At 46.2% G+C, this 57,671-nt stretch carries 46 protein-coding genes, 1 tRNA gene and 1 pseudogene (1 of these 48 cut by a window edge); 22 read left to right on the top strand and 26 right to left on the bottom strand.

What is annotated here, in order from left to right; translation table 11 throughout:
* The 8 genes from ANPL_RS04240 to ANPL_RS04205 all read right to left on the bottom strand — a co-directional run.
* Positions 1-2,611 carry the 5' portion of a hypothetical protein gene (locus tag ANPL_RS04240; RefSeq protein ID WP_236822817.1) on the bottom strand. It extends 998 nt beyond the left edge of the window, so the window shows 2,611 of its 3,609 coding nt (coding positions 1-2,611); the start codon lies at positions 2,609-2,611; the stop codon falls past the left edge of the window.
* A 490-nt stretch (positions 2,612-3,101) separates the two neighbouring features.
* Positions 3,102-5,492: a VirB4 family type IV secretion/conjugal transfer ATPase gene (locus tag ANPL_RS04235; RefSeq protein WP_169193490.1), complete on the bottom strand. Its 2,391-nt coding sequence runs from the start codon at positions 5,490-5,492 to the stop codon at positions 3,102-3,104.
* Positions 5,493-5,635: 143 nt separating this feature from the next.
* Complete coding sequence (locus ANPL_RS04230; RefSeq protein WP_236822909.1) at positions 5,636-5,950, bottom strand: TrbC/VirB2 family protein; 315 nt, start codon at positions 5,948-5,950, stop codon at positions 5,636-5,638.
* Between the two features lie 394 nt (positions 5,951-6,344).
* Positions 6,345-6,743 carry a TrbC/VirB2 family protein gene (locus ANPL_RS04225; RefSeq protein ID WP_169193488.1) on the bottom strand — a complete coding sequence of 133 codons (399 nt, stop codon included), beginning with the start codon at positions 6,741-6,743 and terminating at the stop codon, positions 6,345-6,347.
* A 776-nt stretch (positions 6,744-7,519) separates the two neighbouring features.
* Positions 7,520-7,990, bottom strand: coding sequence for a TrbC/VirB2 family protein (locus ANPL_RS04220; protein ID WP_272899039.1), 471 nt, complete (start codon positions 7,988-7,990; stop codon positions 7,520-7,522).
* 887 nt (positions 7,991-8,877) lie between these two features.
* Entirely contained in the window at positions 8,878-9,258 is a 381-nt protein-coding gene (locus ANPL_RS04215) for a TrbC/VirB2 family protein (RefSeq protein WP_169193487.1), read from the bottom strand.
* A gap of 305 nt (positions 9,259-9,563) precedes the next feature.
* Positions 9,564-9,947: a TrbC/VirB2 family protein gene (locus tag ANPL_RS04210; RefSeq protein WP_272899038.1), complete on the bottom strand. Its 384-nt coding sequence runs from the start codon at positions 9,945-9,947 to the stop codon at positions 9,564-9,566.
* Positions 9,948-10,252: 305 nt separating this feature from the next.
* Complete coding sequence (locus ANPL_RS04205; RefSeq protein ID WP_169193486.1) at positions 10,253-10,642, bottom strand: TrbC/VirB2 family protein; 390 nt, start codon at positions 10,640-10,642, stop codon at positions 10,253-10,255.
* Between the two features lie 428 nt (positions 10,643-11,070).
* Between ANPL_RS04205 and hflK the strand changes: the two genes are divergently transcribed.
* The 5 genes from hflK (at position 11,071) to ANPL_RS04180 (ending at position 15,935) form a co-directional block, all read left to right on the top strand.
* Positions 11,071-12,168, top strand: coding sequence for an FtsH protease activity modulator HflK (gene hflK / locus ANPL_RS04200; RefSeq protein ID WP_169193485.1), 1,098 nt, complete (start codon positions 11,071-11,073; stop codon positions 12,166-12,168).
* Positions 12,168-13,040: a protease modulator HflC gene (hflC, locus tag ANPL_RS04195; RefSeq protein WP_169193484.1), complete on the top strand. Its 873-nt coding sequence runs from the start codon at positions 12,168-12,170 to the stop codon at positions 13,038-13,040. The genes hflK and hflC overlap by 1 nt, the downstream gene beginning before the upstream one ends.
* Positions 13,037-14,506, top strand: coding sequence for a Do family serine endopeptidase (locus tag ANPL_RS04190; RefSeq protein ID WP_410518186.1), 1,470 nt, complete (start codon positions 13,037-13,039; stop codon positions 14,504-14,506). Before hflC ends, ANPL_RS04190 begins: the two co-directional genes overlap by 4 nt.
* Positions 14,507-14,637: 131 nt before the next feature.
* Positions 14,638-15,366 carry a ribonuclease III gene (gene rnc, locus ANPL_RS04185; RefSeq protein WP_169193483.1) on the top strand — a complete coding sequence of 243 codons (729 nt, stop codon included), beginning with the start codon at positions 14,638-14,640 and terminating at the stop codon, positions 15,364-15,366.
* 29 nt (positions 15,367-15,395) lie between these two features.
* Positions 15,396-15,935, top strand: a complete 540-nt coding sequence (locus ANPL_RS04180) for a cytochrome c oxidase assembly protein (RefSeq protein WP_169193482.1) — start codon at positions 15,396-15,398, stop codon at positions 15,933-15,935.
* A 121-nt stretch (positions 15,936-16,056) separates the two neighbouring features.
* Here the strand turns inward: ANPL_RS04180 and ANPL_RS04175 are convergent, their stop codons facing one another.
* The 6 genes from ANPL_RS04175 to ANPL_RS04150 all read right to left on the bottom strand — a co-directional run bounded on the left by ANPL_RS04175 (position 16,057) and on the right by ANPL_RS04150 (position 22,822).
* On the bottom strand, positions 16,057-16,803 hold the full coding sequence (locus ANPL_RS04175) for a hypothetical protein (protein WP_169193481.1): 747 nt from the start codon (positions 16,801-16,803) through the stop codon (positions 16,057-16,059).
* A 592-nt stretch (positions 16,804-17,395) separates the two neighbouring features.
* Positions 17,396-18,319, bottom strand: a complete 924-nt coding sequence (locus tag ANPL_RS04170) for a hypothetical protein (protein WP_169193480.1) — start codon at positions 18,317-18,319, stop codon at positions 17,396-17,398.
* 216 nt (positions 18,320-18,535) lie between these two features.
* The gene (locus ANPL_RS04165) at positions 18,536-19,867 is read right to left on the bottom strand and encodes a M16 family metallopeptidase (protein WP_169193479.1); all 1,332 of its coding nucleotides are present in this window, start codon (positions 19,865-19,867) and stop codon (positions 18,536-18,538) included.
* Positions 19,864-21,258 (bottom strand): M16 family metallopeptidase, encoded by a 1,395-nt coding sequence (locus tag ANPL_RS04160; protein WP_169193478.1) that lies wholly within the window; start codon positions 21,256-21,258, stop codon positions 19,864-19,866. The genes ANPL_RS04165 and ANPL_RS04160 overlap by 4 nt, the downstream gene beginning before the upstream one ends.
* 79 nt (positions 21,259-21,337) lie before the next feature.
* Positions 21,338-21,823 carry a signal peptidase II gene (lspA, locus tag ANPL_RS04155; protein WP_169193477.1) on the bottom strand — a complete coding sequence of 162 codons (486 nt, stop codon included), beginning with the start codon at positions 21,821-21,823 and terminating at the stop codon, positions 21,338-21,340.
* Positions 21,824-21,907: 84 nt separating this feature from the next.
* Positions 21,908-22,822, bottom strand: coding sequence for a bifunctional riboflavin kinase/FAD synthetase (locus ANPL_RS04150; protein WP_169193476.1), 915 nt, complete (start codon positions 22,820-22,822; stop codon positions 21,908-21,910).
* A 69-nt stretch (positions 22,823-22,891) separates the two neighbouring features.
* On the opposite strand from ANPL_RS04150, the gene grxC reads away from it, so the two are divergent.
* A complete protein-coding gene (gene grxC / locus ANPL_RS04145; protein ID WP_169193475.1) occupies positions 22,892-23,134 on the top strand; it encodes a glutaredoxin 3 in 243 nt (80 codons plus the stop codon).
* A 1,356-nt stretch (positions 23,135-24,490) separates the two neighbouring features.
* Here grxC and prmC read toward each other — a convergent pair.
* The 4 genes from prmC to ANPL_RS04125 form a co-directional block, all read right to left on the bottom strand.
* Positions 24,491-25,342 (bottom strand): peptide chain release factor N(5)-glutamine methyltransferase, encoded by an 852-nt coding sequence (prmC, locus tag ANPL_RS04140; RefSeq protein WP_169193474.1) that lies wholly within the window; start codon positions 25,340-25,342, stop codon positions 24,491-24,493.
* Between the two features lie 95 nt (positions 25,343-25,437).
* A complete protein-coding gene (map, locus tag ANPL_RS04135; RefSeq protein WP_169193473.1) occupies positions 25,438-26,232 on the bottom strand; it encodes a type I methionyl aminopeptidase in 795 nt (264 codons plus the stop codon).
* Between the two features lie 11 nt (positions 26,233-26,243).
* Positions 26,244-27,467: a 2-oxoglutarate dehydrogenase complex dihydrolipoyllysine-residue succinyltransferase gene (gene odhB / locus ANPL_RS04130; protein ID WP_169193472.1), complete on the bottom strand. Its 1,224-nt coding sequence runs from the start codon at positions 27,465-27,467 to the stop codon at positions 26,244-26,246.
* Between the two features lie 77 nt (positions 27,468-27,544).
* Positions 27,545-28,060: a gamma carbonic anhydrase family protein gene (locus tag ANPL_RS04125; protein ID WP_169193471.1), complete on the bottom strand. Its 516-nt coding sequence runs from the start codon at positions 28,058-28,060 to the stop codon at positions 27,545-27,547.
* Positions 28,061-28,866: 806 nt separating this feature from the next.
* On the opposite strand from ANPL_RS04125, the gene ANPL_RS04120 reads away from it, so the two are divergent.
* The gene (locus ANPL_RS04120) at positions 28,867-29,976 is read left to right on the top strand and encodes a D-alanyl-D-alanine carboxypeptidase family protein (RefSeq protein ID WP_169193470.1); all 1,110 of its coding nucleotides are present in this window, start codon (positions 28,867-28,869) and stop codon (positions 29,974-29,976) included.
* 10 nt (positions 29,977-29,986) lie between these two features.
* Here ANPL_RS04120 and ANPL_RS04115 read toward each other — a convergent pair whose 3' ends face one another.
* Positions 29,987-31,204: a protein-disulfide reductase DsbD family protein gene (locus tag ANPL_RS04115; RefSeq protein ID WP_169193469.1), complete on the bottom strand. Its 1,218-nt coding sequence runs from the start codon at positions 31,202-31,204 to the stop codon at positions 29,987-29,989.
* 27 nt (positions 31,205-31,231) lie between these two features.
* Positions 31,232-31,498: an FAD assembly factor SdhE gene (locus tag ANPL_RS04110; protein ID WP_169193468.1), complete on the bottom strand. Its 267-nt coding sequence runs from the start codon at positions 31,496-31,498 to the stop codon at positions 31,232-31,234.
* 118 nt (positions 31,499-31,616) lie between these two features.
* Between ANPL_RS04110 and ANPL_RS04105 the strand changes: the two genes are divergently transcribed.
* Genes ANPL_RS04105 through purH form a run of 5 tightly spaced genes read left to right on the top strand, consistent with a single transcriptional unit; the run spans position 31,617 to position 37,570 of the window.
* Positions 31,617-32,705, top strand: a complete 1,089-nt coding sequence (locus ANPL_RS04105) for a M50 family metallopeptidase (protein WP_169193467.1) — start codon at positions 31,617-31,619, stop codon at positions 32,703-32,705.
* A gap of 5 nt (positions 32,706-32,710) precedes the next feature.
* The gene (bamA, locus tag ANPL_RS04100) at positions 32,711-35,029 is read left to right on the top strand and encodes an outer membrane protein assembly factor BamA (RefSeq protein ID WP_236822815.1); all 2,319 of its coding nucleotides are present in this window, start codon (positions 32,711-32,713) and stop codon (positions 35,027-35,029) included.
* Between the two features lie 50 nt (positions 35,030-35,079).
* On the top strand, positions 35,080-35,595 hold the full coding sequence (locus ANPL_RS04095; RefSeq protein ID WP_236822814.1) for an OmpH family outer membrane protein: 516 nt from the start codon (positions 35,080-35,082) through the stop codon (positions 35,593-35,595).
* 3 nt (positions 35,596-35,598) lie between these two features.
* The gene (gene fabZ / locus ANPL_RS04090) at positions 35,599-36,036 is read left to right on the top strand and encodes a 3-hydroxyacyl-ACP dehydratase FabZ (RefSeq protein WP_169193464.1); all 438 of its coding nucleotides are present in this window, start codon (positions 35,599-35,601) and stop codon (positions 36,034-36,036) included.
* A 16-nt stretch (positions 36,037-36,052) separates the two neighbouring features.
* Positions 36,053-37,570 (top strand): bifunctional phosphoribosylaminoimidazolecarboxamide formyltransferase/IMP cyclohydrolase, encoded by a 1,518-nt coding sequence (gene purH, locus ANPL_RS04085; protein WP_169193463.1) that lies wholly within the window; start codon positions 36,053-36,055, stop codon positions 37,568-37,570.
* 16 nt (positions 37,571-37,586) lie between these two features.
* Here purH and pgsA read toward each other — a convergent pair whose 3' ends face one another.
* Positions 37,587-38,132, bottom strand: coding sequence for a CDP-diacylglycerol--glycerol-3-phosphate 3-phosphatidyltransferase (gene pgsA, locus ANPL_RS04080; protein ID WP_169193462.1), 546 nt, complete (start codon positions 38,130-38,132; stop codon positions 37,587-37,589).
* A gap of 494 nt (positions 38,133-38,626) precedes the next feature.
* On the opposite strand from pgsA, the gene ANPL_RS04075 reads away from it, so the two are divergent.
* Entirely contained in the window at positions 38,627-39,958 is a 1,332-nt protein-coding gene (locus ANPL_RS04075; protein ID WP_236822813.1) for a cbb3-type cytochrome c oxidase subunit I, read from the top strand.
* A gap of 365 nt (positions 39,959-40,323) precedes the next feature.
* Here ANPL_RS04075 and ANPL_RS04070 read toward each other — a convergent pair whose 3' ends face one another.
* Positions 40,324-40,968, bottom strand: a complete 645-nt coding sequence (locus ANPL_RS04070) for an SURF1 family protein (protein ID WP_169193461.1) — start codon at positions 40,966-40,968, stop codon at positions 40,324-40,326.
* A 234-nt stretch (positions 40,969-41,202) separates the two neighbouring features.
* On the opposite strand from ANPL_RS04070, the gene ANPL_RS04065 reads away from it, so the two are divergent.
* Complete coding sequence (locus ANPL_RS04065; RefSeq protein ID WP_169193460.1) at positions 41,203-43,011, top strand: pentapeptide repeat-containing protein; 1,809 nt, start codon at positions 41,203-41,205, stop codon at positions 43,009-43,011.
* An 85-nt stretch (positions 43,012-43,096) separates the two neighbouring features.
* Here ANPL_RS04065 and ANPL_RS04060 read toward each other — a convergent pair whose 3' ends face one another.
* Positions 43,097-44,347 (bottom strand): iron-containing alcohol dehydrogenase, encoded by a 1,251-nt coding sequence (locus tag ANPL_RS04060; protein ID WP_169193459.1) that lies wholly within the window; start codon positions 44,345-44,347, stop codon positions 43,097-43,099.
* A 221-nt stretch (positions 44,348-44,568) separates the two neighbouring features.
* Between ANPL_RS04060 and ANPL_RS04055 the strand changes: the two genes are divergently transcribed.
* The 4 genes from ANPL_RS04055 (at position 44,569) to ANPL_RS04040 (ending at position 46,717) form a co-directional block, all read left to right on the top strand.
* A complete protein-coding gene (locus ANPL_RS04055) occupies positions 44,569-45,300 on the top strand; it encodes a F0F1 ATP synthase subunit A (RefSeq protein WP_236822906.1) in 732 nt (243 codons plus the stop codon).
* 191 nt (positions 45,301-45,491) lie between these two features.
* Complete coding sequence (locus tag ANPL_RS04050) at positions 45,492-45,716, top strand: F0F1 ATP synthase subunit C (protein WP_169193457.1); 225 nt, start codon at positions 45,492-45,494, stop codon at positions 45,714-45,716.
* Positions 45,717-45,722: 6 nt separating this feature from the next.
* Positions 45,723-46,223, top strand: coding sequence for a F0F1 ATP synthase subunit B family protein (locus ANPL_RS04045; protein WP_169193456.1), 501 nt, complete (start codon positions 45,723-45,725; stop codon positions 46,221-46,223).
* Positions 46,223-46,717: a F0F1 ATP synthase subunit B family protein gene (locus ANPL_RS04040; RefSeq protein WP_169193455.1), complete on the top strand. Its 495-nt coding sequence runs from the start codon at positions 46,223-46,225 to the stop codon at positions 46,715-46,717. Before ANPL_RS04045 ends, ANPL_RS04040 begins: the two co-directional genes overlap by 1 nt.
* Before the next feature lie 1,102 nt (positions 46,718-47,819).
* Here the strand turns inward: ANPL_RS04040 and ftsA are convergent.
* On the bottom strand, positions 47,820-49,058 hold the full coding sequence (ftsA, locus tag ANPL_RS04035; protein ID WP_410518193.1) for a cell division protein FtsA: 1,239 nt from the start codon (positions 49,056-49,058) through the stop codon (positions 47,820-47,822).
* Between the two features lie 75 nt (positions 49,059-49,133).
* The gene (locus ANPL_RS04030) at positions 49,134-50,669 is read right to left on the bottom strand and encodes a TrkH family potassium uptake protein (protein ID WP_236822811.1); all 1,536 of its coding nucleotides are present in this window, start codon (positions 50,667-50,669) and stop codon (positions 49,134-49,136) included.
* Between the two features lie 95 nt (positions 50,670-50,764).
* On the opposite strand from ANPL_RS04030, the gene ANPL_RS04025 reads away from it, so the two are divergent.
* The 4 genes from ANPL_RS04025 (at position 50,765) to secA (ending at position 57,127) form a co-directional block, all read left to right on the top strand.
* Positions 50,765-50,849 (top strand) — tRNA-Ser (locus ANPL_RS04025).
* Positions 50,850-50,864: 15 nt separating this feature from the next.
* Positions 50,865-52,238, top strand: coding sequence for a tRNA lysidine(34) synthetase TilS (tilS, locus tag ANPL_RS04020; protein ID WP_169193453.1), 1,374 nt, complete (start codon positions 50,865-50,867; stop codon positions 52,236-52,238).
* Between the two features lie 20 nt (positions 52,239-52,258).
* Entirely contained in the window at positions 52,259-54,094 is a 1,836-nt protein-coding gene (ftsH, locus tag ANPL_RS04015) for an ATP-dependent zinc metalloprotease FtsH (RefSeq protein WP_174764270.1), read from the top strand.
* Positions 54,095-54,502: 408 nt separating this feature from the next.
* A complete protein-coding gene (gene secA, locus ANPL_RS04010) occupies positions 54,503-57,127 on the top strand; it encodes a preprotein translocase subunit SecA (protein WP_169193452.1) in 2,625 nt (874 codons plus the stop codon).
* Between the two features lie 168 nt (positions 57,128-57,295).
* On the opposite strand, the pseudogene ANPL_RS04005 reads toward secA, so the two are convergent.
* Positions 57,296-57,671 (bottom strand): annotated as a pseudogene (locus tag ANPL_RS04005) (P44/Msp2 family outer membrane protein); the annotation flags it as partial.

The raw sequence follows: 57,671 nt of genomic DNA, 5'->3' as shown, positions 1-57,671 counted from the left end.
CCCTTGGATGGACCGACTTCTTCAGAAAATCCAAAATATTTTCCACCTCTATAACGAAAGATGGCGCCCTACTTATTGCGCTACACGCTGGCCCCATTGCAAGACGATTTAGGAAACTTTCCGTTTCTCCAGAAAAGTTGAAAATGCGGTGATGGCGCACAATTTCTTGGAGATCATCTTGTAACTTTTTATTACATACCACCACTTCTTCCCATTGCTTAACTCTGCCAGCAGGACCAGACCATTTCTCGCAGGTTATTTTCACCATACCATTTGCGCCGCCCTGTAGAACGTTTATATCAGCCCGCGCACAGCCACCGGCACCTGGGAACTTATCACTAATCGGGACCGTTTTTATTCCGGTGCTCGCTGCCGTACCACCACGAACACACCCAACTTCATTCGCTGATGCGTACCCTTCATACTTTGACGGATCTTGGTATGGAATGAACACCTTGTCTGTGCCGTTCAAAGCCTTTAAACCCTCAAAAACGCGGTAATGAACAAACTCGCCCAGCCCCTGCGAAACAGGCACAGATGCTTGACCTCCTCCCTTGGCAAAAAGTTTTATCGTACAGTTGCCATTGTCTCTGACAGAGTCACACAAGAAAACTTCTGTATTTGCACCCGCATCGTTTCCTCCACCCTTTTTCTTTATGTCAGCAGAGCCACCGACGCCCACTTTGATCTTTAAAAACTTTTGTTCCTGGGGATTCAAGTTGAGCCGCAAAATACCTAGTACATACTCCCCGTTCCGACCTGCACGTCCAGTATGCAACGAACCAGATTCTCCGGCACCCCACATTTCTATCTTCAATAAATCACATGTTGTGTTCTGCCGGCTAACTTCCAATGTATATGACTGCCGCACTTTCCCACCAGATGGCGCCCCTTGATGGCCAATTACCTTGTATTCATGGGAGGGAAAATTACTCACGCAATGTCCTTGTAAGATGGGATTAAGCGAAAAAACATGCCTAGCGCTGGGCAACTCGTTTTCGCTCAAAAATACCTTTTCAAAGTTATCTAGGCTTTCGTATTTGCTTCTGCAGTATCCTGGAACCACACCATCTTTTTCAGAAGGCGCACATGCGCCGTCATGTAAAAACGCCCTATGGCTCGTATATGAATAGGTCAACCTGCTATGACAAAGAACCTCACTATCGATATTGCTACCTGTACGCACCTCTGGAAAAGAAAGACTACGCCCCTGGACGTGCATTTTGTCTAACTCTCCCTGCGACAATTCCGCAAGATCAATAGACTTTTCATCGCCACACTGTACGCGCCTATTAGAACCTGGATCAAACCCATGAGCCACCAGCATATTGGGTAATTCGCGGAGCCAGTAGTAGCGATCGCCGCGGCGCAAATAAGACCAAGAAAAGCCGCCTCCGGGAGAGATAAAGCAAGTAACATTTCCATGGAGCTCTGAAACAATTTTGGGCGAATAGCGGGAACACTTATCTTCCGCTTTGGAGTAGCCAGTACATACTTCCAAAACCTGCAAAGAATAGGCGCCATCATTAAGTTTTGGCTTTATGACGGCAAAGTTAAATACTGGGTCACTCTCCCCGCTAGCAAGGGTAAAATCACAATACTCGCTGTCAGCCCCATGCCTGTTTTTACAATTTGGAAACTTGATGCGAAGCCCGTTTAGCGCTGCCGTCACCTTAGGGGCGGACAAACTTGGACCCGGAACACAATCTGAAACAAATGCCCCTCCATAAAGGTGATTAAGGCACACCTCCTCACCACGCTTGATCACCGCATATCCCGTAGAAACGTCGTCGGCATCTGGAATGTCGCAAATAGAATGCAGGGAATCAGAACCGGTAGCTATAGTGTGAATAACCGTAGAGAGTAAACCTAAACCCGGACAAACAAAACGCGTTTGCCCCCTATCACGCTTACCACTTGCGTAACCATCATACTCGCCTATGTACACGTCACTTGCCCCAAAGTATCTACCACTTCCCGAAGCATTGGCCATTTTTTGCATCATTCGCAGTCCAGGATCAAAGTAGGACTGTTTACTAAATGAAAGCGGTACAACCTTCCTGTTCAGCTCCTTGTAAAAAACATTGCAGTATTCCGGAGGATTGGGAAGAATGCTAGTGAAATCGACACAACCCTGGTAAGTCCCAGCGTCTAAGCAATCGTTTTCTATCTTCTTATCAAGCTCTAGGTCCTCAAAGTCAGTAATCTTTCCCGGCTGCATCTGCCGCTTGAGATCTATCTCACTTTGCACTGCGGCGCTCAATATGGCTTTGTACTTCGTGCACGCACACATTTGTAGCTTACCAGACTCGCTACGCTTAACATACCCTACAATGTAGCCCCTATCCGCTAATATCCTTTCCCACCTTTCTACCTTATAGGCCTCTAAACCCCCATAGTTGCTAGATAGCGCATCCTTGAGCCCCACCATAATCTCAGGAACCGCAAATATTGTTCCGCTACCACTCCGGCGCGGCACCGGCCAAAATTCATCCTTGTAAATACCAACAGCATGGAGGTCACCCAGCAATAAAAACTGCACAACACCGTAAAACAATGCGGGCATTGCCACTAGTTGAGCGACTCGCCAAATGACACAACTCTTGATCATGTTGCTCGCTCCATATCGCCCAAACCGCTACTAGCACTCATGTTTAGTATATTTCAGTGATGAGGGACCAGTTCACATGAATAAGATTAAATAAGCATTAAAATCGAAGCCAAGTATCTATTTTCATCCTAATATACAGGAACATATCACAAAACAAACGAGATATTTTAAGGTTATATCCTATTGAAGTTTCCAGCATCTCATACTGGGCAAGGTGTGCTCCATGCTGCTTTACACACTGTTGCGCACCTAGTCACGTACAAAAACATTGGTGGTGAGGTAAAATCCGAAAATAAGATCCATGCCACATATCGCACAAACGTGGAGGTCGGGATTAATCTATTTGCAGTTTCCGCAGGAGGATAATTTCATGGGAGGATGTGGGATTACTGAAAGTGTTTTTTGTACGTGCTTGTAGAAACCTTGCGCATCCAAGACCAGGAACTCTATGGATTCGATTCTAACTAGGTCATAGGACGCTGCCACACTTTCACAGAGTAGTGTCACATTTCTCATGGAAGGCTTCCAGCCAGTCACTACCCTTTTCAGCTTGCGCTTCGTACATGATCTTTATTGTCGCTCTGTTCGCGGATAGGACTCTGCTTACTTGTTCTGGCAACTGTAGCGACAAAACAACGCTTGACTCGCCCTGTTTTAAGAAGAAATGGCCTTCACTTTGCGAAATTTGCAACATTGTATCAATCTCGCCTTGGGAGAGGCCAAACATCCGACCGTGCTGCTTACTGCTTACCATAAAATTCGGCATAAATATCCTAGTGCCCGTATGTTTGCCCACATACCTTATCACCTTACTGGATGATATTGCCCTTATATCTTCCCCAGCAAAAACTATTATCACATTGAGGCTACTCATGCGCTCAACCCAAGCGTCAAACCCCTCTTCAGTGTAAAAAACTACGTCAAGAATCCAGGACTCATACATAACCAAGATCACTGGAGACCCGTCTAAGTTCTCTTCCATTGCGCTCAGCAAGTAATACAGTAGGCTACTCAAACATTCCAACTTACCCACAAGCATGCCAGCGTTTATTGCCAAAAATTCAGCATCCCACTTAATGTCTGTTTCATTGCAAATGAGATGGGAAAACTTTCCACCACTAATCCAATGTGCTATGCGTCCCCCTAGATCACGGACACACTCACTAATCTTGTCAAGCGTGCGCTTTTTCTGGTGAATGGCAAAAATTCTACCCACCGCCTCGTCCACAGACTGCTTAAGCACATCGTCGGGCTCCGTTCCCGGGCTGATCATGCGGTATAAAACTTCCGCCGCAACCTTGCGATTTCTTTCGCTGTCTTTTACGTTGAAGGGGTTAAACGATGAACTCACCCGCTCAGGTCTATCATCGACCCTATGATATTGCCCACCTATTGCGTTGGCATAGATTACTGACTTTCCACTGTAATCGAAAACAACTGACTTGACGCCCAGCCTACGCGACTCGGAAAGCAAAAAATTCAATAACATGGTCATTGCAGATTCCGGTGGCCCTAAACAAACAGTGTGACCTTTCACCGCAGAAAAACTAAAGAAGTGCGGTAAGCCACGAGTGGAGAAAAACATCGCGCTTGCTCCCATCCACCCCCTATCTTTCAAAGATGTAGTCTGGAATTCCTGTAGCGCCACAAGCATGCATGTCCACTTGATTAATGCGGGTTTCATACCTAGAGCATATCGAAAATTTCCAGGCAGCATAGACCAGAAGTTATCCTCCATGGCTATATCAGACCTTACAACAATCGCCCCGACAACCGAGAATGCTTCTACCATCCTCATTACGCCACGTTTGAGCGAACACTGATCATCAGCCACAACCACACAATTCACTAATTTTTCACAACATTCTCCGTACGCGCCATCTTCAAGTTCCATGACATTGTGAAGATCTCCCATTTTGCTTAGATCGCCATCACCACTTATATCAAGCATTTCTGCTTGTCTACAGTAAGACTCCTTGACCTGCTTACCTTCAATGAACCGCACTATTTCGGTTATTATAAATTCACATTCTTGCTGCAAGCAGGTATCAACCACACTGAAGGGGTCCGAAAGGAAGGTCTTAATTCCCAAAATGGCGCCGTATTTGACTTGCGCCCCATTTGAAATCTTAAGTGTGTTAAAACCAAACTGCAGATCACACCCTGAAGAAATAGTATGCTCATTATCGCACGTTTCCAGGTAGCACTCTCTGTTGTTAAAAGTCACCAAATAACTCAAAAACTCCAGAAGCTCTGATCTCCATCGGCTGTCTTTGCAACGTATAAGGCCCAGCCTTCTCGCAGTTGCTCCACCTATGTGGGAGATTACATCTTCTGTCACTTGAGATAAATACGCAGCCTTTGAGGAGAGATAACTTTTATGTCTCTTGATAACATTTCGGAACAGTAGCGCGCCAACTATACTGTTAACTCCTTCCGCAAGGTGTTTAGACACAACCGCAACATATATCTTGTTGGCATAAGTATCATACTTCGACTCAACATGAGACATATACCGCTCGTGCAAAGTATCAGAGAAGTCACCTGTTTTTTTCCATTCTAAATTAAATTTCTGCCGCCGCCGCACCGTATAAATCCAGAAAGCAATATCCGGATCGCCAACACGCGATATACTTTCTCTTATGGCATCTTGCAATGCCACTCCCCCGGTGCCGGGTGCGTATTTCTCTATCTCGATCACCTGCACAAGCTCACCGCCCTTATTTAGCAGGGTATCTTCATTGTAATGACATGCAGGAGCAACGTACTCTGCGTACGAAGAGTTTGCTTGCAATGTATCATTATTCTCGTCACGATCGGAAGCATCATCAGCACTCCTCTTGGTGCGAAACCGCGAAATAACATCACCAACTAACGACACTGACTAGCCTCCTAGAAAACCGCACACATCCCCGCACAGGAAGTACTAGTACATTCTTACACTTAACATTCCGTGAATCTTTGAAACACACCCGATTCCTAATAACGGAGGATTTTTCATATCAATCAAAATTAGCAGACTTCCTAGATGTTTTTTCCCGCCAATACGCGACAATCAAAATCATCGGCCCCCAGTTCTGCAATACCACTAGCAAATTTGGCCACTAGCTTCCCGGCGCCAAAGAATATAGCTGTAAACACTACCAACATCACTATAGCAGGCCACGCCAATCTTCCAAAGACTGCCATAATACTGGAACCCAATATCACCCCTGTCATTATAGGTAATCCCAATTTCTGCACAAAAACTACCACATTGCATATCACCTTTGGCGCAACTTCACTCTCTGATGCAGCACCGGAAAAGTCTACAGCATGCACCGTAAGTGGTGTCGTCATAAACAGCACAAAACCGTATATGCAGGTAGCAAAGGTACGTAACACATTCGTAAACATTTCATTCACCTTGTTTAAGAATTTATTTACTTTACCTTATATAGCAATACTTTATGCGCATCTATAGAATATATTCACTAAATTTTTAATCTAATTTTTGCTTATCAACGGTGTGGTACAATGAGGAGCTACAGTACGCTGTAAGTTGGCATTCATTACAGGATCTTTCTTTAATATCAGAGCTAGAAGAGCGACACGTAAAAGCTTCAAGTATGGTGCACCGAGATGCGATGATATTCCGACGCCACAGCGCACCATGTAAGTATGTTAGTGTAAGTACTTGATGGCAAAATGTTGTACGCGCTAGCAACTCGCGGTATAGCCTTAAAACCGAATGTTAAGAACGGCGCCTGGTGGATCTAGAAGAAGCACCTGAGGAGCCCTGAACACTACCGCTGTCAGCGGCTTTACACTCAAAGTCATCGGCATCTAGGCCGGCGATACCGCTGGCAAATTTTTCTATTAGCTTACTTGCGCCAAAGAAAATTGCAGTAAATACAACCAGCATCGCTATCGCTGGCCACGCCAAACGACCAAAAATAGCCATTACACTCGACCCAAGAATGACCCCCGTCATTATAGGCAATCCCAATTTTTGAACAAAACCAACTACATTACATATCACCTGTTTGGTAACATCTTTGTCGTCGGCCTTTGCTTCAGCAACATTACTGGATACCAGTAGCAACAAACAGATACCTATCGTTTTTAAAAAAGAATTCAATAACTTCGCCATCTTCACCTCTAATGCGAACAGTCCACTGCACATTTGATGAGCTGAACATTCTACGTAGTTTCATGATTCCGCAGCCGCTTCTAGCGATTAGCGCCCTCTGTAAGGGAGCTCAACATACAGTGTGCAACCTATGTTGACTGTATCTTATAAGATGATTAGTTAATTTCTGATTAATCAGACTTATGACGTTTAATACCTGTGGTTATTAGCATAAGTTTTGATCTTTCCCATTAATTTTCTTGGATTTCTTCTATAAAAGGAGGTGCTTCCTATTGTTTGGGGTAAAAAACAAGTGTTTTCTGGAATAAACAAAGTAGTTTTGTATAGACACATGAGTATGCCTTAAGAAAGCTGGCTTGGCATATGTAAGCTAGGAAAGCTATTCAGAATACATTGCTACAGCTATCAGGCAAAGTTTCTACACTAATACACAACATTGTACTGTATTATACTATACCATGTTGCTACGCAAGCCTGCGTTTGGCTCGCTTTGCGATTTCGGGATTAAAACTGTATGTGAATGGCCTTATGGAAGCCGATCAAGGTAGCGCTCTTTTGCTCTTTGTAGGAGAAGAATTGCAAGCTCCAACACGTGCAAGTTAAATTAAGCTTTACCATTTCTTAAGTAATTTTACATTACAAGAGGCGTCAGGGATTGTGTTAGTGTTAGGCGCTGGGTAGTTGTAGCCTGGCGATGACTTCGGGTACAGCCGAGCACTTTGCCATTGGCTGTCTTGGTGCTCGGCTGTCTTGAAGGGTGCCTTGAGGCACTATGTTTAGCTGCAGGCGTTCAAGGTACCTCCGTCAACGCCTTCAGCAAATTTGCTGATTATCTTGTCAGCACCGAAGAATACTCCTGTGAATATTATAAGAGCTGCTATCGCTGGCCATGCCAACCTACCAAAGACAGCCATTATACTGGATCCTACTATAACTCCAGTCATTATGGGAAGGCCTATGCTCCTAACGTACTTTATAACATTACAAATCACCTTGCTTGTGATCTGGGTACTGTCTTGCGCGTCAACTGCTTTAGCTCCAGCTTTGGCATCACCTCCTGCTGTACCAGGATAAGCCAACCCGTTACCAGCCGTGGTTGAACTTGCATGTGCACCATCCATTACAAGAAGTAGCACAACCATGGCAAAAAGTCGCAGTACCGTGGAAAATATTCTCCCGATGCCGTCTTTTTTTAAGTTTGTTTGGTCATGAACAATTGGTCTATCATTACTACATATGCATTCCATGGAAACCTCCTAAGATAGTGGCAATAGTTGTTTAACATCGGATGAGCCTTTACTGCCCTCAGCTGGGCAGCCATGTCCCTTAATAACCCTATGCCACACATGTCTTGCTCCTACTTCGAGGAACGATGAAAACAAACGATATGTCGCGGGAGTTGGTATACACATCATGGGAGGCCCATGCATAGCGGCGTATGCCAACCTGCGCATAATCAAGATTTTGCAAATCTTACGCAGGCCTATGTAGACACCTGGGACTGTATTTATATCTCCTGTTGAAAATATGTTGGTAGACATTACGTATGTGCATAGTGGATCGACACGTATAGTCTTGTCTATCATGACATGGTACGTGTCCTGTTTACCGCAATTGTACCGCGTTGCACCGGAATCTTCCGAAGCTAAGCTGCCCCACTGTGGAGACCAACCCAGAAGAAAGATATTGGAGATTTTCTTCGCATATGCTGAAAACCCAAATGTTGTAAATCGCACTGGGAAAATCTCCTTAGCAAATGGCACAAAAGCAGAGGGCCACTGACGTAGAAGAAATTACTAAAGATTTTATTACCTAGAAATGCATGCACAACGCACCGTGCCCGATAGCAGAGGACAAAATCCTAAAGGCTTTTTCCTCGTAACAACGGGTTGTAGACCTATGCTCACACTAGAATGCATACGCTTAGTACGCTACTCCTAGCGCATTTTCAACGCAGACCTCACCTTGCAACTTGCAAAACGGACGCATCAATAGAGCGCAACGCTCACTACTCACAACTGCAGATATGGTGAGTTCTTGTCCTACCATCGCTCCCGTGCCATCATAACATGGACAACGAAAACACTGAAGCTGAGCCCTCCAAAACGTGCAGCCGTTAAAACGCACCCAAGCACTATGTAAGTTTTGTTGCGCCATTACCTTTGCACTCAAAATTGCTCGCACTACCGGAGGTACCATCAGAAAAACCAACCCCCGCAGCAAATTTCTGCATGAGCTTACCAGCTCCGAAGAATATTGCAGTGAATACCACAAGCACCACGATAGAAGCCCAAGCCATTTTACCAAATATTGCCATTATGCTAGCTCCCAAAATGACCCCCGTCATTATGGGTAGACCTAAACGTTGGACAAATACCACAACGTTGCATATTACCTTCGCAGCAACATCATCACTAGCGGGGCCAGCTGACGCTGCAGAACCAGCACTCGCCATTCCAGCAATGCCCGTCACGAAAACGAACGCCACTACAACAAACTTTATGAACTTCAACATCTTCCCCCCCCCTCTTGCGTGGCCGCGCGCGCACACGTGCATATCCCATCCGGCACACACAACGCAGTACACTGACGAGAGTACAACATAAAATTGCTAATGTTGTGTTAATAACGCTCTTGCGTTGTGTTTAGGGCATAAGCACATAACTAGAAAGGAAAACAGGCTCGCGCACCGTAGTGACCTTAGCCGTCCGAGGCTTATACTCCTGCATATGAAACAAGTAAACGCGTCAGGCACTGTTATGCCTCACCACAACGCATAGTGCTACATCGTCAACCGGCCGAACCAGAAGCGGACGCCGCCTACTTATTACTTGGCACAACGGTCTTCCCATCACCCTTGCACTGGAACTCTTCGGCCTTACCAAACTCGTTATTTAACCCCGCAGCAAACTTCTGCATAAGCTTCCCAGCACCGAAAAATATTGCCGTAAATACCACCAGCACCACGATAGAAGCCCAAGCCATTTTGCCAAATATGGCCATGATGCTGGCTCCCAAAATGACCCCCGTCATTATCGGCAGCCCCAATCGCTGCACAAACACAACCACGTTACATATAACTTTCGCTGCCACATCGTCGCTTTCGTTGCTCTTGGCGCTTGCATTAGCAGAAACAGCACCCACAAAGCCTAGCAAGAAAACAAACATACCAACAAATGCAAGCGACCTTAAAAACTTCAACACATTCCCCCCCCCCTCGTTTTCAAAACTAAAAACACGTGCACATTGGTGATATACGTACTTTACTACACGCAACACGTGCACACACCACCGGAGTACAACACAGAATTGCTAAAGTTGAGTTAATGACGCTCTTGCGTTGCGTTTTAGTTTTAGACGCAAGCTCATAACCAGAGAAAAAGAGCAGGCTCGCGGTTTGCGTCATCTGCGCCGGCAAAAACTTACTCTCTCACGCTATAAACTAAGGAGTGAGCGCGGTTAGGCATGTGTGTCTCGCTCACATCATACTGCGAGACACAACTCACGTCCTACTTACTTGCGGGCATTTTGGTCTCTCCCTTGCCCTTGCACTCGAAAGTTTTGGCATCACCAAACTCGTTGTTTAACCCCGCAGCAAACTTCTGCATAAGTTTCCCAGCACCGAAAAATATTGCCGTAAACACCACCAGCACCACGATAGAAGCCCAAGCCATTTTGCCAAATATTGCCATTATGCTAGCTCCCAGGATCACACCCGTCATTATGGGTAGACCTAAACGTTGGACAAATACCACAACATTGCATATCACCTTCGCAGCTATATCATCACTATTCTGCTGCGCAGAGGTGGATGGTGATGCATCTCCCGGTGCACCAACAAAGACCAAAAGCAGGAACAAAGCTGCAGCCTGCAATCTCGACTTTAAAAACTTCAACACATTCCCCCCCCCCGTCTTCAAGACTAAAAACGCGCATGAATTTTTGTTGCGCACACCTTATACGCGCAACACGTGTACAACAGCCATAGTGCAACATAAAATTGCTAAAATTGCGTAAATTACAACTGGAGCGCGCGGGGTATTTATCAGCGGCAGGAATATAGCTAAACATGCAACAAGCACACATACCCACATGCATGCCACCTGCTGGTGATAATTTCATGATGCAATCTGTCTCGTCATTACCTCCAGGTATAATGCTACTCCTTACACAAATAGGCTTGCGAACCCCAGCAGCGAAGACGGATATAGTGCGGATTAAGCGCGCACGGCGGCTTATATACCACTGACAAACTGGTATTTTGTGTTGATATAACGTCAATTCTGCTATAGACTGCTACGATACTTGGGGTGCGATTGGGGTTTTTATGCGCAATGAGAGCGACCCTTGGGGTGGCAATGGTGGAACCGAAAAACCGAAAGCTAGCAAAAAATTCACCGACTCTCAGTTCGATGCCTTGTTTGGCAATATACGCTCTGCGTTTGCAGGTATGCCAGAGGGCGCGGGCGGCAATTTTACGTTTAGGAGATCTCATGCACTATTTTTAACCGTTGTGGCCCTGCTGTTCTATGCGTGTACGGGGTTTTATGTGGTTAACCCAGAAGAACAAGCAGTGGAGCTGCTGTTTGGTAAGTACCGTAACATCCGCGATCCGGGTTTGCGCTACTGGTTTCCTAGTCCCATTGGGAATGTTCTGAAAGTTCGCGTTGAAGCCGTGAGCAAGGAAGAGATAGGGGGTGTCTCTCTCAGGGGCGGGCACGGAGTAAACAATGACGGCGTCATGCTTACGGGAGATGAAAACATTGTAAACATAAACTTTGACGTCCAGTGGAAAGTTTCGAACGCGTATGACTATCTGTTCAGTGTGCGCGACGCGCGCCCCGGCGCTACGGTGAAGAATGCTGCAGAAAGCGCAATGAGAGAGATTATAGGAAAGAGTACGTTGGCTTTTGCTATAGAGGGCGAGGGACGTGCTGCAATCGCCTACGAAACAAAGAAGCTGTTGCAGGGTATACTGGATCAGTACAAAATTGGTGTAGAGGTATTGTCCATACAGTTGAAGAAGGTGGATCCGCCAGAAAAGGTGATTAGTGCCTTCAGAGACGTCCAAAGCGCACGCGCTGATAAGGAGCGTACCATTAATGAGGCGTTTGCGTATCGCAATGAGGTACTGCCTAAGGCTAAGGGGGAGGCCATCAGGATAAAGCTTGATGCTGAGGCTTATAAGAGTGAGGTGGTGAACAGGGCGCAGGGGGATGCTGCGAAGTTCTTGGCGATACAGAGGGAATACGTGAATCAGCCAGCAGCGGTACGAAATCGCATGTACCTAGAAACTATGGAAAGCATACTGGCCAACATGGAGAAAGTAGTAGTGACAGATGATGTCAAAGGGCTCTTCTCATATCTTCCTTTGACGACAGAGGAACCACAAAAGCGCGGTAGGAGTATTGGAGAAGGTAGGTAATGAATATTGGGTTTGCCAAATTAGTTTTCGGTGCTTTGGTAGCTGGAGCGTTGGCAGTTCTCTACGGATCTGCGTTTGTTGTAGACGAAGCGCGCCAAGCGATTGTGGTGCAGTTTGGGCGCGTTACGAGGAGTATAGGCGAAAGTGGCTTGTATTTTAAGGCTCCATTTATTAGTAGGGTAATCTATTTCGACCGGCGTGTGATCGAGATAAGGTCCGATTCCTGTGAGGTAATAGCATCAGACCAAAAAAGATTCGTTGTGGACTTCTATGCAAAGTATAGGATAGCTGACCCGGTAAAGTTCTATCAAACAGTCAGGGGGGAGATAGGGCTAGAAAATCGCTTGGGTTCGATAATAGAAGCGAATCTGCGGGAAAGGGTAGGCCGTGTTGCGCTCATTAACTTTCTCAATGAAGAGCGGGGAGATGTAATGTTGCGAATACAAGAAGGTGTTAGTGCCGAAGCAGCAAAGTTCGGCGTGGAAATGGTGGATGTGAGGATAAAGAGAGCCGACCTGCCTGAAGAAAATAGCGCTGCAATATTCCGTAGAATGCAGACTGATCGCGAGAAGGAGGCTAGGGAGATACGCGCAGAAGGCGAGGAAATGTCGCAGAAGATAAGATCTGATGCTGATCTGCAAAAACGGGTGATTCTCGCAAGTGCCGTGAACGCAGCTCAGGTGATCAGAGGAGAGGGCGATGCGGAGGCTGCGCAAATTTACAACGACGCGCTTGCTGTGGACCCGAATTTCTTTAAATTTTATAGAACACTTCGGGCATACAGAAATGTGTTTGACAAGGATGGTACCAAGGTTATCCTTTCGCCTAATAATGATTTTATAAGTCTTTTTAACACGAACAAAGGGGGATGAGTGTGAGGAGATATCTGTCACTTTTCTTGATGATTGTTGCGTTCGCTGGTTCGCAAGTGGGTACGTGCGCAGATGAGATGTATGTTGCGCCTCATACAGGTGAGCATATTGATGTAAACAGGGGTTTTTCTGGCCTTGTAAATATGCTGCTCCCATCAGTGGTGAACATTTCCACCGAGCAAACAATAGAAAGTGATGATCCTGAGACTGGGGGTTCAATTTTCGGGTTTCCTGGATTCCCCAGAGGGCTTTTCGAAGGTCTCTTTAACGGCTTAGAGCCATATATTACAGAGCAACCCAAGCCTAGAAAGGCTGTGTCTCTGGGTTCTGGCTTTATAGTAGATAAGTCAGGTCTGATAGTAACCAATTATCATGTCATTTCTAATGCTCAGGAAATACAGATTAAATTTAGCGACGGCACAACAACAAAGGCTACAGTTGTAGGCACTGACCCTAAAACAGATCTGGCTGTGCTTAAGGTAAATGTAGAGAAAGATCTAGAACACGTTAAGCTTGGTAATTCTGATGATGCTAAAGTGGGCGAGTGGGTTTTGGCTATAGGAAATCCGTTCGGTCTTGGGGGGTCAGTGAGCGTTGGTATAATTTCTGCTCGAGCACGTGACATAAACATTGGTACCGCAAGTGAGTTTATTCAGACCGATGCAGCGATAAATCGTGGACATTCTGGTGGTCCGTTGTTCAATGCGAGGGGCGAGGTAATTGGTGTAAATACAGCGATTATATCGCAGCAAGGTGGTGGGAATGTTGGTGTTGCTTTTGCAATTCCGTCGAACAACGCAGCGAGAATTATTGAGGTTCTTTCCAGAGGAGAGAAAGTAGAGCATGGTTGGTTGGGAGTTGTTGCACAGCGTGTGACTGAGAACATGAAGGAGGCGTTGGGGCTCGATGAGGTTAGGGGCGCACTGATCTCTAATGTAGTTAAGGATAGTCCAGCAGAAAGAGGTGGAATTAAGGTTGGGGATGTAATCCTTGAGTTTAATGGAAAAAAGATAAACGACATGCCTCAGCTGACACACGTTATTTCGCGTACTGGCGTCAATAAAAAGGTTAAGGTTGTAGTGCTACGAGATAAGCAGCAAGTGAACTTAAAGGTTGTTGTGGGTAAGTTATCTGATGTACAGGGAGCTGCTGGATCCGGAGTAGAGACCGGATCAGAGCTCTTAGGAATTACAGTGGGAAGCTTGCCACAAGCCCGCGTAGGAGAAAGCAGCAAGCTTGAGGGAGTGTTGATACTGAAGGTAGACTCGAGCAGTGATGCATACGCTGAGGGAATTCGGCGGGGAGATATACTGGTGGGCGTTGACGCTGCTCCCGTCACCAGCGTGTCGGACTTTGCAAAGGAATTGGAGAGGTTGAAGCAAAGAGCTCCTGGATCAATGGTGCTGTTATTGGTTAAAAAGGGTGAATCACCTCCTATCTATGTTCCGGTGCGCATGAAACGCTAATTACCGACGCACTTTGCAGAGCTCAGACGGGGACCCTCATCACCTTGGTGTTTCTATCTGGGAGGTGCTAGTTTGCAGTGTCGGCGTTATGTTTCGCAATAACTTGAAATGTGCACATACGAAACAGTGTTATGAACAAAAGAGCGGTCTGTGACCAATCGAAAAAAGATTCCCGGTTGTTGGAATTACAAAAATACATCGGGTATTGCTTCGAGAGCCAAAATCTTTTGGAAACAGCTATGACGCACCCCAGCACCGTGGAAAATTCGGAAGGACACTATGAGCGGCTGGAGTTTCTTGGCGATACAGTACTGGGATTTGTGATATCAGAAATGCTATTTAATATCTTTACTGACGATGATGAGGGATTGCTTACGAAGAAAAAAATAGCTTTAGTGCGTGGTCAACGCCTTGTCGAAGTTGCCGAAGCCATAAACCTGGGAAGTGTGATCCAAATGTCAAAAGGCGAGGAAGATTGCGGTGGTAGATCAAGTGCGAAAAATTTGGAAAATGCGTTAGAGGCTCTAATCGGTGCAATATATCTTGACGGTGGTCTTTTAGCTGCACAGGAGTTTGTAGCAAGATATTGGGGACCTCTCATAAATAAAATATCGGAGTTACAGCTTGTAGATCCCAAGACGGCATTACAGGAATGGGCACAAAGCAGAAACTTACCTGTCCCCGTTTACAGAGTAGTAAATAAAACTGGTCTGGAACATTGCCCGAAGTTTACGGTAGAAGTGCAACTATCCGACTACAGAACAGTATCGGCATCCGGAAAAAACAAAAAAAGTGCAGAAATCGCAGCAGCACGTCTTTTACTTGAAGAATTAACGCAAGAAAATGGAACAAAGGCATAACTTATGTTTTCCGATCATCACTCTTCCCTATGAAAAACAGAAAAGCAAACTTAGCGTTCCTACTGATCTCAGTAGTGCTGTCAATGCTTTTGCTATCTTATGCATCAGTCCCCCTATACAGCATTTTTTGTAAGGTTACCGGATATGGAGGAACTCCGAAAAAAGTATCATCTCTAAAGCAAAACACCATTGGCACAAGACAAATTAAGGTGAGATTCAGCGCTACTACCACCGATATCCCTCTAGAATTCAAACCTGAAACACCCTATGTTTACGTAACTCCCGGCATTCAAAAGCTGGCATTCTATGTAGCGCAAAATGTGTCGTCAGCACCCATATCTGGAACGGCAATATATAACGTATCGCCGCCCCAAGCTGGAAAGTATTTTTACAAAATAGCGTGCTTCTGCTTTACAGAGCAGTTCTTTGAACCAAACAAAAAAATACTAATGCCGGTATCTTTTTCCATTGACCCCGCAATAGAAACGGACATCTCAACATCCCATATCCGGGAGATTACCCTGTCATACATATTCATGAAAAGCAACCCGAACACAGTCAACAAATAAAACGCCTTTAGTGACGACACCCTCCACCTGAAAGGAGCACCTTATTCGTTCCCCAAAATACACTGCCCCGAGGCCGTTTGTATGCCATAAAGAAAGAGATAATCTTTCTGTTTACTTCCTCCTAAGCACGGTATATACGCACGTGAGTAATGTCGGACGGCTGGAAATTCACTTTCTCAGCTATCGATACCACTTCTCTGTCAGAAAAGCTCCTACTGTATCCGTCTTCCAGCACCATCAACTTAGTACTTTGACCAAAGAGATCGTGGCGCAGGGAATTAATAACCAACACGGAAAGAGCTACCACCAGCGCGGCCAAACACACTTGGCCAACAATATTGGGTGTTTGCATAGCAGATACTACCCCTCCTATCCCTGCAGCAGCATTTTGCGCAGCTATTATTCCCAGCAAAGTAGTGAACGTACATAGAGCAGCTGCCAACGCAACAGCCATCACTACAGACGTAGAATCAAAGGCACTCAACTTCCTGCATCTAGCATTAACTGTTATCTCAGTTCCAACGCTAGAATGTTGCCCAGCTGTTCCTTCCATGCTATCTGGCCTAAGACTGTTCTCACGAACATAAGTCCAATCGGGCAGCGCCAAGGAAATATCATACTCATCTATAGCACGGAGTTTCACAGAAAATATCAGACATCCCAGCATGGAAAGAAAAGCAGCTGCTAAAGAAACAAAAAAGGCTAGCACCGCTGCATTCAATTCCAACAGCGTAGCACCAGATGCAATAACGTATGCTGCACAGAAACCAAAAACTGCAAGGCTCACACCTAGCATTACCGCACACATTTTAGCCACCAAACGGGCCCTACCTAGACGGGTAACTGCTGCACCTTCAACTCCATCCATAACCTACCTCCTAAGCAAAAACTCACGATCATGATGCAGTAACCACCACAGAAACGAGACACTACTTCATCCGCCAGCCGCGGCGATGCCATACTAGGTAGCATATAGAAAAAAAAGTCAACAAACAATCGTGTATGGTAAGGGCTGAGTACACGTGGCACAAAACCCATCTGTGAAACGTAGCAAAAAATTAAATTCACCCCGAGCTCCTGCAAGCAGTGCGCAATAACCTCATAAATTTTTTGTGATACTTCATCTCATTTATGAACCCGCCTCAGTCAGCTTTAAACAATCTAGTCGTATACAACATGCGGGACTAAACAATGCAGGATTCGTATGATGATAGCTGTCACACAACTCGCTGCGCATCGGGTATTATTCAAGGAAATTCTCCGAACTTACTTCGGTGCGGAGGAGGAACCAATACTCCAAGAATGACACGTGAATATAGCTTACAACACTGCCTTTTTGAGCTTAAGCTTGAAAAAACTTGCGTCTCACGACTCAACAGCAACAAGCTAGTCACCACCATTGAAGAGGCCATACATCCTATAGAAATACGCCCAGCGCGCTAAACTTAAACTTTGCAGAATCAGGCACTACACAAGACAGAAGAGCATTTACCCAGACTTTCCGTAGAAACAATGCACTCTATGGTCGTGTTTCTGTTGCTGTGCTTACTCTCCTTCAACATGGAGTTAATGTACGCTGCGCTTAATAGCATGTCAGAAACGCAGCTGGGGGCTGCTACTTCACAACTTTTTACCTCAGTGCCACCAGCTGCAGAATCCGTACCAGCATCTTTGCTTACTGCTGACTTTGCAGCCACGTCACCTTCCGCCCCATCAGAAAACACATCCAGCACTCCCTTTGGGCGCAGTGCACACTCAGGAAAGACAAAGACCCGAACGTTTGACACGCCCTCTTCTTCAAACACCCTAGCAATAAATAACCCCAAGAATCCAACCAGAAACACCCCTACGGCAACCAGGAATACAATCCCCACTGGAGAACCACCAACAATCATCGAATGCAAAGCAAGTGAGCTGTCGGCAGCCGAAGTAGCCTGTCCCACCATCGTCCCTAGAGCACCGAGAGCCACTAAAAGCGACAACACAGAAATATATACCAGTGCCTCCTGGACCGGGCCATAGCCACCCCTATTACCCTGCCTTGTGACCCGTAGATGCATGTGTCCTTCCTTCACCAAAGTACTAGAAGCCACCCTTCCTTCGGCAGATACAAGTCTACAACTCCTCCTCTCTAGCGCAGCCACGACCACTAAGTATACTAGGCTTAGTAGGAAGAGCACTGAAAACACAACGGCTACACCAAATATGGGCGTATCAATACGAATCAGCTTCCCCGTAGACACCGCAAGCGATATAGAAAACGCGATGCCACCTGCAAACAACACTGCACACAACACCCCCGCTCTGAAATAAACCTTCTTGAACGCTGGTCTTTGTAGGACAGACGCGAGCTCTTTGTCTACTAGTGCACTACCGTTTATCATATACACACATCCTGCATTGCCGGCAAAAGTCACCAGAATTCTGGGTAGAAAATGCAATCACATTGCCCGAATTATACCGTTTTTTTGTACGGTCGCAACCGTCAGGAAGGGAAACACCTACTACCGGGTAAGGCAGGCTTGTTACTGGAGAAGACACAAAAATGCCAAATACATTCAGGACCCGCCACCTTCTTCCACGGGACCCGTTTGCACCACTTAAGACAGAACAGTCGCACCAATATGACTTGTCTCTCCTACCTCTACAATGGTGAAACCTCCAAGAAAGCTCTTAGCAAATTTGTTCACATCCTGAAGGTTAATGGAACGATATTTGGTACCATGTTCTTTTATGTAATCGGTATCAAACCCAAGCATCTGGAGATCAGTCAAGGTTGCAGCTGCAGACGCTGTATCCAGGAAGGCATATGTAAACGAGTTCACAATATTGGCGATAGCAACGTTGAAAGTGCTCTTGTCAATCCCATTAGTCCTCACGGATTCTATAGTCTCCAATAAAGCTTCTACGCCCTCTTCGGCAGTAGAACCGTCCGTGTACAGTAACCCAGAAAATAAGTCTACCCCTTCCATATGCTGCATCGAAGCCATTACTCGGTATGTAATTCCACGCTTTCCTCTCAACTCACGCATCAACACTGAAGTCAGGCTATTGCCCCTTCCTATGGCGTTGCTAAGAACTTCAGCAAGAGGGTAGTTATCATCCTTACGCGAAATTCCATTGGCCGCAAAAACTATTACACTTTGCGGAGCTTCATGGTGCACGTACCCACGCAAACCTACGTTAGGCACCGCTTTGTCTACGACTCTTTTGTTCTGCCCCCTTGCCAATCCAGAAAAGTACATGTCCAACATACTGGATACAGCTTCAGAGCTCACGTCACCTACAACACTAACTACCATTTTATCAAGGTCAAAGCTGATGTTTCTATAATCGTTTATATCTCCTAGCGTAATCTTATCCACTGTTTCAACGGAACCTTCTATTTGGTACGCGTGGGGACTATCACCAAAAAGAATTTTCGACAACATTCCATCAGCAAGCTCCGCGGGATCACCAACATTTCGTCTTATTACAGCCTTTTGTAGCTCCTTCTCGGTCAAAAAGGACACATCTTCCACGGGAGCTTTTACCAAGCTATAACCTATCATAGATAGGGCAAAGTCAAGGTTCTCAGCAAGAGCCTTTAATCTTATGTATAAATTATCCTTGTCGACAGAAATACCTAGGGCTACTCCCTGCTCTCTCAACCTCCTACCGATGTTTTCACCGTCTTTCGTCGTACCACGAAGCACTAGAGATGCCGCCAACGACGCTAAACCTTTTTTTCCATCTGGATCATATAAAGAACCCGCATGTTTAAACGCCATGCTCACTGACACAATAGGAAGAGAATTTTCATGGACATACCAATAGTTAATACCATATTGCGTGGTGACATCCCGAACATCTAAGTCCACACCGCCAGCAAAGGTTTTCATACTTAAAAACAGAAAAACCCCGCACAACACGCTTGCCACATGTTTCCTCATAGCGCTCCCTCCACGCTTGCTTCATTTTGAGACTGAGCTTGTTCGTTTTCATCTGGCACCATCTCAGCTTTATGAACCAGATATGCCTCAACCGTGGCTCCCGAAAACACATTCTTCAATGCCCGGTTTACATCTTCCACAGTAATACTCTCCAGGGCTCTAGAGTATTCATCAGGTGATTGTATTTCGACTCCAAACGCTAACAGTTCGGCGTAAAACCACGCCTTATCCATGCCATCAAGAACATACATCAAGCTTGCCATATTCCTGTACTTAGCACTTTGCACTTGCTCTTCGGAGACACCATTACTTATAAGCCGCGCAATAATGGCCTTCGCCTCCCTATTTACTGCTTCTGGCACGGAATCCAATTTCGGATCTATTTTCAGCACAACCATACCATCACCGTACTCATAAGACGCGGCAACACCTAATGCCAAAGACCTTTCTCGCACAAGCTCATCATACAACACCCCAAATCCATCTCCCGAAACTATATCTGCTGCCATTGCCGTGGCAGCCCTTGCTTTAAAATCTCGAGTAGTTTTAAAACTGGGAGCCCTGTACAACACCAGCGACTCAGGATGAGAAACCGAAGGGTGAGCCAACCTTACCACTATGTCACTTCTGTGACTTGGCTCCAGTCTCACAGGAAATCTTTTCTTCCCCAACTTATTTCTGTTGGGGATTTTACCATAGTACTTATCTGCCAGTTTAAAAACCTGCGCATAGTCTACATCTCCAACCAACAGCAGTATCGCGTTGTTGGGGCTGTAATGCTCATCATAGAAACTATCAACAGCGGCGCGATCATAGTTGGCCATCTCGTGCTCCCAACCCACAACCGAAGCTCCATAACCATTTTTGTGGAAAAACACGCTCTCGACTTCTTCACGGATAACGCCACGTTGCGTGCTTTCCACGCGCATCTTTCTTTCTTCGAGCACCACATTGCGCTCTCGCTCAATAACTTGATCTGTGGGTTTGAGATACTGCATTCTATCCGCTTCCATAGACATAATCAAAGGAAGATGTTGCTTATTAACGAGCTCATAGTAAACAGTGAATTCCCTGCCTGTACCCGCGTTAAACCTACCCCCTAGCCCATCGAGCACTTCGTCAAATTTTGGGTACTTCTCAGTGCCAGAAAACATTAAATGCTCGAAATAGTGGGCCATACCGGACAGACCTCTAGGATCGTCAACCCCTCCGACTTTATAAACCAGAATGTGCATAACAACCGGCAAACGATGATCGGGTACTACATAGACCTTCATGCCATTTCTTAGCTCAAAGGAGCGCACTCCCTGCGACTCTGATGTACCTGAATACCCCCTCCCACTATAAAAGAGCAAGATAACCAGTAGCAAAGCTGAAAAAATTCCCTTCATCCCTACGATCCAAAAGTAAAACAAAGCCTTCCGGCAACGCTAATGGTAAAGTGTTAAGTTACACTAATAAGCGGCGCACTTACGTGTCGCTTCCTGCCTCGTGATCTTTTTTACTCCTCAGCTCTAGAAACAAAAACGTAATAACACCGCATAAGATACATGCATCCGCTATGTTAAAGGCAGGCCAATGCCACCCTGCTACGTGCAAGTCAATAAAGTCATAAACCGCCCCCACACGCACCCGATCTATGAAATTCCCTAAGGCTCCGCCTATTATTAAGCCCAAACAAATAACCCTGGAAATAGTGCGCTCCCGCATCAACATAAACGCCAGCACGCACGTTATTATAACGGAAACCCCCATGAAGGCTATGTTGCCATTCTTTATCGTGCTGAACATACCGAAACTTATGCCCGGATTCCAAACCCGCACTATATTGCAAAACTTAAACAGCGATACACCGCCACCCGCAGTTGCGCAAAGCGCAGCTGCATACCACTTACTGAGCTGATCGAGCGCCACTGCGAGGACAAGGACCGCAACACTAGTGAAAAATTTTTTCATGGCGCAACTACAACCACACGAAAAGGTGGGTGTATAATACCGGTCCTGCAGTAAATGACAAGCGAAAACAACTCTCCACATATATCAAGTGCGGAGTTGGCCTCTCACGGCTGAGATATCCCGCCCAATCTGCGCCACAAGTTGCTCTATACCCAGGAATTTTTGCTCTGGCCGCACAAAACCAAGAAGTTCCACGGTCACAGAACGGCCATATAAATCTTCGTCAAAGTCAAATATGTGCATTTCCAATATAGTACGCTCTCCGTCCGAAAATGTTGGTCTAGCACCTACGTTGGCTACTCCTTGAAGCCATTCTCCTCCATCAATACTAACCCGTGATTTGTATACGCCCTTGCGAGGAAGAACCAGGTTATCTAAGCTAAGATTCAACGTTGGAAAACCAATGGTGCGCCCCCTGGCACATCCGCGAACTACTTTGCCGCGAACCGCGTGATTCCTACCCAGAAGCTTACTAGCCCTTTCTACATCTCCCATCAACAGCAACTCTCTAATTGCAGACGATGAGCACACCCCTCCATCGATAACGAACTGCCTAACAGAAGCAACCTCATACCCGCAATGTCCGGAGTAGCGCCGCAATAACCCAAGATTTCCAGCGCATTTGTGCCCAAAAACACAATTTTCTCCCACCACCACATACTTGACCTTGCAATTTTTTACCAGCACATCTCTTATAAACTGCTCTGGCGACATCTTGGAAAATTCTGCATCAAAGTCTGCAACACACAAGTAGTCCATGCCATGTTCACTAATTAGCTGAACTTTCTGCTCGAAATCACACAACAAAAAGTTCTCCCGACATTTTAAAAAGACTGCTGGATGGGGCTGAAAAGTTAAAACTGCTGCGGCTAACCCTTGCTGTGCCGCTACGCGCTTGACCTCCGAAAAAACATGTGCATGCCCCTTGTGTACCCCGTCAAAATTCCCGAACGCCAAAACAACATCTTTGGCGCAAGAACACCCATGCAGCAATTCCATACAAACAATACTTTACATACTAACGAAGCTATGCTAGCCAAGCACACGGATCAGTGAAAGGAGAGCTATATGCGCGATATTCTCATATACACCAAAATTCCCTGCCCGTATTGTACTAAGGCCAAGGCTTTGTTCAACAAAAAAAGTGTGCCATTCCGAGAGATTGATGTCACCAATGATCCAGACGCGCATAGGGAAATGGTAGAGCGTTCCAGCAGGAAAACAGTGCCCCAGATTTTTATCGATGGCAAAAGCATCGGTGGCTGTGACGACCTTTATGCACTGTATGAATCAGGCGAACTAGAGCTTTGACCCTCCCGATGCCGTCCAAACACCACGGCATAGAATAACGCGAACTCGTCCCGTCGGTAGATACCGTGCGTAGGAGGGGGGGGGGATGACATATGGCAGTCACAGACGACTGAATCCCTACCATTAGTGTCAACCAACGTTGTGCAGTGGGAGAAGTCCCATGCGGCATGGACAGCCAAAAGGCGGAGCTAACCTGTGTGCAGTTTTCCAAGCATTTTCAAATGTACTTTGTGGTATAGGAAAGCGTTCATCCCCAAAGATAGCTGACCAAGCCCACCAAAGCGTTTGTAGATTATGACATGCAGCCAAAAACAAGGCTTCAGTACAAACTCTTACAGATAGTGAAGCACAAAACGTATGCACCAGAACTTAAAAGCGTTCTGAAAATCAACCATGTACTACAGCTTCAATCTGCGTCGACATGTGCTAGAGATTGTCAGTTTGGCACATGACACATGAAGTAATGTGGTCACAACAAGAATCTAAAGCACAAACAACCTTAATCCAAGTCTCGTTAGCATTATGCTTTGTCCTTACCTAGCACCGGTATCGCAGCCTCTGTATACACTTAAATCCGCTACAGTAAGTGTAAAGCTCCCATAACATACCACGCGCAAAAAGGCAGTTGTTACCATATTCAATAAACACTATCCCGTTTGAACGCTACAACAGAACATATTGTCATAGTAGCGCGCTTGCTCTGCAATCTGCCACAAAATGGATATAGCAAAATCTACATGCTAAACAATCACTATGCTGTTCCCTACAGCCAATTTGTTGTTGACAGTACCTGAGAGCTGGAATGCGGGACTAAGCGGTGCCTATGTTATCTACTAAATAAAAACACCTAGTATTTTCGTGCAGGAAAAGACCGCACATTCTTGCATGTCTTTGTGCAAATAGAGACTTCTGAGCACGACCTCTCTTATCCCTTCACATAATATTAGTTTCGCAAAAGCCTTTTACAAATATGCCTGAGACCAAATTAAGGCCTATCCCAATTCAGAAGGCTCCCGACCTTAGCACAATGTACCAAAGCTCCTCACCAAGACGCTTTTAACACACAATATTAGAAGCATGTTCAAACGCAGCAGAAACCTCTCGCGATTATGGAAGCTACGGCAGGAGTTGACATAGAAAACTATATCCTTGCACTGGAGCGTTATAGATTACCAGAAGTGCTAACTATAAACATGCCTGAAGAACACAACCAGCACGCAGCACTGAGCCACAGCAAACCTCACCCTATGCTATACAAGCTCATAGTCTGGCGTTACCCGTTGGACGTAGTAACACACTCCATCAACCATCATCTTCATCCCGTGTGCAATACAGAAAATCGGGAAAATGCCAAAATCAGCGCTGCTTTTTTAATATAACACATCTGTTACGCCCAGCTAAATCTTTAACATAGCCACAAAAGCCAAGACCCCACTGCAAAGCTTCCGTTCTGATTTTTTTCTGATCTTCGCCAATTTCAAGAATTGCTCTACCATCCCGCTTTAAACACCTATTTATAACCTGAAAGATCTGTAGGTACTGCTCCATGCCTCGCACGCCGCCATCAAGAGCTTGAATAGGCTCATGACACCTCACTTCGGGCTGCAACCCCGCAAGCTTTGACCTCTTGATGTATGGTGGATTGCTGACTATCAGGTCAAACTTGCCTCTACACCGCTCCCAGCTTGCTCTGCACAGGCGAACCCTTCTGGCCATGTCATATTTCTGCAAGTTTTGTAATGCAACGCGATACGCTCTAGCACTTTTTTCATATGCGACGCCTACAGCATTTTTATAGTGCGAAAGCAACGCAATTATGATGCACCCTGTCCCTGTACCAAGATCCGCAATGGTAATTCTGCAACCAGGATTGGTATATAAATCTATTGCGGTAGAAATTACTGTTTCGGTATCTTGCCGTGGATCCAAAACATCAGAACAAACCCTAAAATCCATGCTCCAAAATTCTCTCTTGTGCAAAATGTGCGATACCGGAACACCGGCTATCCTCCGGGCTATGGCTTCAAAAAACTCTTTGGCTTTTGCTTCTCTGACCACAAGGTCAGGATTGGTAATGATCTCTATGTTACTTAGCGAGAAAACATGTCCAGCGATAAGGGTAGCATCCAGGATTGGCGTTCCGGCGCCGACCCTCCCCAGGATTGAAGTAGCTTCTTCTAATAAAACTGCAAGCTTTGTCGAGCCCATAGCACAAACTAAACCCTCATAGCAACACGAACCAATGGTACATACGCACACCCACGAATACGACCCTATCGTCTGGCAAGGCTTAGGTCAAAGCTCTATAGATAAGGAGGAAAGTTCCAATTTTTTGGAGATACAGTAAATACCTCAACTCCATCTGAAGTAACTCCCAAAGTGTGTTCAAACTGCGCCGAAAGCGAAAAATCCTTAGTGGATACCGTCCACCCATCCTTGCGATCAAGCACCGTATGGCGTTTACCAGAATTTATCATGGGCTCCACGGTAAAAAACATGCCTTCTTCTATGATCACATCATCATCCGGATCATAATAGTGAACCACATTCGGCGGCGCATGAAACTCCTTCCCAATACCGTGACCACAGTAGTCAGTCACTATCGAATACCCATATTTGCTTATTTCCTCTTCGATAGCCAATCCTATAACATTCAGCTGCTTCCCGGGTCTTATTCTATTAATAGCCGCCCACATAGCTTTATAGCTAGCCTCACACACACGCTTAGCCTTGACAGACACATTATCGCCAACCCAGTACATCCTACTAGTGTCACCATGCCAACCATCGAGGATTACCGTAACATCTATGTTCACTATGTCCCCATCTTTGAGCGCCACATCATCGGGAATTCCGTGACAAACAACGAAATTTTTCGAAGTACATATAGATTTGGGATAGCCTCTATAGCCTAACGGTGCAGGAATGGCTCCCTTGGAGACTATAAAATCATGACATAGATCGTTAAGTGCGTTCGTTGTGACACCAGGTAACACGTGAGGAGTTATGTAATCCAGCACCTGAGCTGCTAACACGCCCGCCCGGCGCATATGCACAAAATCTTCCTTAGAGTGTCTGGTAATTACATTGCGCCCCATGCGGCAGACCCCTAGATACCTAATGCCATCCTACTGGGATCTTCAACATATTGCTTCACCCTAACCAAAAATGTCACAGCCCCGTGCCCGTCAACTATTCTATGGTCATAAGAAAGCGCAAGATACATCATAGGCCTGATCTCCACCTTCCCATCAATCGCAACCGGACGATCTTGGATAGCATGCATCCCCAATATACCAGACTGCGGAGGATTAATTATAGGGGTAGACAACAGCGATCCATAAACACCACCGTTTGTGATGGTGAAGGTCGCACCAGACATATCGGCAACAGAGATCTTGCCGCTTCTCGCTTTTACACTAAGATCAACAAGAGCCCTCTCCATTTCGGCAAGAGACATGGAATCAGCCCCCTTGATTACGGGTACCACCAACCCCTTGTCCGTACCCACAGCAACTCCGATATTACAGTAGTCCTTATATATTATCTCATCGCCAGAGATTTCCGCATTGAGAACCGGTATCTCCGCAAGCGCAAGAACAACCGCCTTGATAAAGAATGACATGAAGCCTAGCTTGACGTCATACCTCTTCATGAAATTATCTTTGTACTTGGCACGCAACGCCATTACACTGCTCATATCCACCTCATTGAAGGTGGTTAGAATGGCAGCTGTGTTCTGTGACTCCTTCAACCGCGCCGCAATCACTTGACGGATCTTACTCATCTTGACCCGCCTTTCACCGCCTACAATTGCAACACCTAAGGGCGCCGTAACACTAACTTCCGCTCTTATGTTGACATCACTGCGCGCCTCACAAGACTTTTTCAAAGCGCGCCCCGCGGGCGTAGATCCCATACCCGCAATGAAATCACTAACACTTGGGGTTCCCAATCCCTGAGTCGAAACTGCGCTCTTGTGTTCTACAGACTCTTTAGGACTCTCCTCAGCGCCATCTGGAGCTTCCTTCCTTGACTCACCAACACCAGCGCTCCCATGCCCCGCAGAAGGAACAGTAGCACCAGCTTCTTGCTGCGTAATTACCGCCAGCACCTGTCCCCGGGTCACAATCTCTTCGTCAGCAACACGTAACTCAGCTATCATACCGCTCACGGGCGCTGCTATTTCCAACGATGACTTATCCGTCTCAACGATAAAGAGCACTTCCTCGTCAGTGACAACATCACCAACTTTCTTCAATACCCTTACTGGAGCTTCTAATATAGATTCACCCCCAAGATTTTCGGCCTTTACCTCTACAGACTCACCCATAAGAAACCAGAACTACTACTATAACGACAGACTGGAGTGGAGTATACTCACCAGAATCCTCTAATGTCAAACACAGATCAGACGCTAGGCTCCAGGTATTTGCGCGATAGCTCTATATAGCTTTCCGCGGACTTTTGCAGATGTAAAATCTCCTCTTCCGACATTACACGCAATAGCTTTGCTGGCCTTCCTGCCCAAAGCTCACCAGACTTAATTACCTTACCTCGGGTGAGCAATGATCCGGCCGCCAACATACTGCCTTCTTCCATGATGGAGCGATCCATAACGGTGGACCCCATACCCACAAAGGCCCGATCCATCACAGTACAAGCATGCAAGATGCACCCATGCCCCACCGTAACAAATTTGCCGATTGCCGTCTTGCCATGTTCGCTATCAGTGTGAACAACAGTGTTGTCTTGTATATTAGTTCCTTCTCCCACAAATATTTTGTCTACGTCACCACGCAGCACCACTCCGTACCACACACTCACGTTTTTTCCAATGACCACATCACCGATAATAGAGGCATTGCTAGCGACAAATGCCGTCTTATCAACCCTGGGAGCAATACCATCATAACTTTGAAACATTCCCTACTACTCATCATCCTTTTAGCAGTAATCTATGCCAACCTTAACCGGCAATGACAAATAAAAGTCGAGGCAACAGCTAGATACACTACAAAAATGCCCTCTCTAGGGAACACTGAATGGGCCATCTTCGATCACGGCAGTAATATACCTGCTTGAAGAAGCAAAACACTAAATACACACAATAACCAAGCAAATTGCGTTCCTAATGCATAACAAACGCGAGTCATCAACCCCCAACTTATGTAGCTCTTGGCAACCAACTTGGTGCTCTATAACTTAAAAACAGGGGTGAAATGTCGGCTGGATCGTGCTCTCATAACTTATGAGCATCAACCCGGAGAACAGCCGTGTGCATGCGCGCTTACCTTATTTGCTGGCTTAACCAGTCAGCCACGGGTGCTGGTATCCCAAGGCATCTGTGAATTCGGAACAGACCACGTGTTACTTACTACGCTTTATAGCATTGAAATCGAACGCTTAATGTATAGTATCTGGGATACACAACACTAACAATCGTTCAACATCCAATCTTCCATACCCTAGTGGCGTGCTGCGGTGAACTAGTGTGCATAGCATTTAACCTTTGCCGAGGTGCAGTTAAAAGCCGGTATTTTCACATGCTCAATCACTAATGTGCGCATAAATGTGCCAATAGTCTCGGGCAAAAAAGTTTTTTATTGTTGATCATTACATATGCATAGTATAACTGCCCCAATTAATTTCCGTGGTTTTTTGTGACAGCACACCACAACAAAGTCCTTTTAAAATTATTGAAGGTTTGTTTCTGCGTCTTGACGCTTCTCATGCCGTGGAGTTCGTTTGCGATTTCCCGGCACGTAAGGGCGCCGCACATAGTCGTCTACGAATATGGGACACGGACCATATTGTTCGAGAGAGACATAGACACTCCAACTTCGGCAGCCTCTATGAGCAAGCTAATGACGCTATATATAGTGTTTCAACACCTAAAAGCCGGCAAACTAAGTCTCGATGACAGCTTAAAAGTTTCCGCAAACGCCGTACGAGCAGGCCCACCATCAGCTTTTTTCGAAGAGGGACAAATGGTAAAGGTGCATGACCTTATAATGGGCACCGCAGTCGCATCGGGAAACGATGCATCCATTACTCTTGCTGAGGGACTCTATAATTCACAGGAAGCGTTCGTAGATGAAATGAACAAGGTCGCACAAGAGCTGCATTTGACAAATAGCACCTTTAAAAACGCTACTGGTTGGCCTAACCTTAACTCCATGTCCGTGCGAGACATGCTAACTCTGGCTGTGCGCATGTTGCAGGATTTCCCAGAGTATTACTACTTCTTCGGAGAAAAGCAGTTTTCCTACAACGGGAAAACTCAGAAAAATTACAATGCACTTTTGAACTACAATAACATAATGGTAGATGGCATAAAGACCGGGCATACTCCCAGTGGTGACTACGGCATGATTGCCTCAGCACACCGGGACAATCGCCGCGTTTTAGTGGTGATAAATGGTTTAAAAACTGAGCTCGCGAGAGCATACGAAACAAAAAAACTCATCTTGTATGGGTTTAACAAGTTCGACATTCAGACAATATTTCACGCGGGCAGCACTGTAGGCACAATACCTATACAAAAACACGCGTTCGTTAAGCTTCCAGTACTAGTGACACAAGATGTTATTGTATCACATCCTAAAGATTTTCGGCATGAGGTAAAAGCTTTTATTTCCCCAAAGAGCGACCTCGATGTTCCTGTGAAAAAAGGGGAAGAGGTGGGAACACTGTTAGTAAAATCAGGGACACTGTCAGAGTATACCGTGCCTGTTTATGCCCTGAAAGGTATCAGCAAGCCTTGCAGAATTTGCGATCACCTAATGTCGCTTTACCACAAGGTGCGTTCGCTGTTCGCTCCGGATCAAGCAACGACCTAGCACCTGTCCTCTAGCGATCTTCTAGGTTTTTCACAAGAAATGATACGAGCTTCTCATCACTTAAAAGCTGGGTGGGAAGCTGTTCCTTAATCCTCTTTCCCTTAACGTATAAAACATAACATGGCACGCTACCATATCCCACACTTCGCAGGTAATCGGTAACTTCAGGATCCATTTTAGTCCAGGATGCCTGGACATACTTAACATTGTATGCGCGGAAAACTTCTCGCACTTTCTCTGAACCTATGAGAACCTCATTGGTCTTACATAGCAAGCACCACTCCGCACCCACGGCCACAAACACGTTTTCCCCAGCATCGAGCAGGCGCTGTAAGTTGGCACTTGAAAACTGCGTATCAACAGGGTCGGCAATGTTCGAAGGGTTTTCTGTAGCACTCTGACCTATATATATGGATGAGAAAACCAACATAGCCACCGTCAACAGCAACGCCACTCCCTGCGAGATCTTTCCTACCTCAGCAACACACCTAAGGAGCCAAATTAACAGTACCAGAGCCACTACCGAACAGAGCGCGGGAAACAACACGGCAACACCTTTCTGGCTAACAAGGACATGCAAAAGCCAGACAGAAGTCAGATACATGGGAAATGCCAGAAATTGCTTTAAATATTCTGTCCACTTACCAGGCTTAGGTAGCAGTGTTACAGCTCCCGGAACTAGCGCAAACATAAGATAGGGGAAAACTATTCCCAGCCCCATAAATTGAAAAACGAACAAAGAATACCAACCAGGCTGCAAGAGCGCCACACTCACTGCTGACACCATGAAAGGAGCAGCACATGGAGTTCCTATCACCGTTGATAGCACACCTGCCATAAAGCTCTCAACATATCTACCACCCATGGGGTTAGCCCTCCAAAAAGCCCCCAAATGCACTTCATACCACCCGGAAAAAGACAGACCCATGAGAAAGGTTATGTAGAGCAAGGCAGTCACCAGCATTGGTGACTGAAGCTGGTATCCCCAACCCAAAAAACTACCTGTGGCACGCAACACAAGCAATGCCCCAGTCAGGCACAACATGCTTAGCAAAACCCCAGCAGCATAGAAAAGGCAGTCCTGCACGACGCCTTCCCTGCCCTCTGTTCTCTGCCTGACCAATGACATTATCTTAAGCGAAAGAATAGGAAATACACACGGCATGAAATTCAGTAGAGCCCCACCACCAAATGCCAACAGAAACACATTCAAGAGCTCTGTATTCATACCCGTAATACTCCAAACACAACTTTTCTACTTTCTGCGGGCATAATCTGCTATCAGCCCTATCAACTCTCGGTCTATATTGTCCGGCACTTCTACTCTACCCACAATGTAGGAGTACAGAGTCTCATCATCTAGGTCCACGATGACCTCATAATTAGCCAGCTTCTCAGCCCTCAGTAGGTGAAGATTGTTACCGGCAAAGGCTCCGAGAAGTATGTCCATCTCCTTACACCCACGGTGTGCACTCCTATAAAACAACCTCCTTCTTGTCTCCACACTGGAAGCGCTACTCATAGGGATATACACACGCCACTCAAGCCACCACTCAGGAACTTTATACCTCACAATAGTGTTGTCAAGGATATAAATATGGTATAACATGCTCCTGATTTCAAGCTTGTTGAGTAGCCTTATGTCGTCCTTAGCGCGGGCTGTCGGCGCTTTCCAGGAGGGTTCATTCTACGTTGCCTCTTTCCTCCTCGTACTGTCCGTGGTGGTGTTTGTGCACGAATATGGGCATTACCTGGTCGCTAAGCTCTGTAGGGTTAAGATAGAGACCTTCTCTCTGGGATTTGGACCAGAGTTGTTCGGCGTTACTGACGGGGCTGGAACAAGGTGGAAGTTTAGCCTAGTGCCTGTAGGAGGGTACGTCAAGATGTTTGGCGATGCTCTAGGCAGCGCTATGACAGAAACAGAAAAGGCCTGTGCCTTGAACGAAAAACCACTGTGGCAACGAGCAGCGATAGCGTTTGCTGGGCCTGCAGCCAATTTTTTGTTTTCAGTGTTGGTTTTTTTTATCCTTTTCGGCACTAGAGGGGTTATGACCCCTGTGTCGGTAGTGGGCAGCGTTATGCCTGGCAGCACAGCTGAGATTGTTGGGCTTTCCGTGGGGGATCGGATAGTTGCGGTGTCCGGAAATCAGGTAACGTGGTTCGAGGAGATCAGGCACTTCATAGCAGGAAGCGAGAGTGACTACATAACCATTGACTTTGTGCGGGATGGCAAGCGGCACAATATTACACTTGGGCCGGACAACTGGACCAATGATTCTAGAAAGCTTGGTATTGCTGCGAGTACATCCCCGGAAGATGCAAAAAGGCGTCGATTAAGTGTGACGCGGGCTGCGACTGAATCGGTAGGTTGCGTTTACAGAATCATAAAAATAACGTTGATGGCCGTGGTGCAGCTTGTCACAGGAACAAGAAGTGTTGACGAGCTAGGTGGCCCAGTGCGGATAGCAAAGCACTCCGGCGAAGCAATAAGACAGCAGGAGGGGCTGCGTTTTGTGGGGTTGATCTCAGCAAATCTTGGGGTAATAAATCTGTTGCCTCTGCCAATGCTTGACGGTGGGTATGTTTTACAGTACGCGCTGCAGGGAATTTTTCGACGCAAAACTTTTGATCCTAGGTACTGCAGTATAGTGATGGCAGTGGGTTTTGTACTTCTGGTATCCCTAATGGTTTTTGTAACCTTCAATGACGTGAAGAGCATTTTGAAATGAGGCATATGAGATACTTTTTTGTTTTTATGTTCTGGGCCGGTTTTTGCTTTAATGCTGTCACGGGCGAAGCTGCACCTGTGACAAAGATTCGCGTTGAGGGAAATGAGCGTGTTGATGCCGGGACGGTTGAATTCTACGCTAAGACAGCTTTGCCAATGGAAGCTACGGAAGAAAACATTGATGCCATAATAAAACAGATACATGCCTCTACGCTGTTTGTGACAGTAGATGTAACGGTGGAAGATGACACTCTGGTGATCTCCGTCAAAGAGCGCCCGATAGTGCGGGAAGTAAAGGTAACGGGGAACAGTGAGTTTAGTAATAAAGATCTGGAGAACGATCTGTTAAGGATCAGGAAGTTGAGCGTCTTTTCAGAAGGCAAGTTGCAACGTGATATAGCTAATCTGCGTGCATTGTACCACGGGCGCGGCTTTTTGAATGTGCACATAGACTATATGGTAAAATCTGCACCGCAAAACACTGTTGACGTAATAATTAAGATAAAAGAAGGCGTGGCCGCTCGCATCGGCAACATCAGAATCGTGGGAAATAGTGCATTCTCTGAGAACGTGCTGCGCGGGATACTGGCTTCACGGGAACGGGTGATAACGGACCTTATGGGTTATTTTAGTAACAGAACAAGGCTTCACACAGAGCGGTTATTGGTGGATCAATCGCTGCTCAGGGACTTTTATACGAGTCGTGGATATTTGGACTTTAAGGTCCGTTCAGTGGTGACTGAACTGGATCCCACGAAAACGCGAGCTACTATTGTGTTTTCTGTTGAAGAAGGTAAGAAGTACACTTTTGGCAAGGCATTCGTGGACATTGACGACAATCCCGCTGAAAAAGCAAGTGTGGAAAAGCGTCTGACTGGCATGCTCTTGATGCGCGAGGGGGAAGTCTTCAACTTGGCGCTGGTGGAAAAAACTGCTGCACTGTTAACCGCGTATCTTAAAGAAAAAGGCAATTTGTTTGCTTCAGTACAGAACGATTTTGAAGTTCGCGATGATGTCGTTGATGTGAAGTACAAAGTAGTTCTCGGGCAGAGTGTGTATATTCGAAAAGTTAACATAATAGGAAACACACGAACTCAGGATTTGGTGATAAGACAGAAGCTAACCTTTTCTGAAGGCGATATCTATAGCTCTTTCGCACTACACAATACTCGAAGAAAGCTGCTTAACCTTGACTTTTTTGAAACCGTGGAGATGGACACAGAAAAGGTGACTGAAAATACTGTGGACATTAATATAAAGGTAAAGGAGCGCGGTACGGGCTCGTTTGACATCGGGGCTGGTTTCGCGCCGGCCAGTGGGTTGGTCGGGAAGATAAGCATCAAGGAACGGAACCTGCTGGGGACTGGCAAGGTTGTAAGCTTTGATCTGATGAGATCGATGACTGGCTTGTCGGCTGCGTTGGATCTTTTGACCCCGAATTTCTTGGAAAGTGACGTTTCTCTAGGAGTGGGAACGTTCTATAACAGTCATGGTGCTGCGGGCAAGAAGAAACTTGGTGGCTTGTACACGCAAGATTCACCTTTCAGTAGCACAAACGCCGGGTTTTCGACTAGGCTCACTGCGAGCGTAACTGATCGTGTGGCAACATCACTGCAGTACTACTATAAGTACCATAGTGTGCATAACATCGGGATAAATGCTTCCCGATATATAAAGGAACAAGAAGGTGAACACTTTGATTCATCGATAGGTTATGGGGTCATTTACAGCAGTTTGGACAGTGCTTATATGCCGCGGAGTGGTGTATATGCGCGGTTGAATCAGTCCCTGTCGGGGATAGGAGGCAATCTGCACTATGTGAAAACGGAGGCTTCAAGTTCGCATCTGTACAACGTGTTTAAGAAAATCCACCCGGATTTGATCTTAAAGGTGAAACTTACTGGTGGCTATGTGTTCGCCTATAAAGGACAGCATGTAAAAATAGGACAAAGGTTCTTCATAGGAAGCAACGAAATACGCGGTTTCTCTTCTACGGGGATTGGGCCGCGGGATAGTGTAACTCTCGAGGCACTTGGCGGAAAAATGTACTACAGTGCAACAGCGCAATTTGATTTTCCTGTAGGGTTGCCAGAGAATCTTGGTATACGTGGGTCGGTGTTTTGTGATGTAGCAAGCCTATATGGCCTAGACTATGCAGATACAGATGGATATAAGACTAGTACCCTACCAAGGGTGTCGATAGGGTTTGGTTTTTCTTGGAGGTCACCTTTTGGCCCTATAAGAGTCGATTTTGGCTTTCCTCTAGTAATGGAGAAGTTTGACGTACGAGATACAATGAGAATCACAACGGATACGGGGATCTAGCGATGCGGGTAACAACATGGGCGGCGCAGTTGTTGGGTGGGCTGCTTATTATGATTTTAGTGCTCAATTCTACGAGCGGGCACTCTGTTGAGAATGGGAGCAGATATTTGCTTTTCGTGGACGCAGAAAGGGTATATGGGGAAGCACTGGTGGCGAAGGATATTAGGGCCCAAGTTGACCGGAGAAGAACAGAAATAACGGGTGCTTTTTCACGGAAAGGCCAGGAACTACAAAAACAAGAAGCTGAGCTGATAAAGAAGAAAAATATTTTGAGTACCGAGGCTTTTGAGAAAAAGGTAGCGGAGTTTCGAGCTGAAGTGGAAAAGGTCAACCGCGATGCCGAAGGCAAGATGTCAGAGCTAGAGTTAATGTATAACAATGCGCTCGGTCAGGTATACGAGAAGATACAACAGGTAACCAAAAGCATTGCTGAAGATGCGGGAGCAGGGCTGGTGCTATTTATGGCGCGAGGACAGGCTCCTTATGTAAGCGACAGTGCCGATGTAACTGACAAGGTTTTGGAAATTCTGAATAAGGACATGTCTCGCGTGAGTCTTGGAGATTAGGTAATGCAGCTGGATATCCAACAGATTATGCGGCTGCTGCCTCATACTTTTCCGTTTTTACTTGTCGACAGGGTGTCAGACTGCAATCCTGGAAGGGATATTACCGCAGTGAAGAATGTGTCGATAAATGAGCCGTTTTTTGAAGGCCACTTTCGGGATAATCCCATAATGCCAGGAGTATTGATAATAGAGGCTATGGCTCAGGCTTCCATGCTTTGCATCGTTGGAGACACTCCCAAAACTGAAACGGCAAGTCGTGGCGTTTATTTCATGGCTATAGATTCGGCGAAGTTTCGGAAAGTTGTGACTCCAGGAGATGTGCTGGTGCTCAAATCATGTGTGGCACATCGAAGGGGAAGGAGTTGCAGATTCGAATGCAAAGCATTAGTTGAAGATGCAGTAGTTTCGGAAGCTCAAATTCTCGCAATGTTGACTGAATAGTTGTTATGGTCTGAAAATGAACACAAAAGTTGCCCTTTTGTCAGTTTCTGACAAGGATGGAGTGGTAGATCTCGCTCGGTTTTTAGTACAGAATGGATATAGCGTCGTTTCCACAATGAATACTTGCGCATTATTACGACAGGCAAGCCTACCAGTGCTGGAGATTTCTCAGTACACTGGACATCCTGAAATAATGGATGGTCGCGTGAAGACTCTGCATCCTAAGATTTTTGCTGGGATTTTGAGCAACCGTAGCACGCATACTCGCGAGGTCGAGTCGTTGGGTATAGATGCGATAGACCTGGTGGTGGTGAATCTCTATCCGTTTGTGAAATGTCTGAAGAAAGGAAGTTCCTCTGAAGCGGAGCTTGTGGAACACATAGATGTGGGTGGGGTTTCGCTGCTGCGCGCCGCCGCAAAGAACTTTCAGCACGTCACCGTTATATCTTCAACACAAGATTATGGGGCGTTAATTTGTGAGCTTACCGAAAACAATGGAGTAACATCACCTGAGTTTAGAAAAAGAATGGCTGCGAAAGCTTTTGCAGTTACCTCGGCATATGACGCACACGTTTATGGCTGGCTGTCCACCGACCTTGACATGCTGCCTGAGGAAATAGTACTCTGTGGCACAAAGGTGCATGACCTACGCATAGGGGAAAATCCCCATCAAAAGGCGGCGATTTACGGCATGGGAACAGAAGCGCTGCCAATAGAGCGGCTCCATGGAAAACAACTAAGCTATAACAACATCGTTGATATCGAAGCTTCGATCAAGATAGTAAGCGACTTCGACATGCCTGCAGCGTCAGTGATAAAGCATGGAAATCCGTGTGGAGCTGCCATATCCAGTGCGGGAATTGAAGACGCTTACCACAAAGCAATATCTTGCGACCCTCTCAGCAGTTTTGGAGGAATAATAGCATTAAACAGAACTGTAACCATGGAAATCGCTAATGCGCTTAAAGACATATTTGTAGAATCCATAGTGGCACCAGATTTTGATCAGGAAGTCCTAACTGCTCTCAGTTCGAAGAAGAACCTGCGCATCGTCAAGTATACCCCTTGTTACGGAGGAAAGTTTGTTTTCAAGAGCGTTTTACGTAATGGCATGTTACTTCAGGAACGCGATAACAGCGCAGTGGGTCTTGAAGATATGACTCTGGTCACCAAGACTTACGCCACACAAGAGAGCTTAGAAGATCTACTTTTTGCGTGGCGGGTCTGCAAACATGTACGCTCCAACGCAATTGTAATTGCGCGGCAGGGACGTGCTATTGGAGTAGGTGCCGGACAGATGAGTCGCGTTGACAGCGTAGAAATAGCTATAAAGAAAGCAGGTGATTGTGCTGGGGCCGTCATGGCTTCTGATGCATTCTTCCCTTTCGCTGACGGAATACAGTGCGCAGCGGACGCAGGAATAGTCGCTATAGTGCAACCTGGCGGTTCCATCAGGGATGACGAAGTAAAGGAAGCTGCGAACAACAGCCACATTTCCATGTATTTCACCGGGACTCGTAGCTTCTGCCATTAGGGTATAACACAAATTCTCAGGGGTTATTCCCAATTTTTGTCATCGCATCGCGTGTGTACAAGTACATTGAATATACCGCGGTAGCTGCTGCGAGAAACAAACATATTTCGCCGATGCAAGCTGTGAACTCACAATCCAAAATCAAGGTAGAAATCGCTAGAATCTGAATAAAGGTCTTTAATTTCCCCATATCACTAACTGGAACACTGATGTTTGCAGCCACCAGAAATTCCCTCATACACGAGACTAATACCTCACGGCACACTATAGCTACCACAAGTATCACCGACAGGCCAGAAACCTTACCTGTGTAAACTAGCATCACTAAAGTCGATAAAACTATGAGCTTATCAGCTGCGGGGTCAAAAATCCTGCCAAACTTGGACTGTACCCCCCACATGCGCGCCAAGTATCCATCAAAAAAGTCAGTAATAGCCGCGGTGACAAAAATCACGAGAGTTAAGTATTGCGCCCACAAATAGTCAAGGTAAAAGCTCGAAACCACAGCTGGTATTGCTAAAACCCTGAATATGGTCAACAAATTGGGAAAGATCTTCCTCAAGCTACTACCCTACCTAATACACAGTCCACTCTCCACGTCAGGATATTACAACAACTCTGAACTTCAAAGTAATAATGAAAAACCCTGAACTAGCATTCTGGTATGACATACCCCGCTTGCATACTACAACGCAAAAAAAACAACCCTCAGTCGGCCCAAACACACCATTGTGTATTGCACCAAGAATATCTTAATTATTTTATATCACTAATGCACAATGTAGGGCATAAGGCCGCTAATCCGAAACAACAAAGTATGACTAGCAGGGGCACCCCAAATTCTTTGGTAAAATAACTAAAGACGTAGCGCAACAACCTTGGCCTATTCGAATGTTAGACTACGTAAAAAACAGACAAACCCTATAGATAACGCCCATACTTCCGCCACATGTTGGTAAATGCTGATGCGGATAACTAACTGAACGTTATTACCAAAGTATCGCAAATAATCAAAAGGGCCTTTTTCATTTGCATACTAAAACCGTTACTTGTACCATGTTCGCTGTTTTTGCGTCGCTGTGTATGGTCTCTATCAACGATAATAACCGCGAAGCGTGCCACGGGTGGCTGCTTATTGGAGTCCACTCATTAGGTATCTCTGGGATTCTTTCCATCCTCATAGTTTTCCTGAGGGTGCCGTTTTTCAAGTCCATGGTCAGTAACGCAGACAGACTTTTTGATCTATCTCTAGTAATCCATGTTAACTGTTCTGTCCTAGTGTGGCTTTGCGCGATGTCGTCACTGCTGATTAGTATGACCTACAACAAAAGATCCAAGTATGTAAATTACATTTGGACTATATCAGCAGTGGGAAGCATAATAATGGCGCTATCCGCGGTCAGTAGGAACGCAGTTCCCATTAAAAGCAATTACATTCCAGTAATAGACAACACTACCTTCTTTACGGGACTAGCGCTGTTTTTTGCTGGGGTGGTACTCAACACATCACCGTCGGTTTTGCGCACAAGCTCGCTGCGTGCTTCTCCAACATTGGCCGGCATATATGGCATATCTGCCATGCTCTCTGCGGTGTTGATATGTTTCATTTCTGCGCATGCAGTTACAGTTTCGGGGGCAGATAGACTGCAATTTTATGAACAGATATTCTGGGGCGCTGGACACCTATTACAGGGCGTTTTCAGTCAAACATTCTTGGTAGTTTTGCTTCTGGAAATTGGAGAATGTCGATTCGCCAACAGGTATTTACTGAGCGCAGTTTTTCTCATCAATACTGCATCTGTTGTTATAGCATCCGCAGCACATCTCGTGCATCCATCAGATTTTGACGCCCTGGCCACGTTTTTTACGTGGCATATGAGAATAGCCGAAGGAGTAATCCCTCTGTTCCTAGTATTTTTCACTATAGCCAATCTAAGATTGCTACTGAAACTGGACAATAGGCACCTATTATATTCTTCTGCCATTTTTATTTATGGCAGTATACTTGGAGTTTTGAGCATACACGGGACGGTTACGATACCCGCCCACTATCATGGATGCGTCGTAGGAATGACAGCAGCATTCATGGGGTTCATTTATTCCCTGCTGCCAAAGTTAGGATATGAAGCAGTATCACTACGCTGGCGAAATGCGCAGCTGGGGTTATATAGCGCTGGACAGGTCTTACACATAACTGGCCTTGAATTGCTTGGGGGTTATGGAGCACTACGCAAAGTCACCCACATTCCTGATGCGGCATCAAAGCTTGCAAAGCATTGCTTTTCATTCGGCGGAGCACTAGCAATCTTAGGTGGGTCATTATTCATTCTGCTCACCCTGATTTGCATATACAAAAACAAAGCACGCACGTCCAAAGTTGGGCTGTAGCGCACAACTGATTATTAGAACAAAACAGAAACTCAACTACTGTTCGGTGCAACAATGCACACGCGCAGTTCGGTGACTGATGCTTATGGCATTCTGCATCTATATCTATAGCTCGTCTATAACTCATTGAATGCTGTCACGCAGTTAACCTTCTTGCACACCAACTCGTAACGGCAGACACCGTTAGCAAACTCAGGGTTCTGGTCGAAAACAAGAAAACCATTGGTGTGCTGCGTGGAAATAAAAAGAACAGCAAAAGTCGTTATTCGTTAATGATTGGTTCGACGCAGTAATAAGGAAAGGTACATATACCACAAAACCAGCGGGTTACCATGCAATGCCACAACTTTCGTGTAGAAACGCAATTAACTCTTGTCCCTCCCTCTGAGAAAACATATATAACCACCCGCCCACACTGCAGCCAATATAAACCATGTAAGGGCGTACTGAAGGTGGTCATTCCTGACTTTTAGTGGTGCATTGCACTGCAGGCCAGCAAAAACCGCAGTATTATCTCCCCACACTATACATGGCTGCAGCGACTTTCCAAGCGTTCGAGACATATGCTCGATATCGTACCAAAACCAAAGATTTCCTTGTGCATCGTTTGAGGCTACCCACCTTGAAGTGTTCTTCAATTTGCAATACAAAATGCCTCTTACCGACACTTCGCCCTCTTTATTGTCATCAGGAAAAAACTCCCCAAGAAACGTGCCTCTGTTAACCAAAATATACCTACCATCTGTCAATAACATGAGTTGCACCCAATAGTAACCATTCTTGCCGGCAAAAACACGGAAAAACGGCTGTTGAAACGCACCTAACAATTTAACCCTTGAATACGCAAAGCTGCGAATATCAGTTCCCGGCAGCGCGATTACCGCAGTCTCCATACGAGTTTCTATCAATATCTTTTCCTGCAAGCGTGCAAGCTGCCATATGCCGAGCGCTAGTAATGCTGTGAACGGTAGTACACCCCCACAAATTTTACATAGAAGTCTATACTTCACTGCCCTATTACCATCCTATAACATATTAGCCCCGCATATGGCTTAAAAGTGCCATCCATCTTGCTCTGCACAACTACAACTACACGTCCACTTGTAGAAAAATGCATGGACATGATATAGACCCTAGCACAAACATCTCGAATATGTCTTTGATTTGCTCATGAAAGGGATTAATACTTTTTGAGTTTTTGCCCGTTACAATGGGGACAGTGAAGTTGTGCCTGTGTTTGTTTTATGACCAGTGGTGAATCAGTAGTCTTGGGAGCGCGAGTGATGTCTCAGTTTGGGAAGATGTTGATGGTTGGCGCCATGGTCGTCTCCTGCCTTATCAGCTACGTGCACGCTTCCGAGAACGAAAGCGGTAGGCATCTCCTAATTAGGGATGTCGAAAATATGAAGAAGAACAGTTACACACGACAGGACTATCGGGACTTTATCGTAAAGTGCAATGCCAGGGGGGTTGCCCCCAATTTTGTCAAAGAATTTGGCGATAACTTCTACGGGGCTGATTTCAGCGAGCTGGATATGAGGGGTGCAATCTTTGAAGGAGCCAATCTGGTGCACACCAATTTCAAACACAGCAACATCTCCAGCACCGTATTCGCAAACTGCGACATGCGCGGCGCGGATTTTTCCAATACAGATCTGAATAAGTCCCGTTTTGAAAATGTTGATCTGCGGTTTTCTAATCTGTCTCTTGCAGATTTGAGTGGAGTGAAAATTACATCGTCCAATCTGGGAAACACGCTCTTTATCGGTTCGGATATGCAGGAGATCACGTTTCAGGAGGTTACCGGAGAGCTGGCTAATTTTTCAAATGCCGAATTACCTTCTGCATCTATAAACAAGACTTCTTTCCACAAAGCAAATTTTCAAGACGCAGATGCTAACAGAGCAACTATTCTGGATAGCGACCTGTCAAATGCCAACCTCCTGGGAGCAAATCTGCAGGGAGCCTTGATACAACATTCTTTGTTGAAAAACTCGCTTATGTACGGAGTGAACTTGAACTTTGCAGATTTAACCGGCAGTGATCTCAGCAACACTAACTTGGAGTTGGCCAGCATACGCTCTGCAAGCTTGCGAAAAACTAATTTGAGCCATGCAAATATGCATGCTGCAGATGTATACCACTCTGATATGCGTGACACAGATTTTAGCGGGGCAATAATGAACGGAGCCGTCTTCGCTGGAGTAAATCTGAACAATGCCATAATGCATAAAGCCGTCATGGAGGGAATATCAATATCAGAGTCTATGCTGCAGGAAGCGGATCTTCGCGAGGTGTCTCTAGATTCTGCGAAAATTTCAAGCAGCCACATGCGCTTTGCTATCCTAAATGGGGCTACAGTGCGAAATACGGATATAAGTCGGACTGACTTTCAATATGTGTCACTAAACAATGCTATGTTTGAGGGGGTCACCGCTTCTGATACTGACTTTAGCGGCTCTTCAGCAAGCAATTTCCGTGTGTTAAAGTCAGTATATAGCGGGATCAATGCTGCAGATACCAAGTGGGATGACTCGATCTTGAAAGATGTAATCGTTTACAACAGCAAGTTTGGAAAGGCAAAATTCCAGGGAAGCACTTTTGACAGGGCTAGCTTCGTGGAAAGTGACATGACTGGAGTAAACTTCGCAAAATCCGCCTTTCTCGGCTCAAGCGTCCACGGAAATAAGCTTGCTGATGCCGTGTTTGATAATTGTACGTTCAAGAACACAGTGATGATGGATAATGGCGTAGTAGAGCCGGGAGGAACTTTGAACTCCATGGATGACATACACGAGTTGCTGCAGACCGACAGTGTTCTGAGTGTGAATTATTCCTACCTGGATTTCAGCGGTGTGAGCTTCAGTGATGTTGACTTTTCTGACTCCATACTTGCAGGAGTAAAGTTTAGAGGTTCGCACCTGGAAAATATAAATTTTTCTAGGGTCAATCTGTCATTTGCTGACTTCAGTGACGCAATTGTCAGAAACGTAAACTTCACCGACGCAACCTTGCACGGAACCACCCTGCCTCAACAAAGCCCAACACAGTAATCACCAGCAGCGGCCATATCGGATCAACGGCGTAATGCGGACGTGAAGCTGCCTCGTACCTCCGGCTTACAACCACTTGCACCATCTAAGCAACATTTATCCGTGCATGGTGCGCCAAATCAAGAAAGGTAAACCGATCCCTGGTAACAAACGCAATGTCGGCAATTCTATTATACTTTTCTGTAGACCATCCCACATGCTCAGGCACATTTGGCGCACCCAGATACTTAAAAATATCCTTCATACGGGCGACGTCATGGACCTTGGTGTCGACAATATCAGATATCTGCCCCCACTTTTCGCATATGGTATTGTTCAAATGTTCGGCTTTCTCAGAATCTATGGACTTTTTAGACAGCGTAGCGCAAAACTCATCCACAAAGCACTCTCTAAAATACTTCCGCAGAGTATCTGCAGCAAGAAGGGTTGCGTGCAGCTTCGGCCTGGAACTGCAAATGCTTTTCTGCAGTTTTGCCATGCACATAGTTGCCACTCCAATGCGCTCACCGTGTAAAAAACTGTGATTATCTAAAAGCTCTGTTGCGCTAGCTACAATGTGCTCCCCCTGACTTGCAGACTGACTACCACCGACTATAAGCATACCAATACCAGATAAGATCAGGGCCTGCATCAAAACCATAGTAGCCGTCCTATCTCTATGTACTAATCCCTGATAATTTTCCAGCAGGGCTCTAGAGCAAGTGTCCGTTATGTCAAACGGTACTTCACTATATGGAGTCCCCAACAGCAAGTGTGAAATCCACCAATCTGCCTTTACTGTAGCTCTACAGATGAAATCAGCAAACCCGCTGTTTATCATCCTTTGCGGTGCATTACTCAGCACCCCCACATCCATATAAATAGCTTGTGGCAACTTAGCGGGAAGCGACTTCTTTATGCCGTTCTCCATAGTTATCGAAGCCGTGGGAGAGGCATATCCATTCATTGATGGAGCCGTGGGAAACGACACATATTCCTTCCCCTCGATGAAGCTAGCATATTTGCACATGTCATTAATCGAGCCACTACCCAGTGCGACTATGAAGTCAGAATTCCTCGATACTTTCCTAATGCTATCGACAAGGTACTCTGAAGCGTTATACTCGCCTTGGATGATGTAGTGATCCATAGACTGCACGGTAGATGAATCAAGCAAACGCACGGTATTCGAATCCGCAACGAGAAACCCTCTTCCTGGGTGCTCCGTAATAACATCGGGAAGATTCGAAAAAAACTTGTCGCTCACATGCACAGAACGCGCTACGTACTCAGCAACCCCGCCATGTCCACTTGCAGCCATGGCAGGCATGGCCATATCCAAAAACTCAGTAGCCATAACAAATACGCCGACAGATGCGACCAGTATACAACCTCCCCCCAGCAATAGCAAACGTGCTGCGCTCACTCTTGCCGCGTATGCCGTCTAAGGCACTGAGGCTGTCCTCCCATGTTATAATCAAAAATTTACCAAACATCCGCCAACATTGCCACAACCTGGTTGACGAGCGGGGTATTCTGCATGATACTGAACCCTTAGAAAGTAACTTCGGGAAAAGCTTGAGTCCGTTAGAGCAGTTTAGGGTGGTGAAATTGCTTGAAATTCCTACCCCGTTTGGTGGTTTGGACGTGAGTTTTACCAACTGCGCCCTTTTCATGGTCTTAGCATCGTTGGTGTCTGTGGCCCTACTCCTCTTGGCACTGCGTAAGAGTTCCTGTGCTTCGCCGAGCCTTTCTTACACTGCTGTGGAGCTTATCTACGACTTCGTTGCGGATGCCATAGAAAGCAATGCTGGGCCGGCGGGGGTGCGGTATGTGCCTCTAGTTCTGACGACATTTTTGTTTGTGCTTGCCTGTAATTTGATTGGCATTCTCCCCTTTGGGTTTACCGCCACTAGCCATATATCGGTAACATTGGCGCTGTCGATGGTGGTATGTGCTGGGGTAACCGTGATAGGCTTCAAACATCGAGGTCTGCATTTTTTAGAGATATTTTTGCCACAAGGCACACCCATGTGGCTCGCGCCCATGATGGTTTTCATAAAACTCTTTGCATACCTGGCACGTCCTGTGAGCCTGGCGATTAGGTTGGCTGCTAACATGATAGCGGGGCATACAATCATAGCTGTCATTGCGGAATTTGTGTTGAAAATGCATCCGGTGCTCGCGCCGTTGCCGTTTGCCTTCATAATGGTGCTAATTGCGTTCGAGATTTTCGTCGCAGTGCTGCAGGCCTATATTTTCACCGTCCTGACGACTGTGTATTTAGCCGATGCCGTGACGGAACACTGAAGTAATCCATCTTTAAAATATGTCCAACAAAAAAGTGCGGCTAGTGTACACGTGACCTGTGTGAATATGAACACATGGGTCTGGTCGCGCCTTGTATTGCACGAATCGCGAAGCGAAAGGTTAATTACTAATTGACTTCATGCGGCCATATAATATAATCTGCATAATTGAAATTTGCACTGGTGGTGGTAATGGACTCTCTTAGGTTTGTTGCTGTTGGGCTGAGCGTCCTCGGCATGGTAGCGTCCGCTTTGGGTGTAGCTGCTGTTTTCTCTTCCATGCTGAATGGTATTGCTCGCAATCCAGAAACAGAGGACAAATTGAAGAAGTATGTCTACACAGGGGCTGCCTTGGTCGAAGCAATGGGTCTGTTCTCGTTCCTTTTGGCTTTACTGTTGATCTTTGTTGCTGGCTAGACTTGCATGGACGTAGTCCCTCAACTTGATTTCTCTCTCTATCCTTCGCAGGTCTTTTGGTTTTCTGCTGCGTTTCTGTCGCTGTATTTTGTGGTGAGAGGCGTAGTTTTACCGAAAATACACAAGGTAAATGCGGGGAGAGTTGCGATACTTGACGAGGGTGTTGAGATGTCGGAGCGTGCCTATGAGAGAGCGCAGAGTGAGCTACTGAAACAAAAGGTTGCGCTAGAACGTGCAGAAATGGAGACGCAACGGTTATTAGAAAAGGCACAGAATGAGCTGGACGAGATAAGGTGGTGTGTGTTCGCTATGCTCGAAACCGAGTTGGAGGAGTTGTATGGGGCTACCGAAGAAAACTTGGAACGCATTGCACAGGTTGAACGGGAAAACTTGATGGGGCTGGCCGCGGAGGTTGCCCATGCGTATTGTACAGCAGTGTGTGGTGTAAGAAAAATACAAAAAGAGAGGCTTCGGGTGCTGGTCTCTAAGGTGTACGGAGGTAGATAATGATGGATAGTGCGCATCTGGTTGTTGATCTTGCCTTTTGTGCGGGAGTCGTTTTGGCTTATAAGGGTGCACGGCGTGCCATAAAGGGGTTCCTTGAGACTCGGAGACGGAAAGTCGAACAAGAGGTGAATCGGGGGCCGGAACTGACGAGGAAGCTAGACATACTGCTTGCGGGTGTTGCAGCAAAGAGCGCCGAAGTAGATACTCTGGTAGCGGAAGTGTTGCGACGCGCGGAGGACAAGTACAGGTCGATGTTGCAGAAAGGGCGTGAGGAACTTGAGCAGCTCGTTGAGGAACAAATCAACATGGCCACGGAACGTATAGAGCTCCGTGTGGAGGGGTTTGTCAGAACGTTGCGGATGGCAGCGGTTGATACTGCTGTCGATGCCACGCGCGGCTACCTGCGCGAGGAGCTGGAGAGCAAACCTGTCGAAGGAAGTGGAGAGATAACAAGTTTCTCTGACGATGAGGGCGTCATCAAGAAGCTGCATTAGTGTTGTTTGTACCTGAACAGCGTCTGGTGGGTGGGTTGTCAAGATGGGGCGTTAGCTGACAGAAAGAGACCTCTTTGTCATTGCTTGATCTGCTATTAAGAAGCCGAAAGAAATATCGAATAAACTGTTTGTCGGTGGACGACGGAAGTATCCGATCCGCAGATGGAAAGCACTTGCACGACGATATAATTTATTGATGGATTGTGGTTAAGAAAAGTGGCGCTGGAAGCAAGTTCTTAACTGCGTCACTCGGCGAAGGCGACCACGACACAGACCGGGGACTTAAGAAGCAAGCCAGAACTCGTGTGGCGCATCACAATAGTATCCCTCGCTAAGTGTTGTATTTAACAAACGGAAGCGCTTTTAAACTAATTATCGTTATGCATTAACAAGAAAACTGTGGAACATACCTAGGAAGGCTGCCAAAACTCACTGGTATCTACTACTTTTCCACAAGTAAAAACTCGATCAAATACGACGGGGGCGCACATATTTCCTTCTAAAAATACACACACATTCCTGAAGTTTTGAAAAAACATAGCCTCACAGCTCCTATTGAGACTCTCTAAACCGAAAAATACGACGTTGACATATCCAATACGACTGACCAGCATTCAGTAAATTCAACTGCTCAACCTGGCCCGTGCAAGGGTCCAAACCGCCACAGCATAACCCCCTATCCTGCAGTTCGATTAAGTTTGAAGAAGATTCTCCTAGAACAACTACCGCTCGCCGCGGGGGTTACAACCCAGTGCTGTTCTAAGACGAAAAAACACCTACCACTTTTAAGCTCAGGGTGCTAAGACAAAATCACCCGCAGCTAGCAGCTCCCGTGAACTGCTCAAAAACGTAGAAACTTTTACAACAGGAAACATTAATAAGCGCAGCACTCCCTTAAGGTCATACTGCCACCCATCTACGCCAAGAATCATGGTTATAACGTGGAGTGTGATTCAACGTATTGCCTAACAAACAAGAATACCTGCGAGAGCTTCACCGCAATGTGTGCCAACACATGGTACTTGCTTTGTGCCACTGAGAGAACCCCTAGATCACATGTCATCATAGGCTAAGCCAGCCAAAAAATTATGGATGCCACCGGCTACGTCTCTACCTTAGTTATTATCCAACGGAGAACTTTCTCAACGCTGCTATGCGTTCTGTGCTGTCTTTTTATTTGGGTGCTACCGGAAAAAGTACGCGCTATCAGCATAGCCGTGCCTACCGCTGCAGAAAACTCCGGACGTCCACCATATTCTTGCCACATACCCTTTATGTGAAACGGGGCACCAATCCTCACTTGCCTACCGAGAACCGCCCCGGCAATTTCTTTGATGCCAGTTAACTTACTACATCCCCCAGTAATGACCACCTTGCCTACCACATCCTTATGCTCGTCTATACGGCACTTTACAAATTCCAAGATCTCTTCAACACGCGGCCGTATGATGTTGGCAATGTCCAACCTGGCGACACACTGCGTCTCGCCATCCATATTCTCAATCTCTACGGAGTAGTTTTTATCCGCCGAAGTCTGCACCGCACTCCCGTGTAGCATTTTTATGCGTTCTGCATCTCTAATGCTAGTACAGATACCGTACGCAACATCCCTAGTGATATGAATACCACCAAACGGGATGCTATCCGCATGGACAAATTTTCCCTTATAGAAGAACCCCATGGAAGTGTAATGCCCTCCCATGTCTATAACCAAGGTACCCAGCTCGCGTTCGTCCTCTGTTAGGCACGATATTCCAGATGCGTACGACTCTGCAACACATCCCCCCATACTAAGGTTGCTCACAGTAATACTATTCTCTATGTTATACAGTGCCGTCTTCGACACTGTGACAGCATGCACATCAGCTCTAAGCTGCTTACCACAGAGTCCGGTGAGGTCCACCACGTTGTTCAAATCGTCCAAATGATAAGCAAGTGGCACGTTGTGAATAACTATATCTTCTCCCCTGAACTTCTCATAGGTCTTTAGCATTACTCTCCCGATGTCACGCCCAGAAATTTCCCTTACATTCGATGAAACTTCATTAGAAACACTGAAAGATCTGACACCACACCCCGCTACGCTAACGTAAACCTGACTAATCGTCTGTGCCGATACCTGCTCAGCAAGGTCTATACTAGATAATATCGAACTCCCAGCACTGTGCTTATTAGCAATTGCACCACCGTTGATTCCCTCTGATGCCTTATGACCAACACCCAAGATTTCTGGTATACCCTCGCTATTTACCCTAACCACAAGGCATACCATCTTCGTAGATCCCATGTCGAGAACTGCAAAAACGCTCCTCCTGGGCTCCGTAATAACCGCAGAATGCAACAACCTTGTCCTCTTTATAAACAGCTGATATACCCGGGTAGGTACTACCGCATATTATATAGTTATGGAAACATATCAAGCATTTTCCTGCACCTTGAAGATTCTTCTACCGTAACATATACCGATCCGTAATACTGTGTAAAAGAATATAAGAACAGGTATTATTTCCAGCCTTCCTAGTAACATTATAATACAGAATACTACCTTTGCTCCAGCGCTAAAGCCGGCAAAATTTCCTGCAGGGCCGACGATTTCACCAACCCCAATGCCAGTGTTAGACAGTATAGCGGTCACAGAAGTAACTACTGCAGCAAAGTCGTATCCACCCAGTGCTATAAATGCACAAGTTACACACAATATGCCAGACATAAACACAAAAACTACGAACGCCTCTTGATGTTCAGCACGTTTGCCGTCATTCCTTGGAGAAACCAATTCTGCCCCGCTCATCACGCCACGAATATATTCGAAAACGAAGCGGAATAGTCGATGCAACCTGTGAATCTTGAGCCCGCTATTAGTGGAGCCGGAACATCCCCCACAAATTGTTAACACTACACCGAATACTGAGATAAAAATCCAACCGCTGTAATCTGCATTACTGTAACCAGTAGACGTACTAAGTGAAATTATTGTGAAAGCCGCATACCTGAGCGCTTCCCAGACCGTGAGCCCTGCAGTATTACCGCTATACAAGCTTATAGTGCTTATAATTACACTAAGCACAATCACTGCAAGATATGAAAGGTACTGTGAGCTGTGAAACTTTCCATCTAGCAACACCTGCAAATACGCTACCAATGGGCAGGACGCTGCAAGCATAAACACCATAGCAATGATCTCTATTTTAATGTTGTTAAAGTGCTTTATGGAGTCGTCGTAGTTGGAAAAACCGCCCGTTGATACCGTGGTAAAAGCGTGGCAAATCGCGTCGAAAGTAGACATTCCAGCTACCCTGTAGGACAGCATACATAGCACCATCAGCGATAGGTACACACCCACAATGCAGGCAACCGTCTTAAAGATGCCAAAACGGAATTTCCTCCCGACAGCTTCAGGGCTATATATTCCCTTCAAGCCCACCATTCTCATCCCCGGCAGAAGAAAAATCCCAATAGTGATAACCCCCAAACCTCCCATTGCGTTGAGCATGGCCCTCCACAGCAGTATGCCCGGAGACTTTTTATACAGCTCACTCATAACCGTAGCGCCGGTAGTAGTAAGCCCAGACATGGACTCAAAAACCGCATCCATCAGACCGAGCCTTGCCGTGGATGATAAAAAAAACGGAACGGCAGAAAGAAACCCCAGGACGATCCACACAATACATGTCAAGTATATTGCATCATTACCCTGAAACGAGCGGGGTTTTTTTCCACCTACCAGACATCCCAAACCCACAGTTAACGATAGAAGATCGGCTACAGCAAAACTTTTCCAATCATGCCCATCTATCAAGTTTACTGACAGTGGCACCAACAAAAACACGGCGAGCATGACGGAAAACATGCCCACAAAAAACACTGCAGCTCTCCACCCAAAGTCATGTTTGCTCTTCTTCATAAGCAGTATTAACCGCAGCCCATAAATACCGTGCGTTGTACTTAACATAGCCTCTACAGAAGGCAAGAGCTTTCTTAGAGCCGAACAAAACTTTGCATCCCAAATTGTACAAATTGTGACTTTTCTGTTAGAATGCGGCCCAGGGAAGGATGGCTGAGTGGTCGAAAGCGCACGCTTGGAGAGCGTGTACACAGCAATGTGTCGGGGGTTCGAATCCCTCTCTTTCCGTGAGTTGAGTGGGCTGTGACGTTTGAATCTAGGTCCTTGGAAAAGCTATACAGCATGGTGCCTCCTGAGCCATATGCAGTGGCTGTTTCCGGTGGCATAGACAGCATGACTTTGATGTTGTTAATAGCCCTGTGCCACAAAACGCGCTCCGTTAGATTACCAACAATCTTAACTGTTAATCACGGCTTCCGTGCCGAAGCGGTAAAAGAGGTGGAGTTCGTCAGAGCACAGGCACTTGAACTGGGGCTGGAGTGCCATATCCTGCAAACAAATCGTAGTGTAACCAATAAATCTCAGGCCACGGCCCGAGAAATCCGATACGGCCTCATTGGCCAATGGTGCCTAGCGCATGGCGTGCAACATGTTTTAACCGCACACACGAAAAATGACCAGGCTGAGACTGTTCTTTTACACCTGGAACGTGGCAGCGGCCTAGACGGCCTAGCAGGAATGTATGAACGTTCGACGCGTGACAATTTTGTCATTGTCCGTCCGCTGTTAGATTTCACGCGCGAAGAAATACTGGAGTACGCGCGCGCAAAACAGCTATCTTGGATCGAAGACCCAAGCAATGACAGTCCGAAATACCAAAGGACTTTTTACCGACGTTTTGTCCGTGATCATGAAGAGCCAGAAACATTGGTCAATCGCCTATGTACAACTGCACAACATATGCAAAAAGCACTTAGGTGCATTATGTATTACCTACAAGAAGCAGCTGAAAAGTGTCTAGAGTTCAACTCCCTGGGATACTTAACAATCAGAGCTGGCGTTTTCCGTAGTGTTCCAGAAGAAGTAGCAAGAAGATTACTCCTGTATGTCTTTATGACGATAGGCAACAAAGACTTAAAACCGAGGTATGCGAAGTTCTTACCAGCATTTTGTAAAATCTGGGAAGGGCGGGATTTTAGCCCCTTCACCATATCAGGTTGCAAGGTTATCAATGTGACAGAAAATGAGGTGATAGTTGCCCGGGAGGTGGCGCAGATCAGCAAGACAAAGCCAATAAATGGGCAAACTTGCATTTCGTGGGACAACAGATTCGAGTTAAGCTTTCATGATATAAACCATGAAAGCGTGCAGCGGGCGATACAGGCGCTGTCACACAATAAACTCCAGGATTTCAGCGAAGACACTGGGAAGCCTAATCTCGTTGCTACCGACCTGAGCCTAGAACTGTGGGTAGCACCACTTAACACTGCGCCCATACCCGATTCTTTACGCTATATTAACAGAGACGTTGTTAAAGGGCTGCCTGTACTGGTCTACCGTGGTGAAGTTATTGCTTATCCATTGCAAAAAGACGGCATACATGGTATCCCTTCCATTAGACTTGAGAGGGTCTTACTCAGGGAAAGGTTAATTGGCCTAGTTTGTAATCAGCTTTAACTATTCAGGAGTCGCTTGCAGTGAACTTTAGAAAAGTGATCGAGGGGTTGATTGTTTGGTCAGCCGTAATAGCGCTTGCTGCCATGCTGTATACAAACTTTGGTGACAAGTTCATCGGCACAAAAGAGCTGAGCATACCATTCTCGGAATTCCTGGTTAAGCTCGACGAGGGAAGCGTTGCAAGTGTGAGGATAACAGAGCGTGACATCTACGGTAGGTTTATCACTGGCGAAAAGTTCCGAACTAGTGGCGTAATCTACGATAGCCTGATCAAAAACTTGCACGCTAATCGGGTAATGTTTGAGTTTGCTTCGGATGAGACGTTCCTAAGCATCCTAGGTAGCCTCCTGGTATCTTGCTTGCCAATGCTATCGCTAGTGGTCATATGGTGCCTTTTTCTAAAACAACTGCAAATTGGCGGCAACCGGACAATGAGCTTTAGTAAGTCTCGCGCCAGGTTACTTTCAGACCATAGGGGTAAGGTTACCTTTGACGATGTAGCAGGCATAGACGAGGCCAAAGAAGAGCTTGTGGAGATTGTTGAATTCTTAAAGCATCGGCAAAAGTTTCAGAAACTTGGCGGAAAGATTCCCAAGGGCTGTTTGCTTATTGGATCACCAGGAACCGGAAAAACCCTGCTAGCCAGAGCCATAGCCGGCGAGGCTAACGTCCCGTTTTTCAGCATTTCTGGGTCAGACTTCGTGGAGATGTTTGTCGGCGTCGGCGCAAGTAGGGTACGTGACATGTTCGAACAGGGCAAGAAGCATGCACCTTGTATTATCTTCATAGATGAAATTGACGCTGTGGGACGTCATCGTGGCATAGGGCTAGGAGGCGGCAATGACGAACGGGAACAAACTTTAAATCAGTTGCTAGTTGAGATGGATGGGTTTGAATCCAATGAAGGCGTGATAATAATTGCAGCAACCAACCGTCCCGATGTGCTGGACCCTGCCCTACTCCGGCCTGGACGGTTTGACAGACAAGTTACCATCTCTGTTCCGGACATAAATGGAAGAGAGAAAATATTGGGTGTCCATTCAAAGAAGGTTCCTCTAGCCCCTGATGTTGACATACGCGTTGTGGCACGGGGTACTCCTGGATTCTCTGGGGCTGACCTGGCCAATTTGGTCAATGAGGCTGCGTTGATCGCCGCGCGGATGAATAAGAAAATTGTCACCATGAGCGATTTTGAATACGCACGCGACAAGGTGATGATGGGAGCAGAAAAGAAGTCGTTGGTTATGCGTGAAGAAGAGCGCAAGCTTACCGCGTACCATGAAGCTGGACACGCAGTAATTGCCTTTCATTGCCCTGCGTCTGATCCAATCCACAAGGCTACAATAATCCCTCGCGGTAGGTCATTGGGGCTGGTTATGAGATTGCCCGAAACTGATAGAGTGTCGATGACACGTGAGAAGATGCTGGCTGATCTAAAAGTCGCGATGGGTGGGCGGGCTGCTGAGGAACTGATTTTTGGATACGACAAAGTGACTAGCGGAGCATCATCTGATATAAAACAGGCAACAGAACTTGCCAAAGCAATGGTAATGAAGTGGGGTATGAGTGACGCTGTAGGACCGCTGTATCATAGCGACGAAGGAAATGAGCGAATCTCTTCCAACCTGGCAAACCTGGTAGATGACGAAGTCAAGTCTATAGTTTGCGCCGCCCTAACCGGCGCTAAAGAAATGCTCACCGAGCATTCTGAAGCTTTGCACGCCATAGCAGAGAGTTTACTGGAGTTCGAGACACTGACCGGAGAAGACATTGCCAATATAATTGCCGGCAAACCTATAGAGAGAGATGGGGGCACCGGCGAGCGTCCTCTGAAGCGGTCTTTTGTACCGCACTAAAACACATTACACTGCTGGAATTTAATTTGGGCAGTATGCAATCCAAGCATAGGGCGCTTTACCACTACCAGAACCCCATTTGGCCATGTGTTGTATGAACCTAAAGAAGCATCGGGAGAGCACTCACATTATTTTGTGCAGCCATTAATGGCACAATTCTAAGTGTGCAAGTCGTGAAAATTACCTCAGGCACAACATTGCTAGTTCATTGACCGGTTAACCTATAAAAACACCCCAATGGTGCCCAAAGCTGCTAACTAGTAACTAATCCGTTACTAACAGCGCTAAACATGGGGTTATCGTTTAGAAAGCTCCGGCCTATAGCCAATATTACCTAGCATCCAATTCTGTTGTGCTTTTCAGCGCTTGCGCATATAATTCTTCCTCCTGTGTTCAAGAGTCGTTCTTATGTGGAATATAGCAAAGCGTGTGTTCTGGCATAGTAGCTTCGGGGCCCGCGAGGCATCTTTCCGCAAAATAGTAAAGGACATAAACCGGCTGGAAGATGAAATGGCTGCCCTCACCGATGAGGAATTGTTCTCCAAAACGGCAGCGTTCAGGGAAAGGTTGGACAGCGGGAAAGACACGGTAGATAGCCTTTTGGTGCCAGCCTTTGCTGTGGTTAGAGAAGCCTCACGCAGAGTGCTGGGCATGAGACATTTTGATGTACAGTTGGTAGGCGGCATTGCACTACATCATGGCATGATTGCCGAAATGAAGACTGGCGAGGGAAAAACACTTGTTGCAACCCTTGCTGCATATCTGAATGCGCTCACGCGCGAGGGTGTACATGTGGTAACCGTGAACGACTACTTGGCTAAGCGTGACTCGGAATGGATGGGCAAGCTTTATAATGCTCTGGGAGTCAGTGTAGGGTGTATTACGGGTGTATCTTCCGACGAGGCACGTCGTGCTGCTTACACTTGCGATATATTATATTCTACCAATAACGAACTAGGGTTTGACTATCTCCGCGATAACATGAAATTCAGCCGAGAAGAGATGGTGCAACGTGGGTTTCATTACGCGATAGTGGATGAAGTTGACTCTATACTAATAGACGAAGCCAGAACACCGCTGATTATTTCAGGCCCGGTAGAGAGGGACAGTTCACTGTATAAAAAAGTGGACGCCTTGGTTAGAGAGCTCACTGAGGCAGATTACGAGGTCGATGAAAAAAACCGCACTGCCTTCCTTACCGAAGACGGAGCAGCAAAAGTAGAAGAGTTATCGTGTGCCCGAGGTCTTATTCCTGAAGGCTCATCCCTGTATAACACCGAGAACGTGGTGGTGATGCACTATGTGAATCAGGCGTTGCGTGCTCATAAGCTTTTTGCGAGCGACCGTGATTACATAGTCAAGGATGGCAACATTGTAATCATAGACGAGTTTACCGGACGGATGATGGAAGGTAGGCGCTATTCCGATGGGTTGCACCAAGCCTTAGAGGCGAAAGAACGTCTCACAGTTAACAATGAGAACCAGACACTGGCCTCAACAACGTTCCAAAATTATTTTCGGATGTATAAGCGGTTATCAGGCATGACCGGCACAGCGCAGACCGAGGCTGATGAGCTAATGGGTACTTACAATTTGCGGGTAATGCAAATTCCAACCAATGTTCCAGTGCGCCGCGTGGATTTGGATGACGACATATACTGCACTGAAGAGGAGAAATACGAAGCAGTTATAGATTTCGTAATTGAGTGTCACAATCGTAAGCAGCCGGCGTTGGTTGGGACTATTAGCATTGAAAAATCTGAACTTTTGTCGCGGATGCTGACCGCAAAGGGCATTACTCACTCTGTACTGAATGCGCGATATCATGAACAGGAAGCCTATATAATAGCGCAAGCCGGTAAGCCTGGGGCCGTAACTATCGCCACTAACATGGCGGGACGTGGGACTGATATCCAGCTAGGTGGGAACCCGAAAATGCTCGCAAAAACCGAGCTGGCTGGGATAACCTGTGAAAAAACGCGAGCCGCTAAACTACGGAAGTTAGAAGAACAAGCCGAAAAGGATAAAGAAATAGTAATGCAAGCCGGAGGGCTGTGTATAGTGGGCACAGAACGCCACGAAAGCCGTAGAATAGATAATCAGCTCAGGGGACGATCTGGCCGGCAGGGGGATCCAGGCTTATCAAAGTTCTTTCTGTCATTGGAAGATGGTCTGTTAAGGATTTTTGGTTCAGACAAGGTTAAGGTTATGCTCAAGAAATTGGGCATGAAGCGGGGCGAAGCAGTGCAGCATAAGTGGATTAGTAAGGCCATAGAGCGTGCACAGAAGAAGGTTGAAGCCAGAAATTACGACATCAGGAAGTCGTTACTGAGGTTTGACGACGTCACCAATGAACAGCGCCGTGTAGTGTTTGAACAGCGCAATCAAATACTCGATAGGGAGTCGTACGACCTGGCGCCTTTATATAACTCTTTGAACAAAGATATAGTTGCCCGAATTGTGCAAGAGAAATACTGCGATTTCAACAACGAAGCTTCTGCAGCAGCTATGTTGACTGAGATAGAGAGAATATACGGTACTTCCCTTGCTGTAGAAGACCTCAAGAAGCTGGAGACCAAGGAACAAGCCGTGGAATATCTGGATGGATTGGCAGACACTATATTGAAGAAAAAAATCGCCGAGTTTGGTCGAAAAAGTGATAATCTGTGGAATTTCGCTGCTAGGCGCGTTTTGATAACGTCGCTGGACGGCTTATGGACGGATCATCTAGCAGCACTAGAGAGCTTAAAATGTGGTATAAACCTACGGTCTGTAGGGCAAAAGGATCCATTAAATGAGTTTAAAATTGAGGCCTTTCTCTTACTGCAAAGTATGTTCGGAAAGTTCTACGAAATGGTCATCCGGAAACTCTCTCATATAGAATTGGAGGAACCACATTCCCAAAACAGTTTTGACAATGTGTATGCATATGGCCACAATGGCGCATTATTTGAAGACGTTGCCAGGAACGATAAGTGTCCCTGCGGCTCTGGGAAAAAGTTCAAACACTGTCACGGCATGATACGAGTGTAGACACAGAACACCTTAGAACTTATCAGAACGCGGACTACATTCGCCTGCTCCACTGGTGATAACAGGAGAACACGCCTTCAGCATACGTAATAAGGGATCGTGGTGATTTTGGAAGAGCACACTTGAGTACTATGCCATGTGCACATGGCTATTGCGCAATGCTCATTACTAACAACCATTCAACATTACTGACGTTGTCGACACCGCACGGATCTCCACTACCTCACCACCGGATATAGTCCTGGTTAGTAGGCCAGCTACCTTGTTCTTTTCAGCGCTGGTTAGTTCTCTATTCAACGCAGTACTTAGGTCTTCCGCTTTCGCGGCGCTGTCGGTGTGCCCGTTAGGCCATGCTTTGCCTTTGTCGCTAGCATCTACGCCAGCCTTCGTAAATAGTTTACTGAACTCCACGGTGCTGTCCGTGCCGCCATTCTGCAAGCACTTCCAGCTGCCGTCGGTATTACCATTGTTCTTCTTACAAACCTTCTTATCAATATCCTTTGCCGATGTGCCAACAGCCTCAGCAAATTTAACGATCTCCGCC

It is taken from the genome of Anaplasma platys (assembly GCF_012790675.1).
Classification (GTDB): domain Bacteria; phylum Pseudomonadota; class Alphaproteobacteria; order Rickettsiales; family Anaplasmataceae; genus Anaplasma; species Anaplasma platys.
Note: the sequence above shows the minus strand (reverse complement) of the source record. Positions and strands in the feature narration are given on the sequence as shown.

Coding starts and splice junctions, on each gene's coding strand:
- ANPL_RS04230 (WP_236822909.1), bottom strand. CDS start 5,950: ATGACGACACCACTTACGGTGCATGCTGTAGACTTTTCCGGTGCTGCA.
- ANPL_RS04225 (WP_169193488.1), bottom strand. CDS start 6,743: ATGGCGAAGTTATTGAATTCTTTTTTAAAAACGATAGGTATCTGTTTG.
- ANPL_RS04220 (WP_272899039.1), bottom strand. CDS start 7,990: ATGGAATGCATATGTAGTAATGATAGACCAATTGTTCATGACCAAACA.
- ANPL_RS04215 (WP_169193487.1), bottom strand. CDS start 9,258: ATGTTGAAGTTCATAAAGTTTGTTGTAGTGGCGTTCGTTTTCGTGACG.
- hflK (WP_169193485.1), top strand. CDS start 11,071: ATGCGCAATGAGAGCGACCCTTGGGGTGGCAATGGTGGAACCGAAAAA.
- hflC (WP_169193484.1), top strand. CDS start 12,168: ATGAATATTGGGTTTGCCAAATTAGTTTTCGGTGCTTTGGTAGCTGGA.
- ANPL_RS04190 (WP_410518186.1), top strand. CDS start 13,037: ATGAGTGTGAGGAGATATCTGTCACTTTTCTTGATGATTGTTGCGTTC.
- rnc (WP_169193483.1), top strand. CDS start 14,638: ATGAACAAAAGAGCGGTCTGTGACCAATCGAAAAAAGATTCCCGGTTG.
- ANPL_RS04180 (WP_169193482.1), top strand. CDS start 15,396: ATGAAAAACAGAAAAGCAAACTTAGCGTTCCTACTGATCTCAGTAGTG.
- ANPL_RS04175 (WP_169193481.1), bottom strand. CDS start 16,803: ATGGATGGAGTTGAAGGTGCAGCAGTTACCCGTCTAGGTAGGGCCCGT.
- ANPL_RS04170 (WP_169193480.1), bottom strand. CDS start 18,319: ATGATAAACGGTAGTGCACTAGTAGACAAAGAGCTCGCGTCTGTCCTA.
- ANPL_RS04165 (WP_169193479.1), bottom strand. CDS start 19,867: ATGAGGAAACATGTGGCAAGCGTGTTGTGCGGGGTTTTTCTGTTTTTA.
- ANPL_RS04160 (WP_169193478.1), bottom strand. CDS start 21,258: ATGAAGGGAATTTTTTCAGCTTTGCTACTGGTTATCTTGCTCTTTTAT.
- lspA (WP_169193477.1), bottom strand. CDS start 21,823: ATGAAAAAATTTTTCACTAGTGTTGCGGTCCTTGTCCTCGCAGTGGCG.
- ANPL_RS04150 (WP_169193476.1), bottom strand. CDS start 22,822: ATGGAATTGCTGCATGGGTGTTCTTGCGCCAAAGATGTTGTTTTGGCG.
- grxC (WP_169193475.1), top strand. CDS start 22,892: ATGCGCGATATTCTCATATACACCAAAATTCCCTGCCCGTATTGTACT.
- prmC (WP_169193474.1), bottom strand. CDS start 25,342: ATGGGCTCGACAAAGCTTGCAGTTTTATTAGAAGAAGCTACTTCAATC.
- map (WP_169193473.1), bottom strand. CDS start 26,232: ATGGGGCGCAATGTAATTACCAGACACTCTAAGGAAGATTTTGTGCAT.
- odhB (WP_169193472.1), bottom strand. CDS start 27,467: ATGGGTGAGTCTGTAGAGGTAAAGGCCGAAAATCTTGGGGGTGAATCT.
- ANPL_RS04125 (WP_169193471.1), bottom strand. CDS start 28,060: ATGTTTCAAAGTTATGATGGTATTGCTCCCAGGGTTGATAAGACGGCA.
- ANPL_RS04120 (WP_169193470.1), top strand. CDS start 28,867: ATGCCGTGGAGTTCGTTTGCGATTTCCCGGCACGTAAGGGCGCCGCAC.
- ANPL_RS04115 (WP_169193469.1), bottom strand. CDS start 31,204: ATGAATACAGAGCTCTTGAATGTGTTTCTGTTGGCATTTGGTGGTGGG.
- ANPL_RS04110 (WP_169193468.1), bottom strand. CDS start 31,498: ATGAGTAGCGCTTCCAGTGTGGAGACAAGAAGGAGGTTGTTTTATAGG.
- ANPL_RS04105 (WP_169193467.1), top strand. CDS start 31,617: ATGTCGTCCTTAGCGCGGGCTGTCGGCGCTTTCCAGGAGGGTTCATTC.
- bamA (WP_236822815.1), top strand. CDS start 32,711: ATGAGATACTTTTTTGTTTTTATGTTCTGGGCCGGTTTTTGCTTTAAT.
- ANPL_RS04095 (WP_236822814.1), top strand. CDS start 35,080: ATGATTTTAGTGCTCAATTCTACGAGCGGGCACTCTGTTGAGAATGGG.
- fabZ (WP_169193464.1), top strand. CDS start 35,599: ATGCAGCTGGATATCCAACAGATTATGCGGCTGCTGCCTCATACTTTT.
- purH (WP_169193463.1), top strand. CDS start 36,053: ATGAACACAAAAGTTGCCCTTTTGTCAGTTTCTGACAAGGATGGAGTG.
- ANPL_RS04075 (WP_236822813.1), top strand. CDS start 38,627: ATGTTCGCTGTTTTTGCGTCGCTGTGTATGGTCTCTATCAACGATAAT.
- ANPL_RS04065 (WP_169193460.1), top strand. CDS start 41,203: ATGACCAGTGGTGAATCAGTAGTCTTGGGAGCGCGAGTGATGTCTCAG.
- ANPL_RS04060 (WP_169193459.1), bottom strand. CDS start 44,347: ATGGCTACTGAGTTTTTGGATATGGCCATGCCTGCCATGGCTGCAAGT.
- ANPL_RS04050 (WP_169193457.1), top strand. CDS start 45,492: ATGGACTCTCTTAGGTTTGTTGCTGTTGGGCTGAGCGTCCTCGGCATG.
- ANPL_RS04045 (WP_169193456.1), top strand. CDS start 45,723: ATGGACGTAGTCCCTCAACTTGATTTCTCTCTCTATCCTTCGCAGGTC.
- ANPL_RS04040 (WP_169193455.1), top strand. CDS start 46,223: ATGATGGATAGTGCGCATCTGGTTGTTGATCTTGCCTTTTGTGCGGGA.
- ANPL_RS04030 (WP_236822811.1), bottom strand. CDS start 50,669: ATGTTAAGTACAACGCACGGTATTTATGGGCTGCGGTTAATACTGCTT.
- secA (WP_169193452.1), top strand. CDS start 54,503: ATGTGGAATATAGCAAAGCGTGTGTTCTGGCATAGTAGCTTCGGGGCC.